44 protein-coding genes (2 of these 44 only partly in view) are annotated in these 57,256 nt (G+C 72.6%); 19 read left to right on the top strand and 25 right to left on the bottom strand.

What is annotated here, in order from left to right; genetic code table 11:
- The 3 genes from WMF19_RS51035 to WMF19_RS51025 all read right to left on the bottom strand — a co-directional run.
- Positions 1–599, bottom strand: partial view of a hypothetical protein gene (locus WMF19_RS51035; protein WP_437896993.1) — the 5' portion only. 142 nt of this gene lie to the left of the window's left edge; only the first 599 of its 741 coding nucleotides appear in the window; it begins with the start codon at positions 597–599; the stop codon falls past the left edge of the window.
- Positions 577–1,893: a YcaO-like family protein gene (locus WMF19_RS51030; protein ID WP_437896992.1), complete on the bottom strand. Its 1,317-nt coding sequence runs from the start codon at positions 1,891–1,893 to the stop codon at positions 577–579. The genes WMF19_RS51035 and WMF19_RS51030 overlap by 23 nt, the downstream gene beginning before the upstream one ends.
- Before the next feature lie 88 nt (positions 1,894–1,981).
- A complete protein-coding gene (locus tag WMF19_RS51025) occupies positions 1,982–2,338 on the bottom strand; it encodes a hypothetical protein (RefSeq protein ID WP_272096808.1) in 357 nt (118 codons plus the stop codon).
- Positions 2,339–2,767: 429 nt separating this feature from the next.
- Here WMF19_RS51025 and WMF19_RS51020 point away from each other — a divergent pair, with 429 nt between their 5' ends.
- The 3 genes from WMF19_RS51020 to WMF19_RS51010 all read left to right on the top strand — a co-directional run bounded on the left by WMF19_RS51020 (position 2,768) and on the right by WMF19_RS51010 (position 7,418).
- Complete coding sequence (locus WMF19_RS51020; RefSeq protein ID WP_437896991.1) at positions 2,768–4,828, top strand: hypothetical protein; 2,061 nt, start codon at positions 2,768–2,770, stop codon at positions 4,826–4,828.
- A gap of 323 nt (positions 4,829–5,151) precedes the next feature.
- A complete protein-coding gene (locus WMF19_RS51015; RefSeq protein ID WP_437896990.1) occupies positions 5,152–6,525 on the top strand; it encodes a fibronectin type III domain-containing protein in 1,374 nt (457 codons plus the stop codon).
- 302 nt (positions 6,526–6,827) lie between these two features.
- Complete coding sequence (locus tag WMF19_RS51010; protein ID WP_437896989.1) at positions 6,828–7,418, top strand: hypothetical protein; 591 nt, start codon at positions 6,828–6,830, stop codon at positions 7,416–7,418.
- 18 nt (positions 7,419–7,436) lie between these two features.
- On the opposite strand, the gene WMF19_RS51005 is transcribed toward WMF19_RS51010, so the two are convergent.
- The 4 genes from WMF19_RS51005 to WMF19_RS50990 are packed head-to-tail and all read right to left on the bottom strand — an operon-like array spanning position 7,437 to position 10,236.
- A complete protein-coding gene (locus WMF19_RS51005; RefSeq protein ID WP_437896988.1) occupies positions 7,437–8,603 on the bottom strand; it encodes an NADH-quinone oxidoreductase subunit D in 1,167 nt (388 codons plus the stop codon).
- Positions 8,600–9,148, bottom strand: coding sequence for an NADH-quinone oxidoreductase subunit C (locus WMF19_RS51000; protein WP_437896987.1), 549 nt, complete (start codon positions 9,146–9,148; stop codon positions 8,600–8,602). Before WMF19_RS51000 ends, WMF19_RS51005 begins: the two co-directional genes overlap by 4 nt.
- A 30-nt stretch (positions 9,149–9,178) precedes the next feature.
- Positions 9,179–9,727, bottom strand: coding sequence for an NADH-quinone oxidoreductase subunit NuoB (gene nuoB / locus WMF19_RS50995; protein ID WP_437896986.1), 549 nt, complete (start codon positions 9,725–9,727; stop codon positions 9,179–9,181).
- Positions 9,724–10,236, bottom strand: a complete 513-nt coding sequence (locus tag WMF19_RS50990) for an NADH-quinone oxidoreductase subunit A (protein WP_437896985.1) — start codon at positions 10,234–10,236, stop codon at positions 9,724–9,726. The genes nuoB and WMF19_RS50990 overlap by 4 nt, the downstream gene beginning before the upstream one ends.
- 167 nt (positions 10,237–10,403) lie before the next feature.
- On the opposite strand from WMF19_RS50990, the gene WMF19_RS50985 reads away from it, so the two are divergent.
- Positions 10,404–11,228, top strand: a complete 825-nt coding sequence (locus WMF19_RS50985; RefSeq protein WP_437896984.1) for an undecaprenyl-diphosphate phosphatase — start codon at positions 10,404–10,406, stop codon at positions 11,226–11,228.
- A 93-nt stretch (positions 11,229–11,321) separates the two neighbouring features.
- Entirely contained in the window at positions 11,322–12,473 is a 1,152-nt protein-coding gene (locus WMF19_RS50980) for a mannose-1-phosphate guanylyltransferase (RefSeq protein WP_437896983.1), read from the top strand.
- A 5-nt stretch (positions 12,474–12,478) separates the two neighbouring features.
- Here the strand turns inward: WMF19_RS50980 and rsmI are convergent, their stop codons facing one another.
- Both rsmI and WMF19_RS50970 read right to left on the bottom strand, forming a co-directional pair.
- Positions 12,479–13,354 (bottom strand): 16S rRNA (cytidine(1402)-2'-O)-methyltransferase, encoded by an 876-nt coding sequence (gene rsmI / locus WMF19_RS50975; protein WP_437896982.1) that lies wholly within the window; start codon positions 13,352–13,354, stop codon positions 12,479–12,481.
- Between the two features lie 3 nt (positions 13,355–13,357).
- Positions 13,358–14,641, bottom strand: coding sequence for an RNA polymerase factor sigma-32 (locus tag WMF19_RS50970; RefSeq protein WP_437896981.1), 1,284 nt, complete (start codon positions 14,639–14,641; stop codon positions 13,358–13,360).
- 137 nt (positions 14,642–14,778) lie between these two features.
- Here WMF19_RS50970 and WMF19_RS50965 point away from each other — a divergent pair, with 137 nt between their 5' ends.
- The 3 genes from WMF19_RS50965 to miaA are packed head-to-tail and all read left to right on the top strand — an operon-like array spanning position 14,779 to position 18,424.
- Entirely contained in the window at positions 14,779–15,450 is a 672-nt protein-coding gene (locus WMF19_RS50965) for a hypothetical protein (protein WP_437896980.1), read from the top strand.
- On the top strand, positions 15,447–17,480 hold the full coding sequence (gene mutL / locus WMF19_RS50960; RefSeq protein ID WP_437896979.1) for a DNA mismatch repair endonuclease MutL: 2,034 nt from the start codon (positions 15,447–15,449) through the stop codon (positions 17,478–17,480). The genes WMF19_RS50965 and mutL overlap by 4 nt, the downstream gene beginning before the upstream one ends.
- Positions 17,477–18,424, top strand: a complete 948-nt coding sequence (gene miaA, locus WMF19_RS50955) for a tRNA (adenosine(37)-N6)-dimethylallyltransferase MiaA (RefSeq protein ID WP_437896978.1) — start codon at positions 17,477–17,479, stop codon at positions 18,422–18,424. Before mutL ends, miaA begins: the two co-directional genes overlap by 4 nt.
- 69 nt (positions 18,425–18,493) lie before the next feature.
- On the opposite strand, the gene WMF19_RS50950 is transcribed toward miaA, so the two are convergent.
- On the bottom strand, positions 18,494–19,225 hold the full coding sequence (locus WMF19_RS50950) for a hypothetical protein (RefSeq protein ID WP_437896977.1): 732 nt from the start codon (positions 19,223–19,225) through the stop codon (positions 18,494–18,496).
- Positions 19,226–19,717: 492 nt separating this feature from the next.
- On the opposite strand from WMF19_RS50950, the gene WMF19_RS50945 reads away from it, so the two are divergent.
- Positions 19,718–20,170, top strand: coding sequence for a nuclear transport factor 2 family protein (locus tag WMF19_RS50945; protein WP_437896976.1), 453 nt, complete (start codon positions 19,718–19,720; stop codon positions 20,168–20,170).
- 12 nt (positions 20,171–20,182) lie between these two features.
- Here WMF19_RS50945 and WMF19_RS50940 read toward each other — a convergent pair whose 3' ends face one another.
- The 5 genes from WMF19_RS50940 to WMF19_RS50920 form a co-directional block, all read right to left on the bottom strand.
- Positions 20,183–22,552 (bottom strand): methyltransferase domain-containing protein, encoded by a 2,370-nt coding sequence (locus WMF19_RS50940; RefSeq protein ID WP_437896975.1) that lies wholly within the window; start codon positions 22,550–22,552, stop codon positions 20,183–20,185.
- 132 nt (positions 22,553–22,684) lie between these two features.
- Positions 22,685–23,974 carry a DUF1552 domain-containing protein gene (locus WMF19_RS50935; protein WP_437896974.1) on the bottom strand — a complete coding sequence of 430 codons (1,290 nt, stop codon included), beginning with the start codon at positions 23,972–23,974 and terminating at the stop codon, positions 22,685–22,687.
- A 100-nt stretch (positions 23,975–24,074) separates the two neighbouring features.
- The gene (locus WMF19_RS50930) at positions 24,075–25,406 is read right to left on the bottom strand and encodes a DUF1552 domain-containing protein (RefSeq protein ID WP_437896973.1); all 1,332 of its coding nucleotides are present in this window, start codon (positions 25,404–25,406) and stop codon (positions 24,075–24,077) included.
- 51 nt (positions 25,407–25,457) lie between these two features.
- Positions 25,458–27,191 (bottom strand): DUF1592 domain-containing protein, encoded by a 1,734-nt coding sequence (locus tag WMF19_RS50925; RefSeq protein WP_437896972.1) that lies wholly within the window; start codon positions 27,189–27,191, stop codon positions 25,458–25,460.
- 674 nt (positions 27,192–27,865) lie between these two features.
- Entirely contained in the window at positions 27,866–28,408 is a 543-nt protein-coding gene (locus tag WMF19_RS50920) for an inorganic diphosphatase (RefSeq protein ID WP_012241655.1), read from the bottom strand.
- Between the two features lie 283 nt (positions 28,409–28,691).
- Between WMF19_RS50920 and WMF19_RS50915 the strand changes: the two genes are divergently transcribed.
- Positions 28,692–30,197 carry a hypothetical protein gene (locus WMF19_RS50915; protein WP_437896971.1) on the top strand — a complete coding sequence of 502 codons (1,506 nt, stop codon included), beginning with the start codon at positions 28,692–28,694 and terminating at the stop codon, positions 30,195–30,197.
- 93 nt (positions 30,198–30,290) lie between these two features.
- Here the strand turns inward: WMF19_RS50915 and WMF19_RS50910 are convergent, their stop codons facing one another.
- The 3 genes from WMF19_RS50910 to WMF19_RS50900 all read right to left on the bottom strand — a co-directional run bounded on the left by WMF19_RS50910 (position 30,291) and on the right by WMF19_RS50900 (position 35,162).
- Positions 30,291–31,622, bottom strand: a complete 1,332-nt coding sequence (locus WMF19_RS50910; RefSeq protein ID WP_437896970.1) for a phosphoribosyltransferase family protein — start codon at positions 31,620–31,622, stop codon at positions 30,291–30,293.
- A gap of 152 nt (positions 31,623–31,774) precedes the next feature.
- Positions 31,775–32,980, bottom strand: a complete 1,206-nt coding sequence (locus WMF19_RS50905) for a hypothetical protein (RefSeq protein ID WP_437896969.1) — start codon at positions 32,978–32,980, stop codon at positions 31,775–31,777.
- 190 nt (positions 32,981–33,170) lie between these two features.
- Complete coding sequence (locus WMF19_RS50900) at positions 33,171–35,162, bottom strand: DsbA family protein (protein WP_437896968.1); 1,992 nt, start codon at positions 35,160–35,162, stop codon at positions 33,171–33,173.
- A 170-nt stretch (positions 35,163–35,332) separates the two neighbouring features.
- On the opposite strand from WMF19_RS50900, the gene WMF19_RS50895 reads away from it, so the two are divergent.
- From WMF19_RS50895 to WMF19_RS50880, 4 genes are all read left to right on the top strand, one after another.
- On the top strand, positions 35,333–36,619 hold the full coding sequence (locus tag WMF19_RS50895) for a GNAT family N-acetyltransferase (protein ID WP_437896967.1): 1,287 nt from the start codon (positions 35,333–35,335) through the stop codon (positions 36,617–36,619).
- Positions 36,620–36,682: 63 nt separating this feature from the next.
- On the top strand, positions 36,683–39,538 hold the full coding sequence (locus tag WMF19_RS50890; RefSeq protein WP_437896966.1) for a DUF4175 family protein: 2,856 nt from the start codon (positions 36,683–36,685) through the stop codon (positions 39,536–39,538).
- Positions 39,535–41,100: a hypothetical protein gene (locus WMF19_RS50885; protein ID WP_437896965.1), complete on the top strand. Its 1,566-nt coding sequence runs from the start codon at positions 39,535–39,537 to the stop codon at positions 41,098–41,100. The genes WMF19_RS50890 and WMF19_RS50885 overlap by 4 nt, the downstream gene beginning before the upstream one ends.
- A gap of 143 nt (positions 41,101–41,243) precedes the next feature.
- Positions 41,244–41,849, top strand: a complete 606-nt coding sequence (locus WMF19_RS50880) for a hypothetical protein (protein WP_437896964.1) — start codon at positions 41,244–41,246, stop codon at positions 41,847–41,849.
- A 103-nt stretch (positions 41,850–41,952) separates the two neighbouring features.
- Here WMF19_RS50880 and WMF19_RS50875 read toward each other — a convergent pair whose 3' ends face one another.
- Together WMF19_RS50875 and WMF19_RS50870 are read right to left on the bottom strand one after the other, a co-directional pair.
- Positions 41,953–43,458, bottom strand: coding sequence for a sigma-54-dependent Fis family transcriptional regulator (locus WMF19_RS50875; RefSeq protein ID WP_437797690.1), 1,506 nt, complete (start codon positions 43,456–43,458; stop codon positions 41,953–41,955).
- A gap of 32 nt (positions 43,459–43,490) precedes the next feature.
- Positions 43,491–44,333, bottom strand: coding sequence for an MBL fold metallo-hydrolase (locus tag WMF19_RS50870; RefSeq protein ID WP_437896963.1), 843 nt, complete (start codon positions 44,331–44,333; stop codon positions 43,491–43,493).
- Between the two features lie 551 nt (positions 44,334–44,884).
- Here WMF19_RS50870 and asd point away from each other — a divergent pair.
- Genes asd through WMF19_RS50855 form a run of 3 tightly spaced genes read left to right on the top strand, consistent with a single transcriptional unit; the run spans position 44,885 to position 50,063 of the window.
- Positions 44,885–45,607, top strand: coding sequence for an archaetidylserine decarboxylase (gene asd / locus WMF19_RS50865; protein ID WP_437797688.1), 723 nt, complete (start codon positions 44,885–44,887; stop codon positions 45,605–45,607).
- Positions 45,604–47,988 carry a methyltransferase domain-containing protein gene (locus WMF19_RS50860; RefSeq protein ID WP_437896962.1) on the top strand — a complete coding sequence of 795 codons (2,385 nt, stop codon included), beginning with the start codon at positions 45,604–45,606 and terminating at the stop codon, positions 47,986–47,988. Before asd ends, WMF19_RS50860 begins: the two co-directional genes overlap by 4 nt.
- A 20-nt stretch (positions 47,989–48,008) precedes the next feature.
- Positions 48,009–50,063 (top strand): FAD-binding protein, encoded by a 2,055-nt coding sequence (locus WMF19_RS50855; protein WP_437896961.1) that lies wholly within the window; start codon positions 48,009–48,011, stop codon positions 50,061–50,063.
- A gap of 49 nt (positions 50,064–50,112) precedes the next feature.
- On the opposite strand, the gene WMF19_RS50850 is transcribed toward WMF19_RS50855, so the two are convergent.
- From WMF19_RS50850 to rpmE, 5 genes are all read right to left on the bottom strand, one after another.
- Positions 50,113–50,451, bottom strand: a complete 339-nt coding sequence (locus WMF19_RS50850) for a histidine triad nucleotide-binding protein (RefSeq protein WP_012241641.1) — start codon at positions 50,449–50,451, stop codon at positions 50,113–50,115.
- 15 nt (positions 50,452–50,466) lie between these two features.
- Positions 50,467–51,057, bottom strand: a complete 591-nt coding sequence (locus WMF19_RS50845; protein ID WP_437901773.1) for a hypothetical protein — start codon at positions 51,055–51,057, stop codon at positions 50,467–50,469.
- Positions 51,057–52,154: a peptide chain release factor 1 gene (gene prfA, locus WMF19_RS50840; protein WP_437326626.1), complete on the bottom strand. Its 1,098-nt coding sequence runs from the start codon at positions 52,152–52,154 to the stop codon at positions 51,057–51,059. The genes WMF19_RS50845 and prfA overlap by 1 nt, the downstream gene beginning before the upstream one ends.
- Positions 52,155–52,216: 62 nt before the next feature.
- Positions 52,217–53,335, bottom strand: a complete 1,119-nt coding sequence (locus WMF19_RS50835; RefSeq protein WP_437896960.1) for a DUF1385 domain-containing protein — start codon at positions 53,333–53,335, stop codon at positions 52,217–52,219.
- Positions 53,336–53,676: 341 nt separating this feature from the next.
- Positions 53,677–53,883: a 50S ribosomal protein L31 gene (gene rpmE, locus WMF19_RS50830; RefSeq protein WP_012241637.1), complete on the bottom strand. Its 207-nt coding sequence runs from the start codon at positions 53,881–53,883 to the stop codon at positions 53,677–53,679.
- A gap of 564 nt (positions 53,884–54,447) precedes the next feature.
- Between rpmE and dnaK the strand changes: the two genes are divergently transcribed.
- A complete protein-coding gene (gene dnaK / locus WMF19_RS50825) occupies positions 54,448–56,367 on the top strand; it encodes a molecular chaperone DnaK (protein WP_437896959.1) in 1,920 nt (639 codons plus the stop codon).
- Between the two features lie 214 nt (positions 56,368–56,581).
- Positions 56,582–57,256, top strand: partial view of a hypothetical protein gene (locus WMF19_RS50820; protein ID WP_437896958.1) — the 5' portion only. It continues 1,353 nt past the right edge of the window; only the first 675 of its 2,028 coding nucleotides appear in the window; it begins with the start codon at positions 56,582–56,584; its stop codon lies beyond the right edge, outside the window.

Here is a 57,256-nt window from a genome sequence, read left to right as displayed (position 1 = left end):
GCGCGGAGCGCGCCCGACGTGACGTCGCACTCCCAGAAGCGCCCCATGCGCGCGGCTCCGGCGCGGGGCGGCTCCGGCGCGCAGCGCTCCCTGGAGAGCGCGAGCGCCTCCGCGGCGAGCAGCGCCGCGGCCTGCTCGGTGACGGCCGCGAGCTCGCCCTGGAACCAGGGCCGAAGGTCGCCCGAGGCCCCGAGCGCCTCGAGGGCGTCGTGCGCCTCGAGGTCGAGCGCGACCGAGCGCACGCGCCGCGAGAAGCAGGCGAAGCACGGCGTGCGGCCGGGGACGATCGACGGCCCGATCCGGAGCTCGTGCGCGAGCAGCGTGCCCGACGTCCAGGCGACCTGTGCCGCGAACGCCGCCGCGTCGAGCGCGAGCGCCGCCGCGGGCCGGGGGCGATCGGTCGCGAGGACGATCACCGCGCCGGGCAGCGCCTCCGGCGCGCCCGTGCCCAGCGCCGACGTCGTGACCCGCGCCCCCGCGCCGATCAGGAGCTCCGCGCAGCGGGCGCCGAGCTTTCCGTCACGGATGACGTGCACAGCGGGCGCGCCGGCGGCGCGCTCCGAGGCCGGGCTCTCCTCAGGCGAACGGGATCGGATCATCGGTGATCGACTCCTCTGTGCGAGCGCCGTACCCGAGCCTCTCCGGCGCGTCGTACAGGCGAGGGTGAGCGAGGTACCGCGCGTGGTGGGTGAAGCTGATGGGCAGGAGCTCGGGCACGATCACCTTCACGACGACGATCCCGAAGTCGCGGACCTCGGGCATCGTCACGTCGACGGCGACCACCTCCATGCCGAGCGCGGCGAGCCGCGCGACGATCGCCGCGAGCGGGTCGTCGCCCTCGATCGGGCGGGGGAAGGCGGTCGCGACCGGCGCCTCTCGCGTGGCGAACGCGAACCGCGCCGGCCCGTCGGGCCCCGCGTAGAGGCGCCCGAACGACTCGGGTGTCTGATCGGCGTCGGTGAAGAACGACGCCCGGGTGACCGGCGGAGCGGGCTCGCTCAGCGCCACCCGCAGGCTCCCCACCTCTTCGAGGACGCGCGCCGCCGCGGCCTCGCCGTCGGGGCGGCAGGCCGCCATCGCGATCGCGTGCGGCGCGCCGTGCGCGCACGTCTGCACGGCGCCGATCACGGGGACGCCGACGTCGGTCGTGAGATCGAGGAGCGCCGTCTCCGTGCCCGCGGCCTCGGCGCTGCGAAGGAGCGCCGCGACGAGCGGGCTCCGCGCGCTCCCGGGCGCGATGCGCGGCATCCGGAGCTGGTGCAGCCAGAACAGCGCGAGGCTGTCGCGCTCGATCACCTCGCACAGGCCGGAGAGGATCGCCTGCCGGAAGGTCGCGCCCGCCGCGAACCCCGTCGAGAGCGGGAAGAGCGCGTGCTCGCGGATCGGCAGCGGCAACCCCATGTACGTCGCCGTGAGCGGCACCCAGATCGGGCGCTCGTGGGTGAGCGAGAAGCCGCGCACCCAGAGCTCGTCGCGATCCGGATCGGGCTCGCGCAGGCGGAAGGTCGACGGCGCGCGGGCCCGCTCGCGCGCAGAGCAGCGCGGCAGCCGCGCGGGATCGAGCGCGCGATCGCCGAGCGAGCGCGGCGCCGCGCGCAGCACCCCCTCGGTCGGGTACATGACGCCGCAGTAGCGCTCGAGGGCCTCGCAGACGGCCCGGATCTGGGCCGTGGTCTCGTCGACGGCCGTGCCGGAGCCGGTGAGCGACCCGAGCTCCGAGCCCGTGCGGGACGGCCCCGGGTGGAGCGCCGCGGGCCTGCCGAGGAACGCGGTGAAGCCGTGCATCTGCCCCTCGAAGCCGGGGGGAAAAATGAAGCGCCGGACACGGCGGATGATCCCGCAGCGCTCGTCGATGAGCGGCGCGAGGCGATCGATGAGCGAGATCTCCGGCATGGCGGCGGCTCCTTGAGCGGGGCGGGCGGCGCCCCGGGAGCCCGGACGCGCAACACGCGTCCGGGCCGCCCAGGGTGCGCCTACGGGTTCACTTCTTGTCGGCGCCGAGCTCGACGCCCTTGGCGATCGCGGCCGAGACGAGGGCGTCCTGGCCCATGACGTCGATCGCCTTGTCGTGCATGCGGATGACGCTCTCGAGCTGCCCCTCGTCGAGGCTGTCGAAGGACGAATTCGACGAGACGCTGATCGAGCTGACCGAGGAGAAGCACCCGCTCGTACAGGCGGAGCTCAGCGGGACGGCCTGGAGCGTCTCGTTGCTCTTCTCGCTGATCTTCTTGAGGGTGAGCTCGAGACGCTGCACGCCGGCCTTCGTGTCGACGACGTCGGTCGCGCCGGCGGTCGTCTGCGTCTCGAACATCGACTCGGTATTCTGGATGGTGAGCATGGCAATCTCCTTACAGACGTTGACTACGTATCGACGCGCGCGGTCGCTCGCGATGATTCGCGAACGACCGCGCGCGCCCTCTCGGATGCGCTCCGAAGAGTCCTTGAGGTCCAAGGCGGCATGTCGCCTGTGACACCCCGTGATCGTCGAGCCGGACAGCGAGCGTGCCTTCCGGCGCCGCTCCAGCCCCGAAGCTCGCGGTCCTTCCAACCTTCAAGCAACGCGCATGCCGCGGGGCCCGAGCTCACGACCGCAGCCCGGGACCGGCGGAGCGGCGCCTGGGGCGCGGGCGGCATCCCCACGATGCGGCCCTCGATGCGCAACTACGCGCGCAACTGAGCGAGGTTTCGCTCAACATGCGCATGTGTGTCTCCGAGGACGCCTCGGGGACGAGGAGCGCGTATCGTTCCCGCGAGGCACCGAAGCACCATGCGTCAACACCGGCTCTCCCTCTCCCTCCTGCAGATCGCCCTGCTCACTGCGTGCGTGCAGCGCCTTGAACCCGACGACGGCGCAGGGCCGGACGCCGGGCCCGCGTTCCCGTGCCCACCGGGCGCGGTGGAGACCGCCACGGGCTGTGAGCCGGCGGGGGTCCCGCCCGGGCGGTGCGGGAGCGGCTTCACGCCCGACGGAGCGCAGGGCTGCGTGCCCGTCCTGCCGGCGGAGGCGGGCCCGCCAGGTCAGATGGCCGTCCCCGGCGAGGCGGCGTGGCGTGAGGTCGCTCCCTGCGGGACGGGCCCGTGGGGCGACGCGCCGATCGATGAGACGACCGAGTTCGTCGACGCGGCCTACGCCGGGGCGGACAGCGACGGCACGGAGGCCAAACCGTGGACGACGATCCAGGACGCGATCGACCACGCAGCCGAGGGCTCCGTGATCGCGATCGCGGAGGGCAGCTACGCCGAAGAGCTGCTGATCTCAGGGCAGCCCGTGCGGCTCTGGGGCCGGTGCCCCGCGCGCGTCGAGATCGTCGGGCCGCCCGCGGCGATCGCCGTCCAGGTCGACAAGGGCGCGAGCGCCACGGAGATCCACGACCTCGCTGTCCGCGGGCAGGGCATGGGCCTCGGTGTGGCGAACGCGCGCGATGTCTTGGTCGAGCGGGTCTGGATCCACGACACCAGCGATGTCGGCGTGCTCGCCGCAGGCCTGGAGTTCAAAACGAGCCTGATCGTGCGCGGGGCGCTCGTGGAGCACACGACGGGCGCGGGCATGGTCGTGGCGGACGCCGCCGTGACGCTGGAGGGCACGGTCCTGCGCGATATCGATCTCGCCACCGGGGACCCGGGGCACCCGTTCGACGGCCATGCGATCGCGATGCAGGTCGAGTCGTTCGAGCGCCGGGCGAGCGTGACGGCGCGATCCATCGTCATCGAGCGCGTCGGGGGGCTCGGTATCAGGTTCTCCGGGGCGGACGGCGTCATCGAGGACAGCGTCGTCCGCGACGTCGCCTGGCTCGCGGCGGACCTGCCGGGCACCGGGCTCGCGGCGACCCATATCCCGAGCTTCGATCCCGGGACCCTCACGGTCCGGGGCAGCGTCCTGGAGCGGAACCACACCGCCGCCATCGCGATGATCGGCGCGGAGGCGACCATCGAGGCGACGGTCGTGCGCGACACGGGCCTGGCGCTGACGGAGGGCGATCCGGGCCACGGCATGGGCCTCTACACCGAGCCGAGCCGCGTCGACGGCCGCCCCGCCCGCGTGGCGCTGCGGCACGTCCTCGTCGAGCGGAGCCGCGAGAGGGGGGTCGTCGTCAACGGCTCCGACGTCGAGATCGATGGCCTCCTCGTGCGGGAGATCCTCCCCGGCGCGCCGGACTACGGCGCGGGGCTCGAGATCGCGCACGATCAGCGGCGCGCGAGCGCCCAGGTGCGCGGCAGCGCGGTGGAAGGCAGTTACGGGATGGGTATCGCCATCTTCGGGGCCGACGCGACCCTGGACTCGACCGTGGTGCGGGACACGAGGCCGCTGCCGTCGAACGAGGAAGTCGGCCGGGGCGTCAATGTCCAGTCGCTGCCCGAGCTCGGCGAGCGCGCGAGCGCGCGCCTGAGCAACGTCCTGATCGAGCGGAGCAGGGACGGCGGCCTCTTCCTCAGCGACTCGGACGCGACCGTCGACTCGACGACGATCACGGACACCCTGGGGCGCACGCTCGACGGCGAGAACGGCTACGGCTACGGCATCATCGCCTACGACAACGAGACGGGTCAGGCGGACGCCCTCGTCCGGGACAGCGTGATCGAGCGGAGCACCGCGGCCGGCATCTACAACGTCGGCGCGACGGTGCGGCTCGCATCGACGACCTTCACGTGCGAGCCGCTCTACCTCGTGAGGTACGTCGATGAGCGCTCCCCGGCGGTCTACGAGGATCTGGGCGGGAACGTCTGTGGCTGCGATGGCCGCACCATCGACTGCAAGGCGGAGCCGACGCGCCTCGAGCCCCCCCGCGCGCTGCCGCCGCCTCCGCCTCTGCCCGATAGCGAGAACTGAGGCCCCCGTTCGTGGGGGCGAGCACGCCGCCGTGATCTAGGACGTGGCGGGCCCCCGGCGAGGTCTGCGAGGCGTCGCATAGGCGTGAGTCTCCGTGGGCCTTCGGCGCCGCGGCGCTCGCTGGTCTCGAGCTTGCATGAGCAGGAGCAGCGAGCATCGCATCGCCCAGGTTGCCGACGAGGAGCGGGACGGTCTGCTCGCGTCGCCCGAGGCGATCCTCGAAAGAAGGGGACTACGTCATGTTCTCGAACCAGCACTTCAGCCGATCGGTTTCCATCATGTCAGCACGGGAGGGACGGCGTGGTGCGCGCACGCTGGGATTGATGCTCACGGCGCTGAGCCTCACGGGCACCGCGTTCGCCCTGCCCACCTTGCCGCCGCCCGGCGAGGGCGGACCGGTGATCGACCCTGTCGATCCCTCGACACAACCGCCCGCGGCACCTTCCGGTATCAGCTTCGGCACGCGCACCGCGACGACGGTGGCGCTGTCCTTCCGCGATTCTTCGCCCTACGAAACGGGCTATCAACTGCAGCGGCGCGGCGGGGGCTCGACCAGCTGGGTAACGCGGCGCAGCTTTGGCGCCCTGAGCGCTGGCGCGACAGCCAGTTTCACCGATTCGGGCCTCACCCCGGATACGTCCTATTGCTATCGTGTGCGCGCGTACAACGAGTACGGCCAGCGCTTCTCGCCGGAGCGCTGCGTGTTCTCGCGCGACGGCCGGGGGTATCGAGTCTGGCGGGCGCAGCTCGAGGTGCGCGTGGCCGATCGCAGCGACGCCAACACGGATGACGCGGTGTTCGCGCGTCTGAACGGCGGCGCCGTGCCGTCCGGCAACCTCACGTACATGGACTACGGGCGTGACGACTTCGAACGCGGCAGCACGTTCACGTACGACCTGAACCTCGACTCCATCGACGACATCGGGGACATCACGCAGATCACCCTGTCCAAGGAGGGCGATGACGCTCTCTGCGTCCAGGGCTTCTCGCTCCTGGTGAACGGCATGGAGGTCTTCGATCGCGACTTCGGGGCTGCCTCCAGCTGCCACTGGCTCGATACCGACGGCGGCCATTCCCCGACGCTCACCGTCACCCATGCGGAGCTACGCGCCCATCCGGCCTGGGCGGGCTACAATCACACCGCCGCCCAGTTTCTGCTGGCGTTCGGCATCCCCAACGAGGAGCTGGTGAGCCGGGTCGAGGCCCTGGTCGGCGACTCGCTGCACGGGGAGGACCTGTACTGGGGCAACCTGTACGGCCCTGCCGTCGAGATCACCCGCGGCTGCCCAGCGAGCGAAGCCGAGTGCACGACGGCCCACGTCGACCTCGATCTGGCCTACAGCACATGGCTGCCCGACCCCGAGGTGGACGTCGATTTCGATCTCGATTTCGTGTGCGCTGACGGCGCGCTCAGCATCGTCACGAGCAACCTCGAGGTCGATGCGGACTCCGATTGGTACTATGAGGTCCTGGGCCTCGGCCTGCTCGAGATATTGGACTACAAGGTTCGGCGCGGCGTGGAGGCAGCCTGGGAGGAGATCTCGCAGACGCTCGACGTCGGCGCGGAGTGCCGCGTCAACGTGACACCCGAGGGCGGCCTCTCGATCGAGGCCGTGCCGAGCTCGGGCGGGCCCCGCGTGCGACCTGGGCTCGGGGTTTTCGGGGGCGCCGTCAATTCACCGGTCGTGCGTCCCTGATCAAGCTCGCGCGAATGCCAAGCCCCGAGAGAGCTGGCCTACTTCATCACCTCGGGCGCGCGGGATGACGGACGCCGAGCCGCGCCGCCGGGAGAGCGCCTCGGCGGCGCGCGGCGATGCCCGCGCCGGATGGCGCTGTCTTTTTTTTCTGACGAGGAAGGAAAAATCGAGCGTGGTCGTAGTATGTTCACGCGCCGCGCGCCTGCCCGGTCGACGATTCAGCCCGCTCGCTTCCTTCGGCGGAGCCGTCCTCGAGCGCCGCGCGGACTCTCAGGTGAACATTCTCGATGATGGAGCGCTCGATGACACGGATGAAGCTTCTTGGAATGCTGATGGTCGGGCTCGCGCTCGTTGCGTGCGGCGATGATGGCGAGGCGAGCAATCCCTCCGGCACCGGCGGCACCGGCGGCGCCGGCAGCACCAGCGGCACCGGCAGCACCAGCGGCACCGGCGGCGCCGGCAGCACCAGCGGCACCGGCGGCACGGACGGCAACGGCGGCGACCTCGACGACAAGCAGCTCGGCGACCTGACGGACGAGGAATCGCAGGCGGTGTGCGACGCGATCGCCGCGTCGGCCAGCGGCATCTCGAAGGAGGACGCGTGCGAGTTCGCCGGCTTGGTCGCAGCCGCGCTCGGCGGCGCCGACTGCGCGACCGCCAAGGAAGAGTGCATGAACGATCCCGAGGAGCCTTCGGAAGAGGGGACGTGCCCCACGGACCAGTTCGCGGGGTGTACCGCCACGGTCGCCGAGTACAAGGCGTGCACGGACGCTCAGATCGAGTTCGTCAAGTCGGTCACGTGTGAATCGACCCTCGACCCCTCCGCGGAGCCGCCTCCGGAGTGCCAGGCGCTCAGCGAGAAGTGCCCGGAGCTCGGCGGCGAGGAGCCCTGAGGCTTCCCCCTCGCCCGCTCACCGGTCGATCTCGGGCGCCACGACGTCGAAGCTCGCGATGAGCGCCACGAGGTCGGCCAGGAACAGCCCTGGGCTCTTGGCCTCGATCATCGCCATCGCGGTGAAGCTCCCTGTCCGGAACCGCGCCCGATACGCCTCCTCCGCGCCGCGCCCGATCACGTAACAGCCCATGTCGCCGCGGGCGCTCTCGATGCGAGCGTACGCCTCTCCGTCGGGCCGCATCTTCTTCGGCAGCTTGCCCAGGATGTCGTCCTCCGGGTGCTCGTCGATCTTGTCGAGCGCCTGGCGGAGGATCTTCGCCGACTCGCGGCACTCCTCGACACGGACGTAGAACCGGTCCCAGCAGTCTCCCACGGTCCCGTAGCGCCCTCGGCCCACGGGCACGTCGAACTCGAGCTCGGGGTAGACCGAGTAGGCGTCCTCCTTGCGGAGATCCCATTTCACGCCGGACCCCCGCAGGTTGGGGCCGACGAGCCCCCAGTCCTTCGCCTCCTCGTCCGTGACCACGGCGACGTTGGCGAGGCGCTTGATGAAGATGTCGTTCAGGCTGATGAGACGGTCGAACTCGACCATGATCGGCTCGAAGCGGTCGAGCCAGCGCTTCACCTTGTCGGCCCACCCCTTCGGCATGTCGAACGACACGCCGCCGATGCGGTGGTAATTGAAGGTGAGCCGCGCGCCGCACAGCTCCTCGATGAAGTCGTTGATGTACTCCCGCTCTCGCAGCGCCCACGGGAAGGGCGTGACCGCGCCGACGTCCATCGCCATCGCGCCGAGCGCGATCATGTGGCTCCCGATCCGGTTGAGCTCGCAGGAGATGACGCGGAGGTACTGGGCCCGCTTCGGCACCTCGATACCCATCAGCTTCTCGCAGGCGCTCGCCCAGGCCTCGTTGGCGAACATCGCAGCGATGTAGTCGACGCGATCCGTGTATGGCATGAAGCCGCTGTACGTGCAGCGCTCGCCGATCTTCTCGATGCTCCGGTGCAGGTAGCCGACGTCCGGCACCGCCTTCCGGATGATCTCGCCGTCCGTCGAGATGACGAAGCGGAGCACGCCGTGGGTCGACGGGTGATGAGGCCCCATGTTGAGGGTCATCTCGTCTTCCATCTCGGCGCCCGGCTCCGCGCCCGCGCGGTCGACGCTGAAGATGACCTGGCTCATGACGCCTCCGCGTCCTTCTTCGGGAGCTTGATCTTGAAGAGCTCGACGGGGTTCGGCCGCTGCGTCGGGATGCCGCGGTACTCGGCCTTCTCCTGCCAGTCCTTGCGGAGGGGGTGCCCCTCCCAGTCGTCGGGTAGGAGCAGGCGGCGGAGGTCCGGGTGCCCCTCGAAGCGCACGCCGAGCAGGTCGAAGCACTCCCGCTCCTGCCAGTTCGCCGCCGACCACACGTCGACGAGCGTCGACACCGCCGGGCTCTCCCGGTCGAGGAACACCTTCAGGACGACCCGGTGCTTCTTCGCGTACGAGTAGACGTGATAGACGACGACGATCTTCTTGAGATCGGGATAGTCGACCCCGGTGATGCACTCCAGGTAATCGAAATCGAGCTCCGGCGCCTCGCGCAGGAGCCGGCACACGGGCTCGATCTTCGCGGGCGCGACCTGGAGCCAGGCGTCGCGATCCTTCGGGGACACGGGGTGGAAGTCGAAGACCGCGTCTTCGCCGAGCTTCGCCTGGAGCGCCTGGAAGATAGCTTCGGGTGACATGGGAGATCCGGGAGGTGTCGAGGAGAGGGCTCAGCCGTCCGTCGCGCCGCGGCGGCCGAGGGCCCGCTCGCTCTTGATCTTCTCCTGGATCTTCAGGAGCCCTTCGAGCAGCGCCTCGGGGCGCGGGGGGCAGCCGGGGACGTAGACGTCGACGGGGATGATCTGATCCACGCCCTTGCAGACCGAGTAGGCGTACTGGAAGAGGCCCCCGCAGTTCGAGCAGCTGCCCATCGAGATGACGAAGCGCGGCTCCGACATCTGGTCATAGAGGCGCTTCACGCGGGTCGCCATCTTGTACGTCAGCGTCCCCGCGATGATGAACAGGTCGCTCGACCGGGGGCTCGGCCGCGGCGCGGCCCCGAAGCGCTCTAGATCGCCGCGGGGGCCGCCGGTCTGCATGAGCTCGATGGCGCAGCAGGCCAGGCCGAAGAGCATGTACCAGACGCTGTTCGATCGGCCCCAGTTGAGCAGCCAGTTGACGGTCTGATCGACGCTCGTCGTGATGACGCCGCCGCCGTCGCTCTCGTACTTCGCTTCCCACCCGCGGGGCGGGGCCATCAGGTTCAGGTTCGATGTCATGACTCCGCACCTCCCTCGGCGACCGCCGCCCGACCCGCGGGGCCCGCCGGCGCGCCTTCGCTCGCGCCCGCGCGCGGCGCGCGCGGCTGGCCCCGGCTGCTCACGTTCTGAGCCCCGCGCGGATCCCCCTTGATGGAGCGGATCCAGTTGAAATCGCCCTTCACCCAGACATAGGCGAAGCCGAGCATCAGGATGGCCACGAAGAGGAAGATCTCGATCAGCGCGAAGAGCCCGTTGCCCTGGTCCACCCAGCGCTTGAACACGGCCGCGACCGGGTAGATGAACGCTATCTCGACGTCGAAGATGATGTAGACGAGCGCGATGATGTAAAAACGCGGGTTGAAGTTGAACCACGCGGGCCCGACAGGCGCTTCGCCGCACTCGTACGTCTCGACCTTCTCGGCGTACATGTTGTTGGGGCGCAGCAGCTTCCCGAACAGCAGAGAGCCGAGCATGAAGCCGATCGCCACCAGAAAGAACGCGGCAACGCTGGCGTAGGCCATCAACATCGGGCGGAACCTCGCTCGGCCCGCCCCTCTCGCTTCAGCGAGGAGGGACGGATCCAGGGTGGTTATGTAGGTGAAAAGCTGAACCGCGGCAAGCCAGCAGACCCTGGCCTCGCCGGCGCTGCTGCTCGGGATCGACAGGACGCGCCGTGCTGGGATATCGCTCGAGCGTGGGTCTCGTTGACGTGACGGTGCTCGCGGCCGTGCAGGGGGCGGCGCAGGCGCTGCCCATCTCGGCGACCGGGCATGGCGCGGCGGCCCGGCTCTGGCTCCGCGCGGCCGACGGCGACGCCTGGGTCGCCGCCGCGCAGGCGCTCGCGGCGGCGGCGGCGCTCGCGCTCGCCGTGCGGCAGCGGCTCCTCCGCGCGCTCGGCGAGGGCGCCCGGGCGCTCGCGAGGCCGTCGCTCTTCAGGGCGTCGCCGCCGGCGCGCGACGCGGCGGGGCTCGCGCTGGGCGCCGCCGTGAGCCTGATCGTCGCGGCGGCGCTCCGTCCGTACGTCGCGCCGTGGCGGGACGCGCCGCTCGCGGTGGGGCTCGGCCTGCTCGCCACCGGCGCGGCGCTCGCGAGCACCGCGATCGCGCCGAGGCGGGACGGCCGCGACGAGGCCGACGCGCCGTCGCTCGCCGGGGCGCTCGCGGCCGGCGCGGCGCACGGGATCGCGGCGCTGCCCGGCGCCTCGCGGATCGGGGCGGCGCTCGTCGTGCTGCTCTGGCTCGGCGTCCGTCCCGGGCGCGCCGTCGAGCTCGCGCTCGCGCTGAGCATCCCCGCGCTGCTCGCCTCGGGGCTCGCCGAGGCGCGCGCGTTCCACGGCCCCGCGCCAGGGGCGGGCGCCGTGGCGCTCGGCCTCCTCGCCGCCTTCGTGAGCGCGGCCGCGGCGGCCTCCGCGCTCCGCGCCCTCGCCGAGCGGCGGCGCATCGGCGCGCTCTCGCTGTGGGTCGTCCCCCTCGGCCTCGCGATGGTGGCCTACGCGCGCGCGCTGCCCGGCCTCGCCTGAGCGACGCTCGGCGGCCGCACCGCGATCGTGCGATCCTCTTCGACGCCGATACCGCACTTCCAAACCGCATGTCCAAACCGAGGAGAAGCGCCGATGACCCCGACCGACCCCTCGATCCATGTCCTGATCCTCGCCGGCGGCGCGGGCACCCGCTTCTGGCCGGCGTCGCGCGCCGCGCGCCCGAAGCAGCTCTTGCCGCTGCTCGGCGGCGAGCCGCTCCTCACCGCGACGGCGCGCCGGGTGCTTCCGCTGTGCGCCCGCGGCGGGCGCGCGGGCTGGGAGCGCCTCTGGATCGCGACCGGCCAGCACCTGGTCGCGCCGACCCGCGCAGCGCTGCCCGAGGTGTCCGAGCGGCGCCTGCTGGTCGAGCCGGCGCCGCGCAACACGGCGCCGTGCATCGGCTGGGCGGCCGCGACCGTCGCGCGCGACGACCCCGAGGCGGTCGTCGTCGTCCTCCCGAGCGACCACCACATCGGCGACGTACCGAGGTTCCTCGAGGCGCTGGGGGCCGCCGTCGCCTCGGCCCAGGGCGGCGCGATCACGACGATCGGCATCCGTCCGACGCACCCGGAGACGGGCTTCGGGTACATCGAGGCGGAGGAGGCCGCCGGGGCGGACGGCGCGGCGCCCCGCAAGCCCCGCAAGGTGCGGCGCTTCGTCGAGAAGCCGAGCCGCGAGCGCGCGGCGGAGTTCGTGGCGAGCGGCCGCTTCCTCTGGAACGCGGGGATGTTCATCTTCCGCGCGGGCGACATGCTGGCCGCGATCCGCGCCCACCTGCCGGCGCTCGCCGCGGGGCTCGACGAGATCGACCGCGCCGCCGCGCTCGGCCCGGACGCCGAGGCGGAGGCCGTCCTGCGGGTGTTCCCGGGCCTGCCGGCCGTCAGCATCGATCACGGCGTGATGGAGCACGTCGCCGGGCTCGCCGTGGTGCCCGGCGACTTCGGCTGGAGCGACGTGGGCAGCTGGCAGAGCACCTGGGAGCTCGCCGACAAGGACGAGCGAGGCAACAGCGCGCCCGCGGGGTCGGTGCTGATCGACGCGTACGGCAACCACGTGGTCGATCTGCGCGCGCGCGCCGCGCGCGCCACGCCGGACGATCGCCGGGTGATCGCGCTCGTCGGTGTGGAGGGCCTCGTGGTCGTCGAGACCGACGACGCGCTGCTCATCGTGCCGCGCGATCGGGCCCAGGAGGTGAAGCACGCGGTCGACGAGCTGAAGGCGCGAGGGCAGGGCCGGCACACGTGACCGCGCTACCCGCTCGGCTCCCCCCGCCGCGCCACCGCCCGCGCGTAGATCTCGCGCCGCGGTAGCCCGAGCTCCACCGACAGCTCCTCGGCGATGTGCTTGGCCCGCCTCCCCTGGGCGAGCTCCCGATCGATGCGCGCGTCGAGCTCCTCGTCGCTCGGGCGCGCGCCCTCGGCGGCCGGCGCCGCGGGCGCGAGCACGAGCGTGATCTCCCCGAGCCACTCCCGCTCGATCGCCGCGAGCTCCTCCACGCTGCCGCTCAGGATCTCCTCGTGCACCTTCGTCAGCTCGCGCGCGACGACGGCGCGCCGCCCGGGCATCCGCTCGGCGAGGTCGGCGAGCGTCTCGCGGAAGCGCCGCGGCGACTCGAACAGCACCACCGCCTCCGGCGTCGACGTGACGAGGGCCAGCGCCTCGCGCCGCTCGCGCCCGCCGCGGGGCAGGAACCCGACGAAGCGGAAGCCCCCCGTCACCAGCCCCGACGCGCTCACCGCCACCATCACCGCGCTCGGCCCCGGGATCGCCACGACGCGCGCCCCGGCCTCCGTGGCCGCGCGCACGAGCGCCGTCCCCGGATCGCTCACGACCGGCGTGCCTGCGTCGGTCATGAAGGCGATCGACTCGCCCGCCGCGAGCCGCGCGGCCGCGCGCGCCGCGTCGGCCTCGGAGGCGTGCGCGTCGAACCGGTCGACCGGCTTGCCCGAGACGCCGAGGTGGCCGAGGAGCGCCCGGGCCCGCCGCGTGTCCTCCGCGAGGATGCGGTCCGCCCCGCGCAGCGTCTCGACCGCGCGCAGCGTGATGTCGCCGAGGTTGCCGATCGGCGTCGCCACCACGTAGAGGCACCCGCGGTCGCTCGACCCGCCTTGCTCGCCGCTCGACAAGGCCTAGTCCATCTCGACGGCGTCGCCGAGCTCCTCCTGGAGGTACGTCCGCAGCTTGGACTGGAGCCGCGCCTCGAGCTGGCGCACGCGCTCGCGCGAGATGCCGAACTCGTTGCCGAGCTCCTGGAGCGTGAGCGGATCCTCGGCGGCCATGCGCTTGTCGAAGATGATCACGTCCTTGCCCTTCAGCGTCTCGCGGAACTTCGAGAGCCGATCGTGGACGAGCCTGCCCATCTCGCTCGCCTCGAACGCGGTGTCCGGGCTCGCCCCCGACGACACGAGCAGCTCGACGCGCGGGATCGTCCGGCCCTCGAGATCGCCGACCGGGGCGTCGAGCGAGGCCTCGCCGCTCGAGAGGCGGCGGTCCATGTCGACGACCTCCTTCTCCTCGACCGACAGGCGCTTCGCGATCTCCGCCGCCGTGGGCTCGATGCCCATCGCCGAGAGCTTCGCCTTCTCCTTGTTGAGGTTGAAGAAGAGCTTCCGCTGCGCCTGCGTCGTGCCGAGCTTCACGAGGCGCCAGTTGTTGAGGATGAAGCGGAGGATGTACGCGCGGATCCACCAGGCCGCGTACGAGGAGAGCTTCACGCCGCGGTACGGATCGTAGCGCTTCACGGCCTGCATCAGGCCGATGTTCCCCTCCTGGATGAGGTCCATGATGTTCTTGTAGGCGCGCCGGTACTCGTACGCGAGCTTGACCACGAGCCGCAGGTTCGCCGTCACGAGCCGCGCGGCGGTCGCGACGTCCTGCGTCTTCGTGTACTTGATCGTCAGCTCTTTCTCCTCGTCCGGCGTGAGCAGCGCGTGGCGCTGCACCTCGCGCAGGTAGGCCTGCAGCGGGTCCGTGCGCGACAGCGCGACGTCGCCGCCGCCGCGGCCCTCGCCGCCGCTGGCCCTCGCGGAGCGCGGGAGCTCGATGTCGTTCACGTCGAGGCTCGCGTCGTCGATCACCTCGCCGACGACCTCCACGACGTCGCCCTCCTCGACGTCGCCCGTCCTCGCGGCGCCGCTCTCGGGCGCGCCGTCCGCCTCGTCGTCGTCCTCGCGCGGGCCCTCGTCGTCGCTCGCGGCGGGCTGCGCTTCGACACGCGCGCGCCCGCCGTCCTTCGCGGAGGAGCGCGCGCGGCGCTTCGCTGCGGGCCGGGGGCCCGCGTCCGAGTCGGGCCGGAGGTCCGCGCCTTCGTCCTCCGCTCCGGCCTGGAGCCCCGCCTTCGCCACTCCGTCGGGCTGGGGCGCTCCGGTCCCCTTCGTTCGCTTCGTTCGCGGCTCGCTCTTGCTCTTCGCCACCAGGACCTCGTCCTCGAAGTTCTAGTACAGCCCCGCCGCACCGCGCCACCTGCGCCGGCGCGCAGGCGCTTCGCGATCCGGAGGCTACCCGCTCCGAGATCCGCAGGTAAGGAAGACAGCGCGCGGGATCGGAGAACGTGCTACACGCCAGCCTCCTCCACGTGGACTCGCACCGCCCGCCGCGCCCGCGCTCGCTGCGCCCCTGGTACCTGGTGGCCACCATGCTGCTCACCTGGCTCATCGGCGTGCGCGGCTTCATGGCCGGGTGCGGGACGGCCATGTACCTGCGCGCCGGCATGGCCCCCGACGTCATGGCCGTGGCCGAGCAAGCGCGCGACCAGGGGGATCCGTTCCAGTTCACGTTCCTCGTGCTCGAAGCCGCGCAGGCGCGCGCGCTGAGCCTGTACCAGGACGTCTCCTTCCCCCTCAGCATCGCGAAGCTGCTCCTCGGCGGGCTGCTCGTCGTCGCGAGCGGCCTGGCGCTCGGCGGGCGGCCCGGCACGCGCGGCTTCGTCCTCCAGGTCCTCGCCGCCAACCTGGCCTTCGCCGCGGTCGAGTACGCCCTCACCCGGGGCGTCCGCGGCGCCTGGATCGACATGGTGGCGCAGGCGGGGGCGCTCCTCCCGCCGGACATCCCCGAGCGCGCGGGCCTCACGAACGCCGGCCTCTGGTGGACCGCCGAGCGGGTGCGCTTCGTGCTCTTCGAGCTGGCCGTCCTCGGCTCCGCCGCGCTGGCCCTGACGCGGGAGCGCACCAAGATGTACTTCCAGGCGGTCGCCCGGACGGTCGACCCCGGCGATGAGCCATGAGCACCGCGGAGAGGATCGCCGGCGCGGATCCTCGATCGACGCTCACACAGGCCGAGGGGCGGAGGGTCGCCATCCTCCCGGACGACCTCGCCAACCAGATCGCGGCGGGCGAGGTGGTCGAGCGGCCGGCGAGCGTCGTGAAGGAGCTCGTCGAGAACGCGCTCGACGCGGGCGCGCGCCGCATCCGCGTCGACATCGAGGGGGGCGGCGTCGGCCTGGTGCGCGTCGCGGACGACGGGCGCGGGATGAGCCGCGAGGACGCCTCCCTCGCGGTGCTCCGCCACGCCACGAGCAAGATCGCCCGGCTCGACGACCTCCGCAGCATCCAGAGCTTCGGCTTCCGCGGCGAGGCGCTCCCGAGCATCGCATCGGTGAGCCGCTTCTCGCTGCGGACGCGGCGCGACGGCGAGGCCGAGGGGACGGAGATCCGGATCGAGGGCGGCGGCGCGGCGCAGGCCATCCCCTGCGGGTGCGCCGCCGGCACCGTGGTCGAGGTGCGCGATCTCTTCTACAACGTCCCTGCGCGCCGCAAGTTCCTGCGCGCCGTCGGCACCGAGTCGGCGCACGTGTCCGAGATCGCGCAGGCGGTCGCGCTCGGCGAGCCGGGCGTGACGCTGGTCCTCTCGCGCGACGGGCGCGTCGCGCGGGAGTGGCTGCGCACCTCGAGCCGCGCGGAGCGGGCGCGCATGATGCTGGCGGGCGAGGAGCTCGCGACGTGCGCTGGCCAGCGTGGGCCGCTCACGGTCGAGGCGTTCGTGTCGCGGCCGGAGCGCGCCCGCTCGGGCGCCAGCTGGTTGTGGATGTTCGTGAACGGCCGGCACGTGCGCGACCGCTCGCTGGCCCGCTCGATCGCGCTCGCCTACGGCAGCGTCCTCGAGCCGGGCCGGTACCCCATCGGCGCTGTGTTCATCGACCTGCCCGCCGAGCTCGTGGACGTGAACGTCCACCCCCAGAAGGCCGAGGTCCGCTTCGCCGACGGCCGCGCCGTCGCCGACGCGCTTTACAAGATCGTCGCCGCGCAGGTGGCCGCGGCGTTCGGCCTGCCCGCGCCGGCCCCCGGCGGCTTCCAGGGCCGCAAGGGCAAGCTCTTCGAGGACGCGGCCGCGCCGCCCGGAGACGCCTGGGTCTGGTCGGGCGGCCCCGCGGCGGAGGCGCCCGCGGCAGGCCCATCGACGCCCGCGGCGGGTACGTCGGGCGAGCGGCAGGGGCCGCCGGACGATCCGTGGGGCCTCGGCGGCGACCTCGGCGGGGTCCCGCCGGCACGTCCTCACGCTGCGCCAGCCGGGCCAGCGCCGACGCAGCTCGGGGCGTGGGCCGACGTCGCGTCGCTCGGTCTACCGGCACCGGCGCACGGCGGGCCGGGCGAGCCGCCCGCGCCCGCGCCGGGGTCGCCGCCCGTCCCCTACCCGACCGGCAGCGGCCCGGTGCTCTCTGCGGCCGAGCGCGTGGTCGCCTGGCGGTCGCTGCGCTTCCTCGCCCAGGTGCGCAACACCTTCTTCGTGTGCGAGGGGCCGGACGGCATCTACTTCCTCGATCAGCACGCGGCGGCGGAGCGCGTGACGTTCCACCGCCTGCGCGCCTCGTACGACGGGCGCGACGTCGCCACGCAGAAGCTGCTCTTCCCGGTGATCGTCCAGGCGGCGCCCGCGGAGGTGTCGCTCGTCGAGGAGGCGCAGGAGGCGATCGCGCGGCTCGGGCTCGACGTGCGCCCGGCGGGCGCGGCGCAGCTCGCGGTGCACGCGGTGCCGACGCTGCTCCGCCGCGCGGCGCCCGAGCGCCTCGTGCGCGACCTCGTGGACGAGCTGAGCCACTCGGGCGAGCGCGCCTTCTCGGGCGCGGTGGATCTCGCGCTCGCGACGATGGCCTGCCACGGCTCGCTGCGCGCGGGCGACCCGGTGGCGCCGGAGGAGGCGCGGGCCCTGCTCGCGGCGCTCGACGAGGTCGACTTCGCCGGCCACTGCCCGCACGGTCGGCCCATCGTGATGCGCGTCGGCTGGCCGGAGCTGGAGCACCGCGTGGGGCGGCGGTGAGCGAGGCGGCGCTCGAGCTCGCCCCGGAGGCAGGCGCGGCCGCCGCGCCGCCGTCGTGGGAGACGATCGCGCCGCCCGCGCCGGGTGAGCTGCTCGTCGTGGTCGGCCCGACGGCGAGCGGCAAGACCGAGCTCGCCATCCGGCTCGCGGAGCGGTTCGGCGGCGAGGTGGTGAGCGCCGACAGCGTGCAGATCTACCGGGAGTTCGACCTCGGCTCCGGGAAGCCGACGCCCGCCGAGCGGGCGCGCGCGGCGCACCACCTGGTCGACGCTGTCGATCCGCTGCAGGCGATCGACGCCCAGCGCTTCGCGGAGCTCGCGGAGGCGGCGATCGACGACATCCGCGGCCGCGGCCGGGTCCCCGTCGTCTGCGGCGGCACGTTCCTCTGGGTGAAGGCGCTCGTCCTCGGCCTCTCGCCCGCGCCGCCCGCCGATCCCGAGGTGCGCGCGCGGCACCGCGCGATCGCCGACGCCGAGGGGCGCGCCGCGCTCCACGCGCGCCTCGCCGCCGTGGATCCGGAGAGCGCGGCCCGCCTCGCGCCCAACGACCTCGTGCGCGTCAGCCGGGCGCTGGAGATCTACGAGCGCTCGGGCCGGACGCAGAGCGCGTGGCACGCGGAGCACGGCTTCCGGGAGCGCCGGCACGCCGCGCGCCTGCTCGCGGTGCACCGGGACCGCGCCGAGCTCGACCGCCGCATCGAGGCCCGGGTCGCCGGGTGGCTGGAGCAGGGCTGGGTGGAGGAGGTCCGCTCGCTCCTCGCCCGCGGCTACGGCGACGCGCGGGCGATGGGCTCCGTCGGCTACCGGCAGGTGCGGGAGCACCTGGAGGGGCGCCTGCCGGCCGACGAGCTCGCGCCGGCCATCGTGCGCGCCACACGCACCTTCGTGCGCCGGCAGCGCACGTGGTTGAGGGACGAGGCGGTCGCGCACGTCGCGCTGTCATGATCCATAAATAACAACAATTACAATAATTTACGCCAGAGCCAACCGCCGGCGACGCGCCGCAGGCGCCGCTCATGCGCGCTCTTCGCCGGTCCCGCCGCTCCCGCGGCGCCGGCCCGCTCCAGCCAGGGGAATGCGCCACCGGACCTCGCCGTCGCAGCGCGGGCAGGCCGCAGTGGACGGCCGCGCCTCCTGGGCGAACGCGACGCGCCCGCAGTGCGAGCAGACGGTCATGTGGCGCTGATAGAGGTCCGGGCTCGAGAGGATCGCCGCGGCGAAGAGGCTGAGCACGACGTCGCTCAGGAAGTCGCACCCGCGCGGCGCCGGCAGCCAGCCTGATCGGTCGCCCACCACGGCCCAGCGGACGCGCGCGCTGTACAGCGCTGCGCGGAGAAACTTGCCCTCGGGGTCCGGCGCCACGAAGTCGACAAGCGTGCTCCCCACGCGCCGGCGCGCGCGCGCGGTGAGCGCCGCGACCGCCTCGGGCCGCTCGTCCAGCTCGCGGAGCGCCACGGTCTCCGCGCCCGGCTCGCGCACAGCGCGCGGGAGCATCATCCACCCCGGAGCGATCACGTGATCGTCGAGCCACGCCCTGAGCTCGTGGGGCTCCCAGGGGCGGGTCGTCACCTGCATGAACTGGAGCGCCCCGGCCAGGCTCGGGCTCGCGAGCATGCGCCCGCGCAGGGCGACGAACGATCGGGCCCTCCCGGCATCGGCGCGCGCGCTCCACCCGAGCCTCCTGCTCCGGCTCGCGAGGTCCGTCGGCGCGGCGCCGGCCATTGGGATCTTCAGGGAATTGCTCATGAGTTCCATGGGGTCTTCCGCCCCGCAGCGCGCCGCGGGGAGCGGCCGGCGAACCGGCGATGTGCGGCGCGGTAAGCGCCCGGCGTGCCAGCCGCCGCGGAGGCCTGGATCTCACCGCGCGCGCGGGCGGCGCGCGCAGATACGGCATGTTCGCGCGCGCCGGCGGCGCCGCTGAGGCCTCGAAACCGCCTTCCGGCGAGCGCGCTTGCGGGGTCCAAGCCTCAGGCGGCCGCCAGCGCGGTATCGACACCGCCGCTCGCGGGGCTTCATGGGCTCACCCCGGCGGCGCGGGCGCGCGCGCCGGCGCGAGGCGCGCCGCTCCGGGCCGACAGCATCGCTCGAACGATGTCGGACCCCAGAGGGCGAGCGGGGCGGGGCACTTCTCGCCTTTTTACGTCCATGCTAACCGCATCTCTCCTTCGACCAGGAACGGCTCGAGAGGGCTCACCACGGAGCACGGCACCTCCTGCTCCACGCGATGAAAGGACGACCATGACGCGAGAGTCGAGTGACGTGCAGGCGATCCAGAATGTGGTCGTCCGGATTGCCCACCACATCGACAAGCGGCGCTGGACCGAGCTCCGCGGCCTCTATGCCGACGTCGTGGTGGCCGATTTCACGTCCGTCTTCGGGGGCGAGCCGCAGGAGCAGAAGACGGACGATCTTCTGGCGGGCTGGAGCAAGTTTCACGACGCCATCGACGCATCACAACATTTCCTCGGCCCCCTCGATATCGAGGTGAAAGGAGAGCACGCCTCCGTGGAGTGCCATGTCCGCGCCCACCATCGGTTCGCGCGCGCGCCGGGCGGCGAGGACTGGCTCGTCGCGGGCCACTACCGCTATGAGCTCGCCAGGCACGCGGGCGGCTGGAAGGTCTCCAGGGTCAGGTTCGAGATATCGTACCAGACCGGCAACACGAACATGTTCGAGGAAGCGCTCAGGTAAAGCCCCCGCGTGTCACCGCGGGTGGGGCGGCGAGATCGCCAGGCCGAGCGCGTGCGCCGCGCGCAGCGCCGCGACGCGGAGGTGGCCGTCCGGCAGGCGCTCTCGCCCCGCGACGAGCTCGATCAGCGGCACCCACGAGAGCCGCCGAGCGGCACCGGACTCCGGCGCGAGGTCGGGCGCGGCGGCAGAGGCGGGCGTGCCGGCCGAGGCAGGCGCCGCGGTGACGACGAAGGCGAGCGGCTGCACGAGCTCCGGGGTCAGCCCTGCCGAAGGGCGGTAGGCGCCTCCGAGCTCGACGGCCGCCTCCACCCGAACGCCGTACTCGACCTGCAGCCGCTCCCGTACGAACGCCTCGGCGGCCGCCAGCGCGCTCACGCTCCGCGGCAGCCGCCACGCCGGCGCGACAAGGATGCCGCTGTTGCCAGAGAAGCTCTGGGCGGCCGGCAGATCGTGATCGTCCACGCCGAGCACGACCTCCCCCGACGGCGCCCGCGCGAGCAGCGCCGTCGAGACCGTGAGCACCCCGAGCGGCCGAGGCACCACGTACTCCAGCTCTCGCGCGGCCACCACGCCGCCGTCCGCGGTCAGCTCCTCGAAGCGCGCCCGCCGCACCTCGAGGAACCCCGCGCTGGCGCCCGCGTCCACCCGCGAGAACCGCCGGCGGCTCGGGCGCCCGAGCAGCGCGGCGAGCGACGTCGGCTGCAAGGCGGCCACCCCGCCGTCGTCGCCGGCCCCGGCACCGCCGGCATCGCCCGCGCCGCGCCGACCCGCGCCGGCCGCCGGGAGCGGGATCTCGTCGCCGATCCACGGCCCGAACGGGAGGCCGAAGCGCGCCAGGAGGTCGTAGACGTTCAGCTCGAGCCGCGCGTCGGGCAGGCCGCCGACCTGCGCGGCGCGGAGGAGCTGGCGCGCCTCGACGGCGCGGATGCGTCCCGAGGTGCCGAATCCCGACACGTTCTCCGAGGGCGCGTTCACGAACGTGGGCTCGACCTCCACCAGCATCGAGCGCACCTCTTCGAGGATGCCGCCCGGCGACGGGTAGTACGTCGTGCCCGGGATCATGCGCTGGATCGCCGCCGCGCGCACCCCGGCCGCCCGCTCCAGCGCGTGCTCGACCGTGTGCCCGACAGGGAACTCGGTCTGCACGACCGCGATCGGCTCGGCCAGATAATCGGCCGGCCCGCTGCCGTCGAGCGGAGGCGTCTCCTCGCGGCAGGCGCGCGCGATCGGCCGCGGATAGCTCGTCCGCGCGAGCACATACGCCGTCTCGCCCGCGAAGAAGAACGGCACGATGTCCAGCGTGGGGTGCGGCCGCGCCGCCAGGTCGAACACCTGCCCTGTCGCCCGATCCCGGTGGTGCTCGATCCGCAAGAACTGCTGAGAGCTCTCCGCGGGCGCGAGCCGGAACGCGACGCCTTGACCGGCCTTCACCTTCTCTCCGACGATCAGGTAGTTGGTGGGCGGATAAGGCAGTCGGGCGCCCGTTGTGTCCCGGAGCTCGAAGCGACCGACGAACCGGTTCCGCACGATCCAGGGGTTGCGCAGCGGCGTCGACGACAGCACGCGAAGGCCGAGGCGGGCGAAGAGCGCCTCGAACTGCGCTTGTGAGAAATAGGTATACTCCTCCTTGACCTCGGCTTCCCAGTCGGCGCGGTAATCCTTCCTCAACACGAACTCGACAGCGTGCTTGTGGGCGAGCCGGTACCGACGCCACCCCATGCGCGGCGCTGGGAGCTCGCCGGAGGGCTCGCGCGCGACGCGCGCCAGCGGGAACCCCGGCTCCGGCGAGAGCGAGCGAAACTCGCCCGCGAACCGCTCGAGCAGCGCCGCCGTCGAGGCGCTGCGGGGGTCACGGCCGTCGTCGCCGTCCTCGGCGGGCACGTCCAGCAACACCGTCCCCGGCCCGGGATCGACGAAGTCCCTCACCACGAGCACCCCGCCCGGCGCGAGCTGCTCCACCTGCGCCGCCAGCGCATCGGCGGCGTTCGCGTGGCGGTAACCGCCGTACGAAGTGACGTGGTGGAGCACCGACGAGTCGAAGATCCCGTCGAGGCTCTCGGGCGGGAATACCGTCCTGGCGATGTCGCCCAGCTGAAAGCCCAGGTTCGGCTGCTGATGAGCGCGGCGCGCGAGCTCGACGACCGTCGGATCGATGTCGACGCCGATCACCTCGAGGCGCGGATAGAGCTGGGCCAGCGCGGCGCTGCCCTGCCCCGAGCCCATGCCCATGTCGGCGACGCGGCCCTCGCACAGGAGGTGCGCCGCCGTGAGCGCGACCTTCTGGCGCATCGACGCGTCCATCGCGGACAGGTACCGCGCGTACGCGGACAGGTCGTCTCGCCGCTGATCTGCCTCGTACCCCGCCGGCGCGCGCGTCGTCATGGTGACCAGTGTACGCCGGGCCCGGGACGAGGGTCGACGGCGGCGTGCGCCCGAGAGAGCGCAGGCGCCCGGGCGCGAGGCGGCGGTCGCCGGGAACCGGAGCGCGCGCCGGGGAGCGACGCGCCGGCCGCCTCAGCTGGCCGAGAGGCCCGGGAGCGGCGACTTGGACCGCAGGTTCGGATCGCCGAAGCCCGCGAAGTCCGTGACGCCCATCGCGTCACACAGGCTGAGCAGCACGCGCTCGTGCCGCTCGCCGCTCTTGATGTACCGGCCGCCAGGGGCCGTCTTCAGATAGCCGCCTTCGCCGCTCGCCAGGACGAACTTCATCTCGTTCTGGTTGTGGTTCGGCGAGTCGCCCATGTCGCGGCACCACGCGATCAGCGTGTTGTCGAAGAGCGTCCCGGAGCCGTCGGCCTCCGGGATCGCCTTCAGTTTGTTGATGAGGTCGACGAACCGCTGCGACAGCCACTTCTCGAGCTTGATCAGGTCGAGGTGCGCCGGCGCCCCGGTGTGGATCATGGCGCCGTGCTCGTCGCCCTTCAGCCCGATGTCCTGGAGATCGACGTTCATGGCCTGATCCGAGCCCCACTGGATCGCGCCGACCCGGGTGATGTCGCACGCGAACGCGCCGACGAGGAGATCCATGTGGAGCAGGTTGGCCTGGAGCGGGTTGGCCGGATCGGTGGCGGGCTTCGTCGGCACGCTGCAGCCGCCGGTCTGGCCGGACGAGGCGTTGGACAGCCGCTCCTCGATCTGCCGGATCGACTCGATGTGCAGCTCCAGCTTGTACTTCTGCTCGGAGCCGAGGTTCCCCTCGAGCGCCTTGATCTCGTTCTTGAGGTGATCGAGGACGCTCTTGCGACGGCGCAAGAGGTCGTCAGAGGAGGTGTTCGACGGGATCGCCGAGCCGAACAGGGTGGAATAGGCGGACGTCGGAGAGGCGATGCCCGGCAGGTTGTCCTTGCGATAATACGGCGATCTCCCGCCGTTCACCGTGCTCTCGGCCCCGAGCAGGAGCGAGGGGATCTGCGTCTTCGTGCCGGCGGCGATCAGCTTGTCCGCGATGAACTGGTCGACGGAGATCAGCTTGGCGGGGTCGCTGAAGCCGAGCCCCGTCAGGGCGTCGGGCGCGCCGTGGTTGTTCCCCGGATTCCCGCTGGGGAGGCCGTCCACGAGCACGACGTGCTGCTTCACGTCGGCGAGCGGCGACGTCGACTCGCTGAACGTGGGGGTCTCGCCGGAGACGCTCGTGGGCTTCCAGATCGATGGCGCGGTCCCCATCGTACAGAACAAAAGGAGCCGCTTGGGCTTCCGCCCGGGCGCCGCCTCGGCGATGGAGTCGAGGAAGGGGGTGAACAAGAAGCCGGCGCCGACGCTGGCCCCCAGCCCCTTGAGGAAATCTCTACGACGATGGCTGCGCATGAACGACCCTTTCACGCTACCGATCTCGCGCCAACGGAGCTCGCCGCGACAGGTGCGTGGGGGCGCACCTGTCGCGGCGAGCGGCCTCGCGCCCTCGGTGTCAGGTCGCGGCGATGCCCGGGAGCGGCGACTTGCTGCCCAGAGTCGGATCCCCGAAGCCGGAGAAGTCCGTGACGCCCATCGCGTCGCACAGGCTGAGCAACACGCGCTCGTGCCGCTCGCCGCTCTTGATGAAACGGCCGCCAGGGGCCGTCTTCAGATAGCCGCCGTTGCCGCTCGCCAGGACGAACTTCATCTCGTTCTGGGTGTGGTTCGGCGCGTCGCCCATGTCGCGGCACCAGGCGACCAGCGTGTTGTCGAGGAGCGTCCCGGAGCCGTCGGCCTCGGGCGTCGCCTTCAGCTTCTTGATGACGCCGACGAACTGCTGGTGCAGCCACTTCTCGAGCTTGATCAGGTCGAGGTGCGCGGGGGCGCCGGTGTGGATCATACCGTTATGCTCCTCACCGGCGAGGCCGATCTCGCTCAGGTTCGCGTTCATCATCTGATCCGAGCCCCACTGGATCGCCGCGACGCGGGTGATATCGCACGCGAACGCGCCGACGATGATATCCAGATGAAGCTGGTTGGCCTTCAGGCCATTGGTCATGTCGCCGCTCGGCGATGCCGGGACGGAGCAGGCGCCCGTCCCTCCTCCTCCGCCGCCTCCCGGGGTCATCGTGTTCGAGAGCCGCTGCTCGAGCTGGCGGATCGACTCGAGGTGCAGATCCAGCTTGTACTGCTGCTCCTTCCCCAGGTTTCCCTTGAGCGACGTGAGCTCTTTCGTGAGGTTGTCGAGGACGCTCTTGCGCCGCTTCAGCAGGGCCTCGGCGGCGCTGTTGTCGTTGCCGTTGTTGTTGTTGTTGGACGGCGTGAAGCCCGTGAACACGGTCGAGTAGGCGGACGTGGGGGAGGCGATCGGCGACAGGTTGGTCCCCTTGTAGAAACCCGTCTTGCCACCCTCGACGGCGGCGCCGAGCAGGAGCGAGGGGATGGGCGTCGACAGCCCGCTGCCCTTCAGCTTCTCGACGATGTACTGGTCGACCGAGATCAGCCCGTAGGGGCCGTTGCTGTAATAGCCCATCCCGGTGAGGCCGTCGGCGGACCCGTGATTGTTGCTGGGGCTCCCGCTGGGGAGGCCGTCCAGCATCACGATGTGCTCCTTCACCTCCTCGAGCGGCGAGGTGGACTCGCTGAACGTGGGGGTCTCGCCGGAGACGCTCTTGGGCTTCCAGATCGAGGGGGCCGTCCCCATGGTGAAGAAGATCAGGAGCCGCTTCGGCTTCTTCCCGGGAGCCGCGTTGGCGATGGAATCATAGAAGGGAGAGAACAGAAGGCTGGCCCCGAGGCTGGCCCCGACACCCTTGAGAAACTTCCTACGACTGTGGCTGCGCATGACCGATCCTTTCACTCGCTACCGATCTGTTCTTGGGTTGCAGCCGTGGGGTCACGGACCTTGAACTCTGCGGGTGAAGTGCGGCGCGCGCGTCAGCGCGAGCCACACGCTCTTGAGGCGGAAGTTGTCCGCCGCGGCGTCCTCCTGGACCTCCTCGTACGTGCAGCCGTCCTGCTCCCAGGTGCCGCCGAACGCGTAGTACGACCAGTAACGGACCATGCACGCCTTGACGTCCTCGCTCGCCGCGAGGTAGTCGGCCAGCTCGGTGACGCCGTTGAAATTGAAATCTTCGCCGCTGGGCGGCTCGACGACCGTGCCGGTCACGTCGACGGGGATCCCGCTCTCGTCGTTCCGCCACCGACCGAACGTGTCGTAGTGCTCGAAGCCGACGCCGATCTTGTCGGTGAATTTGTGGCAGCCCGCGCAGTACGTCGCCTTCGTGTGCTGCTCGACCATCTCGCGCGTGGTCGCCGGGGTCTCCAGAGGCTTGACGTTCGGATCCACGCCGGGCGGCGGGGGATCGAGCGGCTGGCAGAGGAGGCGCGTGCGGACCATCTTGCCGCGCTGGGTCGGCGAGGAGAGCTTCGCGCCGCCATGCCCCGTCAGGAAGCTGCCGTGGGCCAGGATGCCCCCGTCGCGCTGCCCTGGGGTGAGCGTCACCTTCGTCAGCTCGGTGCCCCCGGCGCCGCTGATGCCGTAGTGCGCACCCAGGCTGGCGTTGATGAACGTGTGGTCCGCCTGCAGGAGGTCGGCGAACGTGCCGTTCTGGTTGAACGCGGTGTCCACGACGAGCGCCTGCGTCTCGGCCATCATGTCCTTGCGCATGGCGTCCGTGAGATCGAAGAGCGTGTTGTCCTTCACCGCGGTGACGAGGCGGTTCAGCTGGAGCCAGCCGCGCATGAACCGCATCATCTCCTTCTCGGCGAGCGGCCTGGTCGCCGAGTCCTCCAGCAGGCGGAGCGCGTGCTGGGCGATCTGCTCGCTGGTCAGGTTGACGCCCCCGGCGGCGGCGGCGTCGGCCGCCTGCAGCAGCGCCTCGTCCGGCATGGTCCCGGTCAGCAAGTACGAGAGGTTGCTCGCGATCTCGTGCGGGGTGAGCTCGTAGATGCCCGAGCCGTTCGCATCGGTCCCGATCTCGTGGCGGTAGAGGAAGTACGGCGACTGGAGCATGGCGCCCACGACCACCTTGGCGCCGTCCTCGAACGACTTCTCCGCCCCGAACAGCGCGTCATAGGACGCGACGCGCTCGTCCGTGAGCTTGTCGCGGAACGCGCGGCGGCCGAAGTCGCGGATGAACTCGGTCCGGCAGCTCGCATCCATGGTCCTGCACGTCGCCGAGGTGATGCTGGAGAGCTTGTTCGTCACCGCCCAGTCGGCGGTCGTCTCGGCCCAATCCATGATCTGCTGGGCCGTCAGGTCGCGAATCACCAGCGCGTTCGCGTCGGCCGTGAACCCGAGCACCTGCGGATCATTGAAGATGCTCGGGAGGGCGACGCTCTGGTCCTTGAAGAGATCGCGGACAGTGGCCTCGAATTGATCCACCGTCAGGCGACGCACCACGCGCGGGCCCGGGGTGCTCTTGTCCGCGACCTCGCAGTGCGACACATCCGGGATCTCCGTGGGCATGTCCGGCGGGTCGCCGATCGGCGGGCCGCCGGCGTCGCCGCCGCTGCTGCTGCTGCCGCTGCCGCTGCCGTTGCCGCTGCTACTGGTCTCGGAGGGCGTCCCGTCGGGATTGCCGAGGTTGCCCAAGCAACCGAGCGGGCCGGCGAGGAGAAGCGCCACTGCGGAGTAGCGGCGACACGCTTTCGCCGAAACTAAGCTATTAAGCGTGCTCATCATTGCTTGAGAAAAGCTGATGTCTCTCATGTTGTCAAGCCCCGATCAAGCGGTGTCGCCCCGATAATCCATGCGCATACCCGCGCGCTTCAATGGCCTGTCACCGAATCGTCCGCGTCATGTGCGTTGTTTGAGTTGATTGCGTCGCCGCGTTCGAATCGTTTTCAGCGTCGTTTTCAGCGTCTTTGCCCTGCCCGCTCGCCTGCATGCGTCATGGTGGGCCCTTGGTGGCTCTCCTCGGAGCGAAGTCGAGTTCGACGCTCCGCGTCGAGCCGATTCACGGTGTCACCCGCCACGCCAGGGAGCTCGACCTCCCACCGGATCCGAGGTCGAACCGGAGCCGCTGGATCGCCAGGCGCGTTTCGACCTCAGGGCTCTGGGCGAGCCGCTGGGCAAGGCCTTTGTCGTCCATGAGCGTCGAGAAGCGATCCACAAAAAGCGGTTAAGCAACCCTCGTGCCGAGTGTTCTCGCGGGGTTACCTGGCGCCGCTGTGCCCGGTTTCTGGATTTTTTCGAAGATTGCGAGGGGTGGACGCCGAGGGGTCCAGGAAGGGTGATCCACCGCTTCCGCGATCCATCCGTGCGCCGCTGCAACCGGCCGCCCCCCAGGGCCAGCCGCGTCAGCCCTTGGACCAGGCGCTGATCGAGCGATAGCTCGCGACGGACTCCTCGATGACCTCCAGGGCGCGGTTCCTGTCGTACATCGTATCTACCTCTGCGAGCTTGTTCTCGAGCGTCTTGTAGTCGATGAAGAACCGCATGAGCTCCTTGGTCACGTGCGGCGGGAGCTCCTCGTGGGTCAGGTAATGGGCCACGGAGGGGTCGTCGACGGCGACCGCGATGATCTTGTCGTCGACGCCCTTGTCGTCGCGCATGAAGAAGCCCCCGATGGCGCGCGCCCTCACGATCGTGAGCGGCACGACCGGCTCCTGCATGAGGACGAGGACGTCGAGCGGGTCGCCGTCGCCGGCGTGCGTCTGGGGGATGAAGCCGTAATTGGCCGGGTAGTGCACGGACGAGTAGAGCACGCGATCGAGCATCAAGAGCCCGGTCTTCTTGTCGAGCTCATATTTGCACTTCGATCCTTTCGGGATCTCGATCACCACGGGGAAGAAGTCGTGTCGGCTGTCGGGGAGCAAGATGTCGTGAAGCGGATGGGTCATTGAACCGTCCTGGGCTTTCGCCCCCGCCCTGGAGGCGGGCGAGGGGCGCAGAGGATACCAGGAGTTCGATTCGGTGAGATCGGGGTCAAGACACCCCCGCATTCCCGCTCTGGAACGAGAGGAGCCACGCCGCCGGGGCCCTGCAGGCGCGGGCCGGCGGGGCGCGGGGGCGCAAGACCGACGTTGGCGAGCATGGGCAAGCGCGGTCGCTCGTGCGATGAGCTAGCGCGGAGCCGCCGGGGCAGACTCGCCGGCGGGCCTCCGGAACCCTGTTGCGCTCCCCATGAGACCGTTCCCCACACACGCCCCAGCCACGCGACCGGAGCGAGCGCCCGCGCTGCGACGCAAGGCTCCCTGTGCGCTGGCGGTCCTCGCGCTGGCCGCGGCCCTCGGCGGCCCCCCCGCGGCAGCAGCGCGCGCGCCGGACGCGCCTTCGCCCACGCCGCCCTCGCCCGTCGCGAGCGCGCAGGCCGGGGCGCCCCCCGACGACAGCGCCTCCGCGGCCGCCGCCCCGCCGGCCGCGGGCCGACCCGTGGTCTCGCCGGTGCAGCGCCCGGACGAGCGCGACGCCCGCGAGGCCTCGCAGCGCGCTTGCTCCTTCACGCTGCCGGTCTGCGTGCACGCGCCCGCGGACGTCCCCGGCGCCGCCCTCCTCGAGAGCCTCACCCACCTGGAGGCCGCGATGCGGGCCTACGACGCGCTCGGTCTGCCGCGCCCGCTCCCCGACGGCGCGCGGGGCGGCGGCCCATCGTACGATCTCTACCTGGAGCGCGGCCCGCGCCGCGGCCCGATGCGCGTGGGGTACGACCCGCGGGCGCTCGGGGAGCGGTTCGACGCCGCGAGCGCGTTCGCCATCATCGCAGCGCCGGAGCGCGGGGGGTGCGCGAGCGCGTCCGACGCGGCCTACGCGCTCGCGCACGCCATCGCCATGCGCCTCGACGCAGGGGCGGAGCAGGGCGCGATCGCCATGACGGCGAGCTACCTCGCCGTCATCGCGGCGCCCTGCGCGGCCGAGGAGCTCGCCGCGGTCGACGCCTTCCAGCGCGCGCCCGAGCGGGCGCTCACCGGCGCGGCGCTCGGCGCGCTCGATGGCGGCCTGCTCTTTCCGTGGTACCTCGACGACGCGTACGGCACCGGGGCGCCCGCGCAGATCGCGACGTCGCTGCTCACCATCGCGGCGCAGGCCACGCCCGCGGGCGCGGCGCGCTTCGACGCCGAGCCCGACACCTTCGACGCGCTCCGGGCGTCCCTCCGATCCCGCGGCGAGGACCTCGACGACCTGCTCCTCGAGTTCGCCATCGCGCGAGCGTTCCTCGGCAGCCGCAGCGACGGCGCGCACCTCTCCGACGCCGAGCGCTTCGGCGATTTCGGCCGGGTTCGCTTCGAGTGGTCGCTGCCCTACGCCACGCTCCCGCGGCGGGTCGCGCCCCTGCGCCCGATCGAGCCGACCGGCGCGACCTATCTCTGGCTCGATCTCTCGGCCGAGAACGCGGCCGCTCGGCCGGACCTCAAGACGGCGGAGATCACCTTCGTGGCCGACTGGGAGCTGCCCGCGCTGTTCCGCTGGGCGATCGTGAAGGTCGACAAGCAGGGCGCCGAGGCCGGCCGCGTCGACGTGGCCGGCGTCTTCGGAAGCAGCCGCGCGCAGCGCACGGTGGTGGGGCTCGACGGGCTCTCCGGGCTGCTCGTCGTGGGCGTCAACGCGGGGAGCATGATCCGGAGCCTGCCGTTCGATCCCGACGACGCGCCGTTCATGCCGCACGCGTACACCGTCTGGCTCTCCAGGTAGGCGCCACGCCGGCCGGCGCTCCCGCCAGCGCTCCCGCCGGGCGACGGCCGGCGGCGCGCTCGCCGCAGCCTGCGAGGGCGGCCGCCCCGCGCGTCACGCCCTCGCCTCGTCTCCTCTCGCGATCAGGTGCTGCGCGAACCACTCGCCGGCGAGCCGGGCGACCGCCGCGAGCGCGCCCGGCTCCTCGAACAGGTGCGTCGCGGAAGGCACGACGGCGAGGCGGCGCGGGCCCGCGAGGTCCTCGAGGGCAGCCTGGTTCAGCGCCAGCACCTCGGTGTCCGCGCTGCCCACGATGAGCAGCGTCGGCGCGCGCACCATCGCGAGGGCCGGGCCCGCGAGGTCGGGCCTGCCGCCGCGCGACACAACGGCGCCCACGACGCGCGGCCGCGCCGCCGCGGCGATGAGCGCGGCCGCCGCGCCGGTGCTCGCGCCGAAGTAGCCGACCGCGAGGTGACGGAGCTCGGGGCGCGCGAGCGCCCAGTCCGTCACCCCGATCAGCCGCCGCGCGAGCAGATCGACGTCGAAGCGGAGGCGGGCGCTCCGGCGATCTTCCGCCTCCTCCTCGTCGGTGAGCAGGTCGAAGAGCAGCGTGGCCAGCCTCCACCGCCAGAGCGCTTCCGCGACCGAGCGGTTGCGAGGGCTCCTCCGGCTGCTGCCGCTGCCGTGCGCGAAGATCACGAGGCCGCCCGCCCTCTCCGGGATCGCGAGGTCCCCGGGCAGCGCCGCCGCCCCCGCCTCGACGAAGAGGGGCCGCTCCGCCCCTTCTGCCCTCGGGACCTCGCGCTGCGCCTCGGCGAGCAGCGCGGAGACGGCGTCGTCCGACGTCTGCGAGAAGTCCTCGTAGTAGGCGCCGATCGCCTGGAGGCCCGGGTCCTCCTCGATGCAAGCGATGGCGTCGACCTCGCGGCGGAGCGACGACAGGCTCGACGGCGCGGCGACCGGCGCGGCGAGCACGAGCCGCCTCGGCGAGCGCTTGCGCAGATCGCGCAGCGCGGCCCGCACGGTGCCGCCGGTCGCGATGCCGTCGTCCACGACGATCACCGTCCGCCCCTCGACGCGGGGCATCGGCCTGTCGCCCCGGTACCGGCGCACGCCGCGCTCCACCTCGGCGGCCTGCTGCTCCGCGATCTCGGCGAGCTCCGCCTCGGAGATCCCCAGCACCGCGACGAGGCCCCGATCGATGTACACCTCGCCCCCCTCGGCGATCGCGCCCACGCCGAGCTCCGGCTGCCCGGGCGCGCCGAGCTTGCGCACGATCCACACATCGAGCGGCGCGCCCAGCGCGCGCGCCACCTCGTAGCCCACCTCGACGCCGCCGCGCGGCAGGGCGAGCACGAGCGGCGCCTCGCTCCTGTACCCCGAGAGCAGCTGCGCGAGCCGGCGCCCGGCGTCCCTGCGATCCTGGAACAGCTTCGCTCGCCCCATCGCCCCCTCCCCTCACGTCCGCTCCTGCGACCCCTTCAAGACCGGTGCCGCAGGCGCGCACAGCGCGGGCTCGGCCGCGCCGCGGCGAGGGGGTCGACCGCGGCGAGGGGGTCGACCGCGGCGCAGGCTCGACCGGGCCCGTCAGCGCTCCATCAACCGAACAGGCTCCACTCGTCCTCGATGAGCGAGAGCGCGTTGATCAGCTCGAGCGCGAGCTCGCGCTCGAGCCACTCGTCGATGCGCTGGCCCGCGGCGATCGCGCTGAAGCCCGCGCGCGGGATGCGCTTCGCGAGGTGCGAGAGGCACGAGCCGGTCCGATCGAGGCGCGCGACCCAGTCGGTGTCGCGATAGGCATATCTGGCCTGGTGGAACAGCGAGTCGCTGAGCGCCGAGATCCTGTCGCGGACGACGTCGGCGGGCTCGGCGCGGGACGCGATCGCCTCGCGCACCTCGCCGATGGCGCGCAGCACGAGGCCGACCGGCGCGCCTGGATGGAACGAGGTGCGCTTCGGTGAGAACGTCAGCCCGTCGAGCGCGAGGAAGTACCAGGCCTGCGGCGAGGACACGCGATAGAGGTATGCGGCGTTGCAGGCGTCGGCCGCCCTCATCGCGATCTGCCAGGCGCCTTGCTCGTCGACGCCGTCCTGCTCCGCGGGCATCCCGTCGATGCGCCCGATCTCGGCGCCGCTGACGAGCGGGTCGGCCCACGCCATGACCAGGACCGAGGTCGCGCACGACCAGCTGCACAGGAGGCGCGCGCTCGCCTCGGCGGACACGCGCCCGTTCGGCGCGATCCAGACGAAGCGCCCCTCCTTGAGATCGGCGCGGTACTCGTGGAGCGCGGCGCCGTGGGCCTCGAGCTGCTGGAAGAGCTCCTCACCCCGCGCCGCCCAGCGCTGGGCGAGGACCTCCTCGGCGCTCTCGGACGGCGTGTCGTCCCAGTCGAGCTCAGGCGGCCGGGGCGGCGAGAGCTCCGCGTCGTCCGCTCCGCTCGTCGCCTTCGCGTTCCGGGGCCGCCGCTTCGCAGGCGCGGCGCTGGCCTTATCGCCGGCGCGCGCTCTCGGGGGCCGCCCCTTCGGCGCCGCCGGTCGCTCGGCCGCGGCGCGCTTCTCCGGCGCCGCCGGTCGCTTCGCGACGGCGGTCTCCGCGAGCGAGGTCGCGGCCTTCGCCTTCCTGGGCCTGGCTCGCGAGCTCGCGGGCGCCCGCTCCTGCCTGTCGCGCAGCGCGGCCGGCGGGCCCGCCTTCGCGCCCGCGCGCTCGCCCGCCTTGCCCTGACGCCGCGCGCGCGCGGATCCGCTCGATGCCTTGACGGTGCGCCTGGGTTCGGCCGATGTCCCTCGACCGCGCGGTTTGGGCATTGCGACAGGCTATCACGAGCTCGAAGCGCAATATCGATGGAGGCGAGGCGCCCGAGAAGCGAACATGGCGCTCCGAGCGCCAGCTCACTCGGAGCGCAGGGCCGGGAGCCCGGAGCGCGAGCGCGCGCGCGGCAGGCGGCGACGCGCGTGTCGCGCGTGTCGCGCATGTTCAGGTCGTGTTCGGTCGTGTTCAGTTCGCTTCGCCGAGGGCGCGCCGAACTACCTTCTTGAATTTCGCGAGCGGCTGGGCTCCGCTGACCAGGTAACCGTTGATCACGAACCCGGGAGTCCCGGTGATGCCGGCGCTCCGCGCGGCCTGCGCGTCGGCCTCGACGGCGGCGCGATGGGTGTGCTCGTCGAGCGCCTTCGCGAAGCGCGCCGCGTCGAGCCCGAGGCTCGCGGCGTGCTGCTCCAGGGCCGCGCGGTCGAGGTTCGAGGCGTCGTGGGCCTTGAAGAGCAGGTCGTGCATCTTCCAGAAGCCGGCCGGCCCCTTCTGCGCGAGCGCTTCCATGGCCGCTTCGGCGGCCAGCTGCGCCTCCGGGTGGAAGGGGAGCGGCAGGTGGCGGTAGACCACGCGGACCTTGCCCGGGAACGCCTTGATGAGCTCATCCATCGTGGCGGCGGCGCGCGCGCAAAAAGGGCACTGGAAGTCGGAGAACTCCTGGATGATCACCTTGCCCGCGGCCGCGCCCTTGCTGGGGTGGCCCTTGGGCACCGGCGGCAGGGACACCTTCGGCGGCGGCGCCGGCGGGACCGCCTGCTTCTGGATGGCCTCGTAGACCTTCGCGCGCGGCGTCCCCGCCACGACCATCGCCTCCGCCTTGGCGATCTCCTCGTCGATGATCGCCTGGAACTTCTCGATCGGCTGCGCGCCGACGAGGCTGCGGCCGTTGATGAAGAAGTACGGGGTCCCCTGGGCGCCGAGATCGTCGGCGAGCTCCACGTCGGCCTCGATCTTGGCGGCGTGCTTGTGCGAGGCGACGGCGCGCTTCACCGCGGTGACGTTCAGCCGGAGGTCCGCGGCGACGGCCTCGAGGGCGGCGTCGTCGAGGGCGGCCTCGCCGGCGAGCAGGCGGTCGTTGGCCTGCCAGAAGGCGTCGTTTCCCTTCTGGGCGCGGGCCTCGCGCGCGAGCTCTGCAGCGGGCTCGGCCCGGGGGTGGAACGGGAGCGGGTTGTCCTTCCAGACGACGCGCAGCTTGTCGCCGTACTGCGCCCTGAGCTTCTCGACCGTCGGCGTGACCCGCCTGCAGAACGGACACTGATAGTCGCTGAACATCACCATCGTGACGAACGCCGTATCCGCGCCGCGCACGGGCGAGTCCCCGATGGGCACGAGGTGCACAACGCCGCCGTCGCCTTCCTCTTCGGCGTCATCGGGCTCCTCCGCAGGAGGGGCGAAGTTCTTCTTCGCGAGCGCCGCGTAGATCCGCTCCGGCGGCGTCCCCTCGGCGCGGAGCGCCTGCGCCGCGGCGAGCTGCGCGTCGATGATCTCGGCGAACCGCTCCGCCGGCTGCGCGCCGACGAGGAGGACGCCGTTGATGAACGACGCCGGCGTGCCGTTCACGCCGAGCCGCCCGGCGAGCGCCATGTCGGCGTCGACCTTCTGCGCCGCCCCGCTCTGCTGGACGAGCTGCTGGATCTGGCCGGGGGTCACCCCGGCCCGCCGGAGCGCGGTGGCCTCGAGCTCCGCCGAGAGCCGCTCGTCGGCCGTGAAGATGGCGTCATGGAACGCCCAGAAGGCCTTGGGACCAGCGTGCGCGAACACCGCCATCGCGGCCTCGGCCGTCGGCCGGGCCTGCTTGTGGAAGGCGAGCGGGAAGTTCTTCCACACGATCCGCAGCCGCTCCGAGCCGTACCGCTGCTCGATCTGCCCGAGCGTGCGGCCCAGATGCTTGCAGAAGGGGCACTCGAAATCGGAGAACACGACGATCGTCACGGGCGCGAGCCGGCTGCCGCGCGCCGGATCCGCGCGGGTCACAGGCACCGGACCGGGGTCGCCGTCCGCGACCATCACCTCATCGAGCGCGGCTCCCGGATCGGCGGCTGGGCCCGGCTGCCGCGCAGGGGCGCCGCTGGTCTTCGCCTGCGAGGCGTCCGGAGGGGGCGGCGGCAGCGCGGAGCTGCAAGCCAGGACGAACAGCAACGAGAGCCAGGCGACGGCGGCGATGGCGCGGCGGGACATCGCGCGAGTGTACTCCGGTTCCGTGATGACGCCTTCGCCGCGCGGGCGTCGCTGTGCCCAGCGCGGAACGCCTCGCCGCGTCGCCAGGCGCGATTGACGCCCTCGCCGCCTTCGGCCATGACGGGCGCGGCGCGCCGCCCTGCCGCGCCAGGAGAGCGCACCGGAAAGCCATGGAGAAGGTCTACAGCGCCGCCCGCATCCAGCCGGAAGAGCACAGGGACGTCCTCGCGCAGCTCTGGAAAGAGAACCTCGCCCACGGCGAGGTATCGCAGGAGCTCGTGGAGCGGCGGATGCGCTGGTTCCAGGAGCAGAACCCGGCCGGCCCCCCGCGGACCTGGATGGGCTTTCACGGACCGGAGCGGGAGATCATCGGGAGCGGCTCGTTCTACCCGCGCGATCTGTACGTCGACGGGCGCAAGCTCAAGGCCGGCGTCCTCGGCGATTTCGGCGTTACCAAGGCGCACCGCATCGCGGGGGCCGCCATGAGCATCCAGCGAGAGCTCGCGAGGGGCTGCCGCGACGCCGGGGTCGATTTCGTGTTCGGCTTCCCCAACAAGGCCTCATTCCCGATCTTCCAGCGCGCCGGCTACAAGAAGATCGCCGATTCCATCATCTGGGTCCGGCCCCTCATGGCGGCGTACAAGCTGAACGAGCTCGCGGCCTCGTCGGCCGGCGAGCAGCGGAGCACCGTGAGCACGGTGGTGCAGCGGGTCGCCGAGCGGGCCGCGTCGGCGGTCCCCCACCCTCGCTGGCGCGCGCTCTGGGAGGCGGCGGAGCCGGGCGCCGCGCCCGCCCCGCTCGCGCAGGCGCTGTCGACCGCGGCGGAGCGCGTCGTCCAGCGGGCGACGGTGAAGCCGGACAACCTCCTGGTCCGGGCCGCGGGGAGCGCCATCGACGCCTCGATGGCGCTCCGGGACACCGCCGCGCTGCTCGCGAAGGGGAGCCGCGTGCGCACCGAGCTCGTGGACGCCGCCGATCACCGCTTCGACGCGCTGTGGTCGCGGGCAAAGCCCTGGCCGATCGTCGGCGAGCGGAGCGCCCAGTTCCTGAACTGGCGCTATGCGCAGCTCGGCAACACCCGATACCGCTTCTTCTGCATGCTCGACAGGCACGACGGGCGGCTGCTCGGCTACGCCGTCTACGCGGTGCGGAACAACAAGGTCGAGATCAGCGACCTGTTCTGCGAGGACAACGGCCCCACGTTCGACGCCCTGCTGCTCGAGTTCTGCCAGGCGATGCGGCGAGAGGGGCACGTTTCCGTGGGCATGCTCCTCGTGACGCCCCCGTCGTTCAGCGCCCGCCTGCGGGCGCTCGGGTTCTTCTCCCGGCCCCACCCGCCGAACGTCGGCTCGCGGTGGCTCATCGTACACCTCGATCCCGCCTTCCCCGACGAGCTGCGGCGCGTGCTGCTCGACGCGGAGAGCTGGTTCATGACCGACGGCGAGCTCGACGTCTGACCCACCGGGTGATCAACCCGATCCGCTGGACCACTTCCCGCCGCCGGTTACCCTTGCCTCTCCATGGATAACGAGGCGCCGGCCCTGTCCATCGCGCGGCTGCGCTCCGTCTGGGATGCGGAGGTAGGCCCCTCCGCGCGGCGCGCGCTCACCGCGGCGGCCTGCGCAGGGCTGTTCGGCGCGGCGCACGTGGCGCGCGTGGGGTCCCCGCTCGCCCGCGGGCTCGCCGGCGCCGGGCTCGCGCTGCTGCTCGCGGCGATCGTCGCGCGGGCCGTCCTCGTGCGGCGGCGGCGCGGCGACGCCCGGCGCACGGTGCGCGAGATCATCGGCCGCACGGACGAGGCGCTCGGCGCCGCCACCCTGCGGGCGCTCACGCTCGCGGATCGCGCCGCGGCCGACGATCGCGTCGGCTCGCCGGAGCTCGCCGGCCTGCACCTCCGGCGCCTGCTCGGCCGCGCCTCGCAGGCGCGCATCATCGCGCGCGCGCGGCAGGCGGCGACGCGGTGGGCGGGCGCAGGCCTCGCCCTCGGCGCGGCGGCGCTCGCGGCGGCGGCCATCGAGCCGTCGCGCGTCGTCGAGGGGCTGGACGTCCTCGCCGCCCGCGGCGGCGAGGCTCCCCTCGATCTGCCGTGGATCGAGGAGGTCGAGATGACGGCGGCGCCCCCCGAGTACCTGCACCAGGGCGCGGAGGAGCTCCTGCCGTTCGCGCCGACGATGCAGCCGCGAGGGACCGTGATCACGGTGCGCGGCCGCCCCGTCCGCGCAGGGCGCGCGCTCGTGCTGACGGACGGCGGCGCCGAGGTGCCGTTCGTCGACGACGGCAAGGGCGCCGTGGTCGCCCGCTGGACGCTCGGCGGGTCGACGACCCTCCAGGCGGCCGCGCGCTTCGGGCGGGTGCGCGTCCGGCAGGCCGACACGCAGCGCGTCGTGTCGATCCCGGACGACGCGCCGCGCGTCACGCTCGAGGGCGCGCCGCGCACGGTGAAGCTCCTCGACGAGCCCAGCATCCCGCTCCGCTACGAGATCACCGACGATCACGGCCTGCGCGAGGTCGATCTCGTCCTGCGCGCCGGAGCGAAGGAGGAGCGGCGGGTGCTCTCGCGGCCGGCGGCGGACGCGAAGGTCGATCGCGGAGGCTACGAGCTCCGGGCGCGCGATCCCTTCTTCCGCAGGACGTACGTGCCCGTCGAGGTGCGGATCGAGGCGCGGGACAACGATCCGATCGAGGGCCCGAAGTGGGGCAGGAGCGAGGCGATCCTGGTCGTCCCGCCGCAGGTGGGCGAGCCCGAGGCGCGGCGCTACGCCGCGCTCGTGAAGGCGCGCGACGCCCTCACGGATCTGCTCGCCGACCGCATCGGCCAGAGGACGCCGGAGGCGGGCAGCGCGGCGGCGCACGCGGCGCACGAGGCCGAGGTGCAGGCGACCGCCAGGGCGGCGGTCGATGCGGCGCTCTCCGCGGATCACGGCGGGCTGCGGGTGCGGGGGCGCATCGCGTCGCTCGCCCGAGGTCAGCTGGCCCGGCTCGACGCGGCGCTCGCCGCCGAGCGGAAGTCGACGACCCGCGCGGCGCACCAGGGGCTGCTCGACGAGACCGAGGGCGCGCTGCTCGCGTTCGACGCCGGCCTGCGCGGCCTGGGCCACCGCGACGCCCGGGCCGTCGCCCAGCGGCTCGCCGATGTCGCGGACGAGGCGGCGGCGGCGGCCGAGCTGCTGGGCAACGGCGACCGCGAGGGCGGCGAGGTCCGCCTGGAGGCGGCCGTCACGGTGCTGGGCGGCGGGGGGGTCGAGCTCGGCAAGCTCGGCGAGCTCGGCCTCGACCTCGGCGAGATCGTCGCGAACGATCTTCGCAGGATCGCGCGCGCCCGCGGCGTCGGCGACTGGCTGCACACCGAGCTTTCGGCGCGCGACCTCGCGGCGCGGCTCAGGCGGCCGGAGCCTTCGTTCGGCGGCGGCGGCCGCGGCGGGGTGGAGTCGGGCGCGCCGCGCGGGCCCGACCCCGGGGACGCGTCGAACGCCGACGAGAGCGTCGCCCAAAGCGAGCGGGATCTCGAGGAGCTCGCGCGCGATCACGCCGCCGAGACGAACGCGGTCGCCGAGGAGCTGTCGCGCGCGTCGCGGCCCGAGGACATCGCGGCGCTCCGGGAAGAGGCGAAGAAGCACGCGGAGGCGATCCGCGAGGCCGTGCGGGACCTGCCGCAGCCGGGCGCGGCGCCGGGCTCGGCCGAGTCCGCCGCGGCGGCTGGCAGGGAGCAGGCCGAGGCGATGGCCGGAGCGCTGGAGCAGGGCCGGCCCGAGGAAGCGGTGACGAGCGGCCGGGGCGCGATGCGCTCGCTGGGCGACGCGAAGCGGCTCGGCGCGCAAGCCGGCGGCTTCTTCCCCGAGGAGCGCGCCGCTCGCGAGGCCGCCGAGGCGCAGCAGGCGCTCGCCGAGGAGCTGGCCTGGGCCGAGGAGGCGCTGCGCAAGCTGCGGCAGGCGGCGGCAGAGCGGGCGCGGGACGGCCTCGGGAAGTCGAGCCAGCGCGAGGGCTCGCTCGCCGACCGCGCGCGCGATCTCCGCAAGCGGGGCGAGCGCGGCGACGGCCGCATGCCGGAGGAGACGCTCGATCGCCTCGACGAGGCCGAGCAGGCGATGCGCGACGCCCAGCGCGCCCTCGCCGAGGGGGACGGCGAGAGCGGCAACGAGCGCCAGCGCGACGCGCAGCGGCTGCTCGAGATGTCGAGCAGCGAGGACCAGGGTCAGGAGGGCGACGCCGAGTCGGAAGGGGAGCGGAACATGGCGAGGAAGGCCGACATCCCGGACAAGGACAAGCACAAGGGCCCCGAGGAGTTCCGCCGTCGCGTGCTCGAGGGGCTCGGGGGGACCTCCGAGCCGCGGCTGCGGGAGGCGGTCAAGCGTTACGCGGAGGGGCTCCTGAAATGACGCGCACCGGCGGCGGGGCAGCCCCGGCTCGGCGCGGGGCGACGGCGATCGCGAGGCGCGGCCTCCGGGCGGCGATCCTCGCCGGGCTCGCGACGGCGTCGGCGACCGCGTCCGGCCGCCTCACGGTCGGCGATCTCGATCGCGCGGCCCGGGCGCGGGCCGCGATCCTGGAGATCGACGTCCCCGCGGCGCGAGACGCCCTGAAGGACGCGGATCCGGCGGACCTCGCGCTCGCGCTCGAGCGCGGCCGCCTCGCCATCTACGAGGGCGACTGCGACGCCGCCTCGGCGATCCTCGCGCGCCCCGATCTCGCGGCGACGGCCGAGGGCGCGGCGCTCGGGGACATCGCGCGCGGCTGCGCCCGGGCCACCGCGGCGACGGTCGTCGTGAACGACGAGGAGCGCGGCGTCTGGGTGCGGCTCCAGGACGACGACGATCGCGCGCTCGTGCCGTTCCTCGTCGACGTCGCGGCGAGGACGCGCGACGTGCTCGCGAAGGACCTCGGCGTCGAGCTCCTCCGGCCGCTGCGGATCGATCTCGTCCGCGATCAGTTCACGCTCTCCGCGATGACGGGGCTGCCCGAGGACGCGGCGCGGACGACGGGCACGGTCGCCATCGCCAAGTGGGGGCGGGTGACGATGCTCTCGCCGCGCGCCACGCCGAACGGCTATCCCTGGCTGGATACGCTCGCGCACGAGATAACGCACCTCGCCCTGTCGCGCGGGACGCGCGACAACGCCCCGCTGTGGCTGCAGGAGGGCGTGGCCAAGCGCGAGGAGGTCCGCTGGCGCGAGCCCGACCCGCTGGACGACGTGCCGTCCGCCGACGCGATCGCCTTCCTGGGCATCCAGAAGGGCCTCGGGCGGCCGCTCGACAAGATCGGCCCCTCGATCGCGATGCTCCCGAGCGCGGAGGAGGCGGCGGTCGTGTTCGCCGAGGTCGCGAGCTTCATCCGCTACTGGACGAGGGAGGCGGGCGACACGGCGCTGCCGCAGCTCTTGCGCCGGCTCAAGGACGCGAGCAGCGACGCGGACCTCGAGCGGGCGATCGCCGAGATCTCCGGCGCGGATCTCGCGGCGTGGGACAAGCGCTGGCGCGCCTACCTCGCCAGCGTGCCGGCCGACGTGCCGCCCGACCTCGCGCCCGGCGCGGACATGCCGCACCGGCAGGAGGTGAGCAAGCGGGTGCGGCTCGGCCAGCTGCTCCACGACCGCGGCCACCACGCCGCCGCCGCGGTCCAGCACGCGCGCGCGCAGGCGCTCGCGCCGCACGAGCCGGCGGTGCGCTGCTTCCTCGCCGCCGCCCTGCTGGCGTCGGGCGAGCGCGCGAGCGCCTCGCCGCTCGTCGAGCGGGTGGAGGACGTGAACAGCCGCTACGGCCGGTGGTGGTCGCTGCACGGGCTGCTCCACGGGGGCCCCGACGGGGACCGCTCCTTCTCGGCGGGCACGGCGCTCGACCCGCTGAACCCCGACGTGGCCTGCGAGGAGAAGCTGCCGCCCGATCTGCCCGGCGATCCCCTCCGTTCGGCCCTCTGCGAGGCCGCGCGCCGCAGGGCGCGCTAGCCCCTCGCATCCGAGATCCAAAAAAAGACGGCGAGACGAGGAAATAGCGCCGCTCAACGCAATGGCGCGCGAGCGGCGGTTTGTGCGTGAGCGCGCCCGCTCCGGATTCCGTCGCGCCGGAGCGCGCTCCTACGGTGCGCGGGATGCCGAACCCTGGTCGCATCCCCTTGATGATCGCGCTGGGCCTCGCCCTGCCGGCCCCGGCCTACGCCCACGGCGCGCAGCGCGCGCCGCAGTCGCGTGTCCACGGCGAGCTCAGCGCGTCCTCCGTGCTGGCGTTTGGCCTGACCCCCACGGCAGGCGTCGGCCTCTCGCCCGCCGTCGCTCTCCGCTGGTCCGACCTGTCCGTGTCGCTCGAGGCGCGGGCGATCGTCGCGCTGGGCAGCGCTCCGAGCGATCTGCCGAGCGCCGGGCCGCGGCGCATCAGCGCCGGGCTGGGGGTCATGTCGCTCTGCAGGCACCGGGACGGCGTCTTCCTGTGCAACGTCTTCCAGCTCGGCGCTGTCCGCGCGCCCACCGCAGAGAGCATCACCCAGGCGGAAGACGGCGTCCTCTGGCTGCTCACCTCCGGCGCGCGCGGCGGCGCCGAGTGGCGCGTCGCGCGGTACCTCCAGCTGCGCAGCTTCCTCGAGCTGCACATCGTCATGGCGCGCCCTCAGCTCTCGGCCGGCCCGGCCGCGAGGTGGAAGACCTCGGCCGTCGCGGCGATCGCCGGGATCGGCCTGACGTTCCCGGTGGACCCGGGGTGACCCGGGGTGAAGCGCGTCGCGCCTGCGCCCTGCGGCGCGCGAATCTGCGGGCCTCGCGCGGCTCAGGCGCCGGGCCGGAGGAGGTCGCGTGCCCCGCGCGGCCTCAGTGCTTCGCGCGGAGCGCGCGCGCCAGGGTGTTCCTGCCGACGCCGAGCCGCTTCGCCGCTTCCGTCTTGTTCCCCTCGCACGCCCGGACCATCGCCTCGACGTAGCGCCGCGTCACCTCGTCGAGGGTGAGCCCGAGCGGCAGCGCGACCCGCGCGTCGCCCTCGGGCGCGGCGGCGGCGTGCGGCGGGGCGCCTTCGCCCCGCCGCGTCGGGAGGTGCCCCGCGGAGATGCGGCCGTCCGGCGCGAGGGCGATGGCGCTCTCGACCCAGTGCTCGAGCTCGCGCACGTTGCCTGGCCACGTATGAGCGCGGATGTGGCGGAGCGCGTCCGGATCGAAGCGCGGCGACGGCCTTCCGTACCTCGTCGCGTAGACGTCCGCGAAGTGCCGGGCCAGCGTCTCGATGTCCTCGGGGCCGCGCTCGCGCAGGGCCGGCAGATCGATCTCGACGACGCGCGCGCGGTAGTAGAGGTCCTTCCGGAAGCGCCCCTCGGCGACCGCGCGCTCGAGGTCGCAGTGCGTGGCGCACACGACGCGCACGTCGGCGCGGAGCGACTGGCGACCGCCGACGCGCTCGAAGGAGCGGTCCTGCAGGAAGCGGAGGAGCTTGCCCTGGATGTCGAGCGGCAGGTCCCCGAGCTCGTCGAGGAACAGCGTGCCGCCCTCGGCGAGCTCCACCTTGCCCGGCACGCGCCGGTCCGCGCCGGTGAACGCCCCCCGCTCGTGGCCGAAGAGCTCGCTCTCGACGAGCTGCGCCGGCAGCGTCGTGCAGTCGACGGTGACGAACGGCTTCGTCTGGCGCCTCGAGTTGACGTGGATCGCCCGGGCGAACAGGCTCTTGCCCGTGCCCGTCTCCCCGCGGAGGAGCACGGTCGCGTCGGTCTGGGCCGCGAGCTGGACCTTCTCGTACACGGCGGCCAGCCGCTCGCTCCGGCCGACGATCCGGTTGAACGGCCCCTGCAGCACGACCCCCGGGCCGCCGCCCTCGGCAGCGCGGAGCGTCGTCAGCGAGAGGGCGCGGGCGAGCTGCGTCGCGAGCGCGACGAGGTAGCGCTGATCCTCGTCGTCGAAGGGCGCGCCTGCGCGGTTCAGCAGCTGGACGACGCCGCGGACCGGCGCGGCGCCGTCCTCGCGGATGGGCGCGACGAGCATCGAGCGCGTCGTGTAGCCCGTCGCCCGGTCCGCCGACGGATCGAAGCGCGGGTCGCGCGAGGCGTCGTCGACGCGCACGACCTGTCCGGTCGTGGCCACGTGCCCGGCGATGCCGCGCTCGAGCGGCTGCCTGAGCGAGGGGAGCTCGGGCAGCAGGGCGACGCGCGTCACGAGGTCGCCGCGCTCGGCGTCGACGAGCCAGATCGTCGCCCGGTCGGCGCGGAGCGCCTTCGCGAGCCGCTCGCACGCCGTGCCGAGGAGGGCGTCGAAGTCGACCTCCCGGGCGAGGAGGGAGGCGAGATCGACGAGCAGCGAGAGGCGCGACATGGATAGCGGAGCAGTGTCCAGCATAGAGGGCGCCGCGCTTGTCGTCATCCGCGTCATCACGCGGCCCGCGCGAGGGCCTCGACGTGGATGCAGAGCCCCTCGCGCGCGGCGACCGAGGCAGGGAAGAGCTCGCGGGAGAGGCGCTCGATCTCCGCGACGCCGGCGTCCGTCCGCTGCGGGTCGTGGTGGAACAGGATGAGCTTCCGCGCGCCGCACGCCCGCGCGATCTCCGCGCCCGCGACGTACGTCGAGTGCCCCCACCCGACCTTCGAGCGCCCGCCGTCGCCGCGGTACTCCTCCGGGGTGTACTGCGCGTCATAGATGAGCACGTCGGCGCCGTCCGCGAGCGTGCGCAGCGCCGGATCGACGCAGGCGTAGTGCTCGGTGTCGGTCGCGTAGACGACGCTGCGGCCCTCGTGCTCGACGCGGTAGGCGAGGACGCCGCCTGGGTGGTTGAGCTTGGCGATCCGCACGTGGACCTCGCCCACGTCGAACGCCTCGCCCGGCCGCGCCTCCCGCACGGCGATCTGCGCTCCGAGCTCGTCCATGCGGACGGGGAAGCTCGGCGCGGCCATCTGCGTCGAGAGCACCTCTCGGAGGCTCCCGATCCCGTGCGCGCTGCCCACGATCGACAGCCGCGAGCTCGGCAGGTACGCCGGCACGAAGAACGGCAGGCCCTGGATGTGGTCCCAGTGCAGGTGCGACAGCAGCACCGTTGCCTCGACCGGTCCCTCCCGGAGCAGGGCATCTCCGAGCTTGCGTACGCCCGTCCCTGCATCGAGGATGATCCGCGACGAGCCGCAGCGAACCTCCACGCAGCTTGTGTTTCCGCCCACCGCAGCCGTCTCCGGCCCAGGCGAAGCGATGCTCCCGCGAACTCCCCAGAACTTGATCTCCATCGTTGTTGCGAGCCTCCACGGCCCTCTTCAGCGAGCGGCGTGCCAGGACGTAGGCCCTTGAAACCGCTCCGCTTTTCTGCTGCGCCCGCGGAGGTCGATCGAAGTTGCAGCGCGAGGTCCGGATCGCCGCTTCAGAATGGAGCGCGCCGACGGGCGGCCGGCGGGCTCTCGCGCCCCCACCATTTGCGCGGAGCGGCGCTTCGCGATTGACGCGCTCGCAGCGACGTGGAGAAACGTGGGGCGCGGGGGACGGGCCTGGCGTCGCGCCTCGGATCGCGCTGTGCGTCGCGTCAAGGCTGAGCTCCCTCGCTGGCTGGGGATCGCGCCGACGCTGGAAGGTTCGTCTGACCCGAGCGTTGACCAAGGTCCTTCCTGAGGCCTAGCATTCCTGCACCGCTCTCTTTCCCGCATCGTTACCGCTGCTCCGCACAATGACCGTTGCCACCTACGCCGCCGCACAGCTGTTGCGGGTGCTTCCGCGAGAGCGCATTACCCGGGCCGTTGGCCGCCTCTGCGACGCCAGGGCACCCGCCGCCGTCTTGAACACGGTGGTGAGGCTCTACGCGCGCGCGTACCGCGTCGACATGGACGCGGCCGAGGTGCTGACGAGCCCTTACGAGAGCTTCGACGCGTTCTTCACGCGCAAGCTCCGCGAGGGGATGCGCCCTGTCTGCTCCGATCCCGGAGCCATCACCAGCCCTGCCGACGGACGGGTCGAAGCGCTCGGCCCCGTGACCGACGGCGGGCGGCTGACCATCAAGGGGCAGCCCTACCGCGTGGAAGACCTCGTGGGCGACCCCGCGGAAGCCACGCGTTATGACGGCGGGCAGTTCGCGATCGTCTACCTGTCGCCCCGCGACTACCACCGGGTCCATTCGCCCGTCGCCGGGCAGGTGAGCCTCATCCGCTCGATGCCGGGGGAGCTGTTCCCGGTGAACGCGATCGGCGAGCGCCACGTCCCTGGCCTCTTCGCGCGCAACCGGCGCGTCGCGATCGTGATCGACACGGAGCGGCAGGGCCGCGTTACGGTGGTGATGGTGGGCGCGATGATCGTCGGACGGATCACGGTGAGCGCCGTCGACGCGCGCGACGTGCCGCTCGGCCTGCACACGATCTCGCCGGCCCTTCCGGTCGCGGCCGGCGAGGAGATCGGCAAGTTCCACCTCGGATCCACCGCGGTCATGTTCGTGGAGCGCGGGGTAGCGCCCCCCTGGAGCAGGGCTCCTGGGCCGATCCTCTACGGCGAGCCGCTGGGCGGAGGGGACCAGCGATGACGAGCGAGCGGCCGCGCAACCCCCTGGCTACGCCCGCCCAGGAAGGCGGCGCCTCCGGAGAGCCCGGCGCGCCGCTGCCGGGCGAGGCAGGGAACGCGGCCGCACCGCCGCCGCAGGGAGAGCAGGGCTCGCTCCCCGCGCGATCGTCCGCTCCGCGGCCCGAGCGCGCCCCCAGCGTGCGCCCGCAGCTCGCGACGACGACCCCGCTGCCGCTGCCGCGCCTCGACGTCATCGCGGGCATCGCGGACGGGAGCTCCGGCGGGCAGATCGCGGAGATCCCGGATCTCGATCTCGACCCGCGGATCGCCGGCCCCCCCACGGAGCGCTCGCGGCACGGCGCTCCCCTACCGACGAACCCCAGCTCCAGGCGGTCCTGGCAATCGCTGGCTGCGGAGGTGGAGCGGGCCGCGGAAGTGGAGCGCGGCGAGGGCGCGAAGACCGGGCGGCGGCGCTCGCGGCGGCTCGTGAACGTGTCCGGAGACGCAGCGCAGCAGGCCGACGATCAGGTCGCCACGCAGGACCGCGCCACCGTGCCGGAGGATTCCGCGACGCCGCGCTCGCGCGCGCTCGACGACGCGGACGACGACGGGTGGCCGAGCGCCTCCGAGAGGCGGCCCAGCTACCCGACGCTCGAGACGCCCAGGCATCCCAGCGAGCCCGCGCTCGATGGCCCCAGGCCCGCCAGCAAGCCGGCGGCTGCGACGGCGACGGCGACGAACCTGGCGGAGCTGGTCGCCCCCCGTGCCGTCCCGCGCCCGTCACCGAAATCCTCGAGCCTGCCGCCGATGCCGGCGCCGAGTGGGCTCATCATCGATCCCGATTCGGTGGCGGTGATCCGGCCGCTGCAGATCGTCAGCATCGAGTCGGACCTGCCGCCGGTGCCGCCGATCACCTCGGTCGCCGAGCCCGCCAGACCGCCGCTCTTGACCGATCCGGCGGAGCACGAGTGGCCGCCGCTCCAGTTCAGGATCCAGCCGGACGAGGCCCCGACCGGGATGGGCCTCGAGTCGTTCCAGGAAGGCCTCTCCGAGGGCCCGCCGACGGCGCGCGACGCCGCCTTCGACGCCGTCCAGCCGGAGCCTCGAAGGCGGCCCAGGAGGCAGGCCTCGGCGCCGGAGATCGACGCGCGCCCCTTGGACTGGCCGCTGGGAGCGGGCGCGGACGAGGTCGCGGAGGTCGAGCCCGAGTCCGAGCCCGTCAACGAGGCGAAGGCCCTGCTATCGGACGCTCCTCCCGGAGGAGGCGAACGCCAGCAGGGGCAGGGCGATCCGACGCGCATCACCGTGCCGCCGAAGAGCACCGAGGTCGAGCTGGAGGAGGTCGAGCCCGAGCGCGAGGCCGAGCTGGCCGACGCGAGCTCGGCCGCGCAGACCGACCCGCACGCCGCGCAACCCAAGAAGCCGCCGCCGCCTCCCTTGCCGCCGCGGCGCCCGCGCGCGCAGGCGCTGGCGTCGCCGGATCTCGCGACGTTCACGAGCTCGGTGCCGCCGCCGCCCGTATCGGCGCCGCCCGTGTCGGCGCCCCCGTCTCCCAGCGAGCCGTCCGCGGCCGCGCGGCCTGCCGCTCCCGCGGCGGCGCCCGCGGCGAAGCAGGTCGAGCACGACTCCGGCCCCTCGACCGAGCCCGCCGCGCGCCGGAAGCGCCCGTGGTGGGAAGAGCTCTTCGGCGACGACTTCCTGCGCACGCTCGACAAGATCGACAGCAAGGTGGTTCGCCGCGAGGTCGATTTCATCGAGGAGCGGCTCGGCGTCGAGAAGGGCGCGGTGATCCTCGATCTCGCGTGCGGCGCAGGCGGCCACGCGATCGAGATCGCCAGCCGCGGCTACAGCGTGGTCGGCTACGACCTGTCGCTCGCCATGCTCGCCCGCGCCGCCGACGAAGCGCAGGACCGCGGCCAGAAGCTGAACTTCCTCCAGGGCGACATGCGGGAGATGACGTTCGAGGAGACCTTCGACGGCGTCTACTGCTGGTCGACGAGCTTCGGCTACTTCGACGACGAGAAGAACGCGGATGTCCTCGCCCGCATCCGCCGCGCCCTCCGCCCCGGCGGAATGCTCCTGCTCGACATCGTCAACCGCGACTATGTGGCGTCCCGCCAGCCGAGCCTCGTCTGGTTCGAGGGGGACGGCTGCGTCTGCATGGATGAGATGCACGTGGATTTCTTCACGAGCAGGCTCAAGGTGAAGCGCACCGTCATGTTCGAGGACGGCCGCTCGCGCGAGCTCGACTACTCGCTCCGCATCTACGGGCTGCACGAGCTCGGCAAGGTGCTCCATGAAGCGGGCTTCAAGGTCACCGAGGTGACCGGGCACCCTGCGCACCCCGGCGTCTTCTTCGGCTCCGAGTCGCCGCGGCTCATCGTGCTTGCCGAGCGGAGCTGAGGCGCTAGGGCTCCCCGCGAATGAGCTTCGAGGCCGCGATCGCGCGCGCGTTGCCGGGGATCCCGCGCAGCGCCTCCCCCGTCGATCAGATCGCCTACGCCCGCGATCTCTGGCCGCGGCACCACCTCGCGGTGACGGAGGGCCGCATCGCCGAGCACCGGCCCGGGATGATCGTCTGGCCGTCCTCCACGGAGGAGGTCGCCCAGGTGGTGCGCTTCTGCGCGGACGAGGGGCTCCCGCTGGTGCCCTTCGGGGCGGGCTCGGGCGTGTGCGGCGGCGTCTTGCCGGACGAGCGCACGGTCGTGCTCGACCTCAAGCGGCTCTCCCGCCGCCGCTCGCTCGATCGTGAGGCCCCGTCGGTCGAGGTCGAGGCCGGCGCGCTCGGCATCCGCTTCGAGGAGGAGCTCAACGCCGAGGGCTTCACGCTCGGCCATTTCCCGTCGTCGATCCTCTGCTCGACCGTGGGGGGCTGGGTCGCGGCGCGCAGCGCCGGCCAGTGCTCCGGGCTCTACGGCAAGATCGAGGACATGGTCGCGTCGCTCGAGTGCGTCGTCGGCCGCGGCGAGATCGTCCGCTTCGATCGGCGCGCGCGAGGCCCGGATCTCACGCCGCTCCTCATCGGCAGCGAGGGCGTGCTCGGCGTGGTCACCGCCGCGACGCTCCGGCTGCACCCGGCGCCGCCGGCGCGCGCCTTCGCCGCGTTCTCGTTCCCCAGCGTCGAGGCCGGATGGGACGCGATGCGGGCGATGTTCCAGGCCGGCCTCCGCCCGGCGGTCTCGCGGCTCTATGACCCGTTCGACTCCTTCATGGCCCGGCTCGGCGCCGTGCGCCGGCAGCGCGCCCACGCCGGCGCAGCCGACGAATCCTCCGAGGGGGCGGCCGCGCGGGGGCGCGGCGCGCGCGGCCCCGGGGCCGGCGCCGCGGTGCTTCGCGGCCTGCTGCGCGCGCCGGGGCTCCTCAACCAGATCGTCGACGGCGTCGGGTCGCGCGTGCTCCGCGGCGCGACGCTCATCCTCATCTTCGAGGGCACGGCGCGCGCGAGCGCGGACGACCTCGCCCGCGCCGCGGCGATCGCGGAGCGAGGCGGGGCCAGGCCGCTCGGCGAGGAGCCCGCGCGCCACTGGCTCGCGCACCGCTACAGCGTGAGCTACCGCCAGGCGCCCGTGTTCATGGCCGGCGCCTTCAGCGACACCATGGAGGTCGCCGCGCCCTGGTCGCGCCTTGACGGGCTCTACCGCGCGGTGCGCGGCGCGCTCGGGCGCCACGTGTTCGTGATGGCTCACCTGTCCCACGCGTACCCGGACGGCTGCAGCATCTACTTCACCTTCGCTGGCAGCGCGCCGAGCGTCGCGGCGGCCGAGGCGAAGTACGACGCGGCCTGGCGGGCGGCCCTCGACGCCGCGATCGACGCCGGCGGGACGCTCTCGCATCACCACGGGGTCGGCCGGAGCAAGGCGCCGCGGCTCGGCGCCGAGCTCGGCCTCGGCGCCGACGTCATCCATGCGCTCCGCGGCGTCTTCGACCCCGCGGGCGTCATGAACCCTGGCAACCTGCTCCCGCGCGAGGGCTCCTCTGCCGCGCGCCGCCCGCTGCCGCCGCCGCCCGCTGCGCCGGTGCTCGACGGCGACTCCATGCTCGTGCACGCCGCCGGCGCCGCTCGCCTCGGCGAGATCGAGCGCGCCCTCGAGCAGCGCGGCCTCACGCTGGCGATCGACTTCGGCGCGACCTCGCCCGAGCTGACGGTCGACGCGTGGATCGCGGCGGGCGCCCCCGGCGCCCCGGATCCGTGGAGCGACCCGGTCGATCACCTCGTCGCCGGGTTCACCGCGCGGCTCGCGTCCGGCGCCGAGCTCGCGGTGCGGCCCGCCCCGCGGCGCGCGGTGGGCCCGGATCTCTTCGCGCTGTTCCTCGGCGTGGGTGGGCGCGTCGGCGCCGTCACGTCCGCGCACCTCCGTGCCCACGGCGCGTCGCGGCCCCGCGCCCTGCCGACCGCGCTGCCGCGGCAGCCGTCGCTCCGCGACGACGAGGCGGCGTGGCTCGACGCGGTGGTGAGCGCCGCCCGCGACGTCCGCTGAGCGCGGCCCGCGCGGCGCTCGCTCGGAGCGCGGCCAGCGCGGGCGGCGTTCAGCCGGGAGGCCAGGCCATCGGCCTCCCGCCCATCACGTGGACGTGGATGTGGAAGACCGTCTGGCCGGCGTTCGCGCCGCTGTTCACCACGGTCCTGAAGCCGCTCTCCGCGATGCCGGTCAGCTCTGCCACCCGCCGCGCTGCGAGGAGCAGCCGGCCGAGGACGGCCTCGTCCTCGGGCGTGGCCTGGGCGATGCCCGCGATGTGGCGCTTCGGGATGACGAGCGCGTGCGTGGGCGCCTGCGGGTTCACGTCGTGGAAGGCGATGACGTGCTCGTCCTCGAACACGACCTTCGACGGGATCTCCTTGTTCGCGATCTTGCAGAAGATGCACATGGCCGCCTCCTACTCCTAGGGTGCTTGCGAGTCACGCCGCGCCCGGTCACGCGGCAGCGCCCTGGTCCCGGGGTCCGGCTCTCCCGGCGCCCCCTCGCCGGGAGACTCCAGCGTTCCGCCGTGCTTCCCCTCGGGCAGCAGCCGGGCGAGCACGCGCTCGATCCGCGACGAATCTGCCGGCTCGGGGAGGAGATCGTGCGGCAAGGCGGCGCCTGTCGCCGAGCTCGGCGCGGCGTCCCCGCCTGCTGGCTGCTCGGCCCGAGGGACCGCTCCGCGCGCGACCGCGATGCGGAGCACCGCGAGTTCCAGGGCGTCGAGCGCGGCGGTGCGCTTCAACCCGAGCGACGGCACGTCGTAGGTGAGCAGCGCGCCGCCGCTCGCGGCGGGCGCGAGCCCGGCGCGGTCCGCGCCCGCGACCAGCTGCCGCACGATGCTCCTGAGCAGCGCCGCCCGCCGCCGCACACGGCGCGCCTCCGGGTCGGCGTACAGCGAGAAGAAGCGGTTTCGCGAGAAGGTCGACGGCGCCAGCACGAGCGCGACGAGCAGCGCCTCCGGATCGACGGCCGGCGCGTCGATGGGCGGCGCGCCGATGGGCGGCGCCCCCATCACGTGGCGGGCTCCAGCGCGCCGGGCCCCGAGAGCCCGCCGCGCCGCAGGAGCTCCGCCTGGCGGTGCGTGCGCAGCGCGCCGATGAGCTCGTCGAGATCCCCTTCGATGATCTTGTCGAGCTTGTGCAGCGTCAGGCCGATCCGGTGATCCGTCACGCGGTTCTGCGGGAAGTTGTAGGTCCGCACCTTCTGCGCCCGCTCTCCCGTGCCGACCATGGTCCTTCGCTCGGCGCTCTGGGCCTCCTCCTGCCGGCGCTGCTCGAGCTCGAGCAGCCGGCTCCGGAGCACCTTCATCGCCTTCGCCTTGTTCTTCAGCTGGGAGCGCTCATCCTGGCACTTCACGATCATGCCCGTCGGCAGGTGCTTGAGCTGCACGGCGCTGTTCGTCGTGTTGACGCCCTGGCCGCCGGGGCCGCCCGACGCGGCGATCGAGATCTCCAGGTCCTTCTCGTCGATGTGCACATCGACCTCGTCGGCCTCGGGCAGCACGGCGACCGTCGCGGTCGAGGTGTGGATCCGCCCCTGCGTCTCCGTCGAGGGGACCCGCTGAACGCGGTGGACGCCGCCCTCATACCGGAGGTGGGAGTAGACGTCCTGCCCCGTGATCAGCGCCGCGACCTCCTTGTAGCCGCCTGCGGAGGCCTCGCTCAGGTTGAGCACCTCGACCTTCCACCGCTTCGTCTCCGCGTAGCGGCAGAGCATGCGGAAGAGATCGGCCGCGAAGAGCGCCGCCTCCTCGCCGCCCTCGCCGCTGCGGATCTCGATCACGGTGTTTCGCGTGTCGTTGGGGTCCTTCGGCAGGAGGAGCACCTCGAGCTCGGCGGCGAGCCGCTCGCGCTCGAGCTCGAGCTCGGGCAGCTCCGCCTGGGCGAGCTCGGACAGGTCGGGATCGCTCAGCGCCTCGCGATCCTCGGCGATGCGCCGCTCGACGTCCCGCAGCCGGGCGAAGGCGACGACCACGGGCTCGATCTCGGTCCGCTCGCGGTTGAGCCGCTGGAGCTCGGCCGGCGCGGAGAGCACCGCCGGGCTGCACATGAGGTGCTCGAGTTCCTGAAAGCGGCGCTGAACCGCCTCGAGTTTCGCGATAGGTAGCATCTGCAATCCGAAGACGACGCGGGGTTGGACGGCGGCGAGGGGCCCGGCGGAGCCGGCGCGCGCTAGCCGTGGGCGCCTGCGTAGCCGGGGTCGGCCAGCAGCTTGGAGTAGTCGGCGAACACCCGATCGGGCTGGACTGGAGCGGCCACCGAGGCCTCGCGCCAGAGCGTCGCACGGAGCGACGCGAGGGCGATCTCCAGCTGCGCATCGTCGGGCTCCGCCGTCGTGATCTTCTGGACCAGGAACCCCGGCCAGAGCAGCACGCGGAGCGGGCCGGTGGTGCAATAACGCGCGAAGATCCGCTGGATCTCGAAGGTGACCGCGGCGATCAGCGGGAGGAACGGCAGCTTCATCAGGAAGAAGGTGACGCTCTCGACGAGCCGGCCGCCGGGCAGCTTGGGCAGGAGCGCCCCGAGGGACGCCCCGGCCACCGAGAACACCACGATCGACACGAGCGCCACCATGACGAGGAACGTCGTCCCGCAGCGGGGGTGCATGGCCGTCTTCCGGCGCGCGTTCTCGACCTCGAGGACCTCGCGCGCCTCGTAGGTGGAGATCGCCTTGTGCTCGGCGCCGTGATACTGGAAAACGCGTCGAACCTCGGGGATCTGGCGGATCAGGAGGAGGTAGCCGACGACGATGGCGAGCTTCGCCACGCCGGTGATGGCCTGGAACGCCGGCGACGTGACCTCGAGCCCGAGGCCCAGGAGCTTGTTGACCAGCTCGGCGCCGGCCTGGGGCGCCGCCACGAAGAGCAGGACCGCGAAGAGGATCGGGATCATGCCCATCCCTCCCCCCCGCTTCTTTCCCTCGCCCTGGCCGCCCGGCGCGGGGCTGCCCGTGATCTGCGCGGGCTCCACGTCCTGCGCCGCGATCGCCGCCATGCTGAGCGCCAGGGAGGTGAGGTTCACCCCGCCCGTCTGCCCGGCGCTCGATCGCTTGGACTCCGGCCCCTTGGCCGAGCCCGCCTCCTCGGCCGAGAGATCTTGCTCGTAGAGGTCCGCGGACCAGCGGAGCGCCTGGGATCCCAGGCGGAGCGACTCGACGAGGGTCGCGATCCCCCGCACGAACGGCCAGGTGCGCGCCCCCTTCGAGACGGCGGTCATCGGCTGCTCGCGCACGACCAGCTCTCCCGAGCGGCGCCGGCAGACGATCGCGACCGAGCTCGGCGACCGCATCATGACCCCTTCGATGACCGCTTGGCCGCCGATATACGGACGTGCAGGCTGATCGCTCATACGCGTTCCAATCTAGCGCATAACACGGCCAGCGCATCGGCCCGACCGACCAGCGCCGCACAGATGAACGTGCCGACGTCGTTCGATCCGCGTTCGATCTGCGTCCGACTGCGTCCGATCCGTGTCCGCCCGCGTCCGCGGCGCGCGACGTCTCGGCCGCTCACGCCCCGCAGGGAGCGAGCTCGGGACGAGCCCATCCATCCGCCACGCCCCGGGCGGGCGTGGCGTGATGGGCGAATCCGGCAAAAGAAGGGATATCGGGGCGAGAGGGACGATCGGCGCGGCTACTTGCCTGCGGTCGCGTACTTCTTGCGGAAGCGGTCGACGCGGCCGGCGACGTCCATGATCTTGTGCTTGCCCGTGTAGAACGGGTGGCAGGCGGAGCAGACGTCGGTGGTGAAGCTGCCGCGGGTGGAGCGGGTCTCGACGACGGCGCCGCACGCGCAGGTGATCGTGGAGGCCTTGTACTCGGGGTGGATGCCGGGCTTCATGGTGAGTCCTTCGGGTGTTGCGAGGGAGGGCGCCTATAGCTCAGCGCGTCTTGGACCGCAAGAAGCCCCTCAGACGCGCCCGCTCTTCTGTCTCTCGTCCGGTTCTCGTCCGGCCCGCTCGCCGTCGTTTTCACGTTCACGACGTTGCGCGAATTTTCGCTGATTTTCGCGAGGACGCGCAGCGAGGCGGCCCTGGCGCTGCCGGCCGAGCCCGCCGCGCTTCCAGGAGCGAGGCCCCCGGATCGAGACGCTGGCGGAGCGAAGCGCGGACACCTTAGGTGCGGCGCGACCTGGCTCCGGTCAAGGTCCGGGCAGCCCCAGCCCGCGCGCACGGCAATTGCTAGGGGCGGCGTTGACGCTCGGGCGCACATGGTTAGCTTCGCGGTCGCGAGCCAGCGAGCTCGCGAAAACTCGGCGAAAGTATCCGGATTCCCAGCGGTTTTTGACGGCTCTGGAGCGGTGGCTCGCGGCAGCTGTCAGCTGAGCCCTGCTGGCCGGTCGGGTCTTCTCGCCCCCCGTGGCCATCAGGCCGTCGCGCAAACAGTTCTCGGAGGGTTCAACGTCATGGGCAAGATCATCGGCATCGATCTCGGCACGACCAACAGCGTCGTCGCGGTGATGGAGGGCAAGGAGCCCAAGGTCATCGTGAATGAGGAGGGCTCGCGCCTCACGCCGTCCGTCGTGGCCTGGGACGACAAGGGCGAGGTGCTCGTCGGACAGATCGCCAAGCGCCAGGCAGTCACGAACCCCACCAACACGATCTACTCCGCCAAGCGCTTCATGGGGCGCCGCTTCGAGGAGGTGCAGGAAGAGGCGAAGCGCGTCCCGTACACGGTCAGCAAGGGCAAGAACAGCGACGCCTCGATCGCCGTGCGCGGCAAGCAGATGTCGCCCCCGGAGGTCTCCGCGAAGGTCCTTCAGAAGCTGAAGAAGGCAGCGGAGGACTACCTCGGCGAGAAGGTGACCGAGGCCGTCATCACCGTGCCGGCGTACTTCAACGACTCGCAGCGCCAGGCGACCAAGGACGCGGGCCGCATCGCCGGGCTCGACGTGAAGCGCATCGTCAACGAGCCCACGGCCGCCGCGCTCGCGTACGGGCTCGACAAGAAGAACGAGCAGGTCATCGCCGTCTACGACTTCGGCGGCGGCACGTTCGACATCTCGATCCTCGAGGTCGGCGACAACGTCGTGCAGGTCATCTCGACCAACGGCGACACCCACCTCGGCGGCGACGACGTCGACCACCTCGTGATGGACTGGCTCGCGGCCGAGTTCAAGAAGGACACCGGCATCGACGTCTCGAACGACAAGATGGTCGTGCAGCGGCTCAAGGACGCCGCGGAGCAGGCGAAGATCGAGCTCTCGAACGTGCAGGAGACGACGATCAACCTGCCGTTCTTGACCGCGGACGCCTCGGGGCCGAAGCACCTCCAGAAGCAGCTCACCCGGGCGAAGCTCGAGCAGATGATCCGGCCGCTCATCGACCGCACGCTCGAGCCGACCCGCAAGGCGCTCGCCGACGCGAAGAAGTCGCCGCAGCAGATCGACGAGATCGTCCTCGTCGGCGGCTCGACCCGCATCCCGCTCGTCCAGGAGACGGTCAAGAAGTTCTTCGGCAAGGAGCCCCACAAGGGCGTGAACCCGGACGAGGTCGTGGCCGTCGGCGCCGCGGTCCAGGCGGGCGTGCTCTCGGGCGACGTGAAGGATCTCGTGCTGCTCGACGTCACGCCGCTCTCGCTCGGCGTCGAGACGCTCGGCGGCGTGATGACCGTGATGATCTCGAGGAACACCACGATCCCGACGCAGAAGAAGGAGATCTTCTCGACCGCGACCGACAGCCAGCCCAGCGTCGAGGTCCACGTGCTCCAGGGCGAGCGCACCGAGGCCCGCTACAACCGGACCCTGGGCCGCTTCCACCTGGAAGGGATCATGCCGGCGCCCCGCGGCGTGCCGAAGATCGAGGTGACGTTCGACATCGACGCGAACGGCATCCTCTCGGTGCACGCCAAGGACACGGCCACCGGCAAGGACCAGCGCATCACGATCACCGCGTCGGGCGGCCTGAAGGAGGACGAGATCAACCGGATGGTCAACGAGGCGGCGACGCACGAGGCCGAGGACAAGCGGCGGCGCGAGGAGATCGAGCGGCGCAACAAGCTCGATAACCTCTGCTACACGCTGGAGAAGACGATCAGCGAGAACAAGGACAAGCTGCCGGAGGGCGACGTCTCGGCGCTGAACGGGATCATCGCCGAGGGGCGGTCGGCCATCGAGAAGCAGGACGACGCGGCCGTGAGCGCGGCGCTGGAGAAGCTCGAGAAGGAAGCGCACCGCATCGCGAGCGTCATGTACGAGAAGGCCGGCCCGCCCCAGGACGGCGGCGGCGCCGCGCCCGGCGGCGCGCCGGGAGGCCAGCAGCCGCCCCCCGCCGGCGGCAAGGGGAAGGACTCGGTCATCGACGCGGAGTTCGAAGAGTCGAACTGATCGCCGCGAGGAGCCCGCTCCTCGACGGTGGGCGAACGAGCGCGGATCCCTCCGCGCTCGTTCGCCAAGCGCCAAGCGCAACGAGCGCGGATTCGTCCACGCTCGTTCGCATTTACGTCGACCTCCGCGCAGGACGCGGGCATGCAGCCGTCGCCTGCGCAGCGCGCTCCTTGGGCGTCGACTCGGATGTCCGGGAGCCGTATAACCGGCGCTCATGCGAACTCTCCTGCCGATCGCCCCCCTGGTCCTGATGGCCGGTTCCCTCGCCTGCGGGCCGTCCCCCGCGCCCGTCGCGCCGACAGCAGGACAAGGCGAGGTCAAGGCCGGGCCTGCCCAGGTCGCCGCCAGCCCGGCGTTCGATCTATCCCCCGTCGCCGAGCCGGCCGACATCGTGGGCGTGCTCCGCTGGAGCAACCCCGCGGCGACGCTGTCGAGCATCGCGACGTGCGCCGGGCTGCCTCCGGCGCTCGCGGAGACGGGCGCGCAGGCGTTCTCCTCGGGTGTGCTGAGCGAGCTCGTGAGCCCTTCCATCAACACGGACCAGCTCGCCGCGGTGCTCGCGCTCGACGCGCCGGTGCACCTGATCGTCGCGCTCGATGACAGCTCGAAGCGGGGCAAGCCCGTGGCGGCCGTGTCGCTCGGGCTCACGTCGCTCGAGCGGGCGAAGGGCGCGCTCGAGGCGGGCGCGTCCCTCACCGAGGTGAAGCCGGGCATGTGGAAGATCGGCGGCAAGGAGCCCTCGTCGTCGAGCTGCTTCCTCGCCGCGTCCGCCGGCTCGGCGCCCGCGCGGCTCCTCTGCGGCGATCGGGACCGGGACGTGACGACGCTCGGGCCGTACCTCGCGCGCACGCTGCCGACGCTCGCGCCCGAGGCGCGCGATCTCCACGGC

The organism is Sorangium sp. So ce124 (genome assembly GCF_051525235.1).
Lineage (GTDB): Bacteria > Myxococcota_A > Polyangia > Polyangiales > Polyangiaceae > Sorangium > Sorangium atrum.
Note: the sequence above shows the minus strand (reverse complement) of the source record. Positions and strands in the feature narration are given on the sequence as shown.

Excerpts from the sequence above, each read along its gene's own strand:
- WMF19_RS50860 (WP_437896962.1), top strand. The coding sequence starts at position 45,604 with ATGACGAGCGAGCGGCCGCGCAACCCCCTGGCTACGCCCGCCCAGGAA.
- WMF19_RS51020 (WP_437896991.1), top strand. The coding sequence starts at position 2,768 with ATGCGTCAACACCGGCTCTCCCTCTCCCTCCTGCAGATCGCCCTGCTC.
- WMF19_RS50875 (WP_437797690.1), bottom strand. The coding sequence starts at position 43,458 with ATGCTGGACACTGCTCCGCTATCCATGTCGCGCCTCTCGCTGCTCGTC.
- WMF19_RS51000 (WP_437896987.1), bottom strand. The coding sequence starts at position 9,148 with ATGTCACCCGAAGCTATCTTCCAGGCGCTCCAGGCGAAGCTCGGCGAA.
- rpmE (WP_012241637.1), bottom strand. The coding sequence starts at position 53,883 with ATGAAGCCCGGCATCCACCCCGAGTACAAGGCCTCCACGATCACCTGC.
- mutL (WP_437896979.1), top strand. The coding sequence starts at position 15,447 with ATGAGCACCGCGGAGAGGATCGCCGGCGCGGATCCTCGATCGACGCTC.
- WMF19_RS50850 (WP_012241641.1), bottom strand. The coding sequence starts at position 50,451 with ATGTGCATCTTCTGCAAGATCGCGAACAAGGAGATCCCGTCGAAGGTC.
- WMF19_RS50935 (WP_437896974.1), bottom strand. The coding sequence starts at position 23,974 with ATGCGCAGCCATCGTCGTAGAGATTTCCTCAAGGGGCTGGGGGCCAGC.
- WMF19_RS50885 (WP_437896965.1), top strand. The coding sequence starts at position 39,535 with ATGACGCGCACCGGCGGCGGGGCAGCCCCGGCTCGGCGCGGGGCGACG.
- WMF19_RS50835 (WP_437896960.1), bottom strand. The coding sequence starts at position 53,335 with ATGATGCGGTCGCCGAGCTCGGTCGCGATCGTCTGCCGGCGCCGCTCG.
- WMF19_RS51025 (WP_272096808.1), bottom strand. The coding sequence starts at position 2,338 with ATGCTCACCATCCAGAATACCGAGTCGATGTTCGAGACGCAGACGACC.
- WMF19_RS51010 (WP_437896989.1), top strand. The coding sequence starts at position 6,828 with ATGACACGGATGAAGCTTCTTGGAATGCTGATGGTCGGGCTCGCGCTC.
- WMF19_RS50895 (WP_437896967.1), top strand. The coding sequence starts at position 35,333 with ATGGAGAAGGTCTACAGCGCCGCCCGCATCCAGCCGGAAGAGCACAGG.
- WMF19_RS50855 (WP_437896961.1), top strand. The coding sequence starts at position 48,009 with ATGAGCTTCGAGGCCGCGATCGCGCGCGCGTTGCCGGGGATCCCGCGC.
- prfA (WP_437326626.1), bottom strand. The coding sequence starts at position 52,154 with ATGCTACCTATCGCGAAACTCGAGGCGGTTCAGCGCCGCTTTCAGGAA.
- WMF19_RS50915 (WP_437896971.1), top strand. The coding sequence starts at position 28,692 with ATGAGACCGTTCCCCACACACGCCCCAGCCACGCGACCGGAGCGAGCG.
- WMF19_RS51005 (WP_437896988.1), bottom strand. The coding sequence starts at position 8,603 with ATGAGCCAGGTCATCTTCAGCGTCGACCGCGCGGGCGCGGAGCCGGGC.
- dnaK (WP_437896959.1), top strand. The coding sequence starts at position 54,448 with ATGGGCAAGATCATCGGCATCGATCTCGGCACGACCAACAGCGTCGTC.
- WMF19_RS50950 (WP_437896977.1), bottom strand. The coding sequence starts at position 19,225 with ATGAGCAATTCCCTGAAGATCCCAATGGCCGGCGCCGCGCCGACGGAC.
- WMF19_RS50940 (WP_437896975.1), bottom strand. The coding sequence starts at position 22,552 with ATGACGACGCGCGCGCCGGCGGGGTACGAGGCAGATCAGCGGCGAGAC.
- WMF19_RS50870 (WP_437896963.1), bottom strand. The coding sequence starts at position 44,333 with ATGGAGATCAAGTTCTGGGGAGTTCGCGGGAGCATCGCTTCGCCTGGG.
- WMF19_RS50890 (WP_437896966.1), top strand. The coding sequence starts at position 36,683 with ATGGATAACGAGGCGCCGGCCCTGTCCATCGCGCGGCTGCGCTCCGTC.
- WMF19_RS51015 (WP_437896990.1), top strand. The coding sequence starts at position 5,152 with ATGCTCACGGCGCTGAGCCTCACGGGCACCGCGTTCGCCCTGCCCACC.
- WMF19_RS50905 (WP_437896969.1), bottom strand. The coding sequence starts at position 32,980 with ATGCCCAAACCGCGCGGTCGAGGGACATCGGCCGAACCCAGGCGCACC.
- WMF19_RS50920 (WP_012241655.1), bottom strand. The coding sequence starts at position 28,408 with ATGACCCATCCGCTTCACGACATCTTGCTCCCCGACAGCCGACACGAC.
- WMF19_RS50990 (WP_437896985.1), bottom strand. The coding sequence starts at position 10,236 with ATGTTGATGGCCTACGCCAGCGTTGCCGCGTTCTTTCTGGTGGCGATC.
- WMF19_RS50980 (WP_437896983.1), top strand. The coding sequence starts at position 11,322 with ATGACCCCGACCGACCCCTCGATCCATGTCCTGATCCTCGCCGGCGGC.
- WMF19_RS50880 (WP_437896964.1), top strand. The coding sequence starts at position 41,244 with ATGCCGAACCCTGGTCGCATCCCCTTGATGATCGCGCTGGGCCTCGCC.
- WMF19_RS50845 (WP_437901773.1), bottom strand. The coding sequence starts at position 51,057 with ATGGGGGCGCCGCCCATCGGCGCGCCGCCCATCGACGCGCCGGCCGTC.
- WMF19_RS50945 (WP_437896976.1), top strand. The coding sequence starts at position 19,718 with ATGACGCGAGAGTCGAGTGACGTGCAGGCGATCCAGAATGTGGTCGTC.
- nuoB (WP_437896986.1), bottom strand. The coding sequence starts at position 9,727 with ATGACATCGAACCTGAACCTGATGGCCCCGCCCCGCGGGTGGGAAGCG.
- WMF19_RS50930 (WP_437896973.1), bottom strand. The coding sequence starts at position 25,406 with ATGCGCAGCCACAGTCGTAGGAAGTTTCTCAAGGGTGTCGGGGCCAGC.
- WMF19_RS51030 (WP_437896992.1), bottom strand. The coding sequence starts at position 1,893 with ATGCCGGAGATCTCGCTCATCGATCGCCTCGCGCCGCTCATCGACGAG.
- WMF19_RS50900 (WP_437896968.1), bottom strand. The coding sequence starts at position 35,162 with ATGTCCCGCCGCGCCATCGCCGCCGTCGCCTGGCTCTCGTTGCTGTTC.
- WMF19_RS50910 (WP_437896970.1), bottom strand. The coding sequence starts at position 31,622 with ATGGGGCGAGCGAAGCTGTTCCAGGATCGCAGGGACGCCGGGCGCCGG.